This window comes from Rahnella inusitata, assembly GCF_965118895.1.
In the GTDB taxonomy this organism is placed as follows: domain Bacteria; phylum Pseudomonadota; class Gammaproteobacteria; order Enterobacterales; family Enterobacteriaceae; genus Rahnella; species Rahnella inusitata_A.
On record NZ_CBCPJJ010000023.1, the window covers coordinates 114,447 to 164,005 of the forward strand.

Consider the following 49,559-nt stretch of genomic DNA (forward strand, 5'->3'; position numbering starts at 1 on the left):
CAGTGCTGCTATAATCACACAAATATGCTTTTACCTGAAAGACATACCATCTGCGAGAGAGAGTTGTCCGAAAGGTCTTGCAGATTCTATCCTCTGCTGGTCTATGTCTATTTTTCCAACTTTGACAGTATTAAGAGAGCAATTGTCCTTATAGTGATCATAATATGCGCCACCGCAGAGACCGGCCAATCCACGGGATGACCATTTTTTCATTTTAATTCGCCAAAAATGATCAAAGTGCTCCAGTGGACAGACAATCTTCGTCCAGGGATCACAAATCATTGTGTTATCCAGAATTGACCTCGAATGACCAGAAGGACGGGTGCCCACCAGGACAAACGCGTGATCAACAGGCACTGGCATATAAACTCGCATAATTTGCACTTGTGTTCCGGCAGCCGCATCAAGACGGCTGGCTCTGTCGAGCAGGTAATAAAAAGCGAGAACAGCGTTTTCGCCGCAGTTACCTGCATGAGGAATCCGGTTGAGATAATCCCTCTCAAGCGTGTTAGCTACTTCACGCGGAGGTAGTTTCTGGTCACGTAAACTCAGAAGATTCTTGAGTCGAGTGGCATCCGCTTCAGCTGTATGTAGGCTCCAACGCTTCGGATCACTGGACATCATCTTGCTTACATGACGTTTATCAGTATAAATTTTATTCGTTGCTTTAAGAGGCAATCGTGAACGTGCGTACTTAACAGCATCTAATAGTATAGGCGTCATTGCATGTTCAAATTTTTTATCAATCACAACTAAATCCTTTTACTTTAAATTATCATTACTTATACGTTTCATGTTATTTAAAATTAACGTGTCATTCATGTTTTAATATAAAAACCACCATTCATAAACCAGATGAATAATTACAGTGATTAACATACAAATTAACAACCATAGAAAACGGTTAAACTATACCTGAATAATGATGCTCACTAAATATTGAGTTATTACTTTAAAATGTTAGATTTTGCAATTAACTAAAAAAACAAGCACACTCATTTAGTTAGAAAATTAAATGGCTGTGTATAATAAGCAGGTGAATTTTAAAAAGATTTAGCATTATCCGCGGTAATGTTCGAACATGATATTTGCGAAGGTTATTTCCAGTGTATGAATCTGATCTGTAATGCATAATTTTATTAACCCGTCATTATTGACATCGTACTTTGTCAATCAACGGGGAGTGAGTCACTTCGTCCGGTGTAGAGAAGCGCTATACACCAAGCTATGCACCAATATGTTCAGATATTGATAGAGCGGAGTAAACGCTATTGGAGTCAAACAATTTAATAATCTGATTTTACTGGGTTTAGTAGACATTGAAAGAGAGTAATGAAGGACGTTTTGGAGCGGGTGAAGGGAATCGAACCCTCGTATGCAGCTTGGGAAGCTGCCGTTCTACCATTGAACTACACCCGCATCGGTTTGCGAGGGGCATTATAACCTTAACTCTCTGACTGACAAGCAGTAAAACACCGCCGGATGGCGGTGTTTTGAGCAGTCAGATTGCAGGGATGTGATCTCAGTCGCCAAAGTAACTCGGCGCTTTGTAATACTCGACGATTTTCTGTGCCAGCCAGCCGCCATCGGTACCGTTGGACTGGATGCTGGTGATACTGACCGTCGAGCCGCCGCCCCACAATATCGAGAAGATATTGTAGTTGGTCAGATTATTGACCTGCGCCTGCCCCCAGTCATAGCCCTGATCTTTCTGCAAAAACTCGCCAACGGTTCTCACGCCGTAGTTCACCGGATTCAGTGCGGTATCACGCAACGCCTTCAGGACATTGTCGACATCAGTACCAATGCGTGAATCTCCCATCAGGAAGGTGCCGCCGGACGCAAAGTGGGCGCTGGAAAGCATGCTGGTATCTTCAGATTCTGTCGGCATATGGCCGCCAGGGATCTGCCAGATCATTGCCGGTTTGTTCAGCCCGCTGGCGGTGTATTTCACCAGATTCAGGTAGTTGAACCAGCTCGAGGCATTCCAGCTGTAATGCGCGATAGCATCCGGGCTGAAACAATCGCGTTCGAATTTATCGAATACGATAAAATCCGGTGCATAAGCGCCCTCGTAAACGCCCAGTTCATCCAGGTACGCCACCACCTGATCGGCGTACTCTCCCGGATCGACATCATCTTGCAACAACCAGTCGGCTCCGCCGGTTGCCCAGACGTTGGTCTGCCCGCCGAATGCGACGTCAGGCGCAAAGGTGTGGACGATGTAGTTTATCGCCTGCAGATAGCCGTATAGGCTATCGTCAAAATGCGGTAAAACCGGTGAGGTATATTTGAGGATTGGCTGGAGGTCGCTGACGGCCTTTTGCAGCAGCGTATTGACCTGAACGCTGTTAGCCTTACGCAGCGCGGCGTAACCGGACGGTTCCTGCTCCATTGCACCGAGGAAATCCGGATTCAGGACGAAGGTGGCGGGCACAGGATGATCTTTATCCTTATAGCTTTGCGCCGCCACGCACTGCGTGATGAAACTGCCGAAATGATTGCGCAGACGCTGAGTGTCGGCGAGATCGGATACCGCACTTCCCCCGCTGGCATTGGCCGTGTAAACCACCATCACCGGCATTACCGCAAGGCCATTCGCCAGTTCAATTTGACGCGCAACCGAGCAAGTCTGATGCACCGGCAACGTCTCCAAATCCAGGTAACCGTCGCCGTTACGGTCAACTTCAGCGGAAGGGATTGGATCACCACCGCCGTCAAAGCCGTCGTATTTGAACAATGCATCGACAGGTACACCTTTGTACGCAGTGACACTTGAGGCGGAGTTGACCGTCACGCCGCCGTGCGCCAGATAATCCGGCCAGCCGCGCACCTGCAAATCCACCCCTTTTTCAAAGATAAGGATCAGGCGTTTAGCACTTACAGACACGGTGACGACGGTGTCCGCCAGCGCAACATACTGACGCCCGCCGATGCTGAGTTTATCAGCATTGATGCGATATTCACCCGGCGCAACGGCGTAAGGGATAGTGAGTTCGCCTGAGCCGTAGAGGGTGAAATAGTATTGCGTCGCGCCGTCCTTGCTCACCATTGAGACATTAATTTTCTGGCTGCCCGCTGGCAAGCCTGTCGCCTGAAGTGTGGTGGTTATAAGCCCCGCATTGCTTACCTGTTTCGTCTGATAATCCACCGAGACCGCAACCGTTGACGCTTTATCCGGCGTGAAATTTTTTGCCGCGGCGGCGGCACTGAATTCAACATTATTGATGCGCGTGGTGTTGATTTTTGCCTGACACGTGACCTGATGTGTCAACCGGGTCACCAGCGTACTTTTTCCCGGCTCAATACTTTGGGAAACGGTCTGGGTCGCACCGGACTGGGTCAGGATAATATCGATGATGCCTTGTCTAACACTGGCGTTCGGCGTCAGAGAGATCTGCGCACTGGCGAAATACACCGGTGCGTCATAATTGATATTTACGATGCACGGCGAATTTGCAGCCGTCAGCGTCACCTTTTGCTGCGTTTTTGTCGGCGTCACCCGGACGCTTGCATTCTCGATCGGGTCAATCTGCAAGGTGTAGCTGGAATAACTCAGATTTTTAAGGCTGTTACGGCTGTTCCAGTCCAGGATGTGCGAGGTCTCCTCGCCGGCTGCGCTGGTGAGGAGCAGCGCAGGAGCACCGATCCCTTCCGCCGGTGAGGATGGAAGCACGACGATCAGCTCCCCCTGCCGTGACGGGTCGGCCAGCAATTTGACGGTGACAGTGCCGAACGTAACCGGCGTCTGCGTGGCGCTGAACGAGAAAGTTATTGTGCCCGTTTTGCCTGCGCCGACCAGCATATCGCCGCCCGCCAGCAGCGTCAGGGTATTGACCTCCAGCGGCCAGCCGCCGTCACGCTTGAGCGTTGGCGTACCACCAATAAGCGACCCGCTGAACGGGCTGAATTCGTCAGGATGACCGGTGGCGGAGAACTCGATTACCGCCTGCGTGAAATCAATCGTCTGCGACGTGGCGTTCGTCAGGCTCAGTGTCACAATCTGATACCAGCTTCCGGTATCAAGTTTACTGACGGATGCGCTGACGCTGGCCACGGCGGGTATCGGATCAGGCTCCGGCGTTGGGTCAGGCTCTGGCGTTGGGTCGGGCTCCGGCGTTGGGTCAGGCTCCGGCGTTGGGTCAGGCTCCGGCGTTGGATCAGGCTCCGGCGTGGGGTCGGGCTCAGGCGTTGGGTCAGGCTCTGGCGTTGGGTCCGGCTCAGGCGTTGGGTCCGGCTCAGGCGTTTGATCAGGCTCAGGCGTGGGGTCGGGCTCTGGCGTTGGATCAGGCTCAGGCGTTGGAGTGATCGGGTCGCTGTCATCACCGGTATTGGCCTGTTCGCCGGAAGCCAGCACCAGCAGCCATTCAGTGGCCTGGAATGGAACCTGACTCGCAGAAATATTAAACGTCAGCGTGGCGCTTTTTCCGGCGGCCAGCAACTCAGGCGCACCGTAAGCGAAATCTATGCGGGTCTTTTTCAGTGGCCAGCCGTCAACCACTGTGATAACCGGTGTTTTTCTTTCGGCCAGCGTCCCGCTGATCACACCATAGCTGTCCGGCGCGCCGGTGGCGGAGAACGTTAGTACAGCCTGATTAAGATCCACGGCGCTGCTGGCTGAATTGGTGAATGTCAGCGTGACCGACTGATACCAGCTGTCAGGATCGATGGCAGACGCGGTGACGTGTAAAGAGGAAAATTGCGGGTCAGACATGGGGTGAATCTCCTGAGTGAATTTCACCCAGCGTTGCACCAACCTGATGATTTAACGATAAATAGCGAGCACATTTATCTCACAATGACTCAATCATTTTCTTTGATGAGGAATGATAAATGTAAAAAAGGGCGCCGGAGCGCCCTTCTGTATTTCTTAACAAGCTTACTTCTGAGTTTGCGGACGCATTGCCGGGAACAGGATCACGTCGCGAATGGTATGACTGTTGGTGAACAGCATGACCATACGGTCGATACCGATGCCCAGACCCGCCGTCGGTGGCAGACCGTGCTCCAGCGCCGTCACGTAGTCTTCGTCGTAGAACATCGCTTCGTCGTCGCCTGCATCTTTCGCAGAAACCTGATCGGCGAAACGCTGCGCCTGGTCTTCAGCATCGTTTAGCTCGGAGAAACCGTTACCGATTTCGCGACCGCCGATGAAGAATTCAAAGCGATCGGTGATTTCCGGGTTTTCATCATTACGGCGCGCCAGCGGAGAAACTTCTGCCGGGTACTCGGTGATGAAGGTCGGTTGAATCAGCTGTGCTTCAGCGGTTTCTTCGAAGATTTCGGTGACGATGCGGCCCAGACCCCAGCTCTTCTCGATTTTGATACCGATAGATTCTGCGATAGCCGTCGCCTTGTCCAGATCGTCGAGGTCAGCAACGTTGGTTTCAGGACGGTATTTGCAAATCGCTTCACGCATGGTCAGCTTGGCGAAAGGTTTGCCAAAATCAAACGTCTGCTCGCCGTACTGCACAACGCTGCTGCCCAGAACAGATTCGGTCAGGGTGCGGAACAGGGTTTCGGTCAGAACGATCAGATCTTTGTAATCCGCGTACGCCATGTAGAGTTCCATCATGGTGAACTCTGGGTTGTGACGCGGAGAAACGCCTTCGTTACGGAAGTTACGGTTGATTTCGAACACGCGATCGAAGCCACCGACCACCAGACGTTTCAGATACAGTTCCGGCGCAATACGCAGGTACATGTCGATGTCGAGCGCATTGTGATGAGTAATGAACGGACGCGCCGCTGCGCCGCCCGGGATCACCTGCATCATTGGGGTTTCGACTTCCATGAAGCCGTTTTCCACCATGAAGCTGCGGATACCAGACATGATCTGAGAACGGATTTTGAAGGTTTTGCGCGAATCATCGTTAGCGATCAGATCGAGATAACGCTGACGGTAACGGGTTTCCTGATCGGCCAGTCCGTGGAATTTGTCCGGCAGCGGACGCAGCGCTTTGGTCAGCAAACGCAGTTCAGAACAGTGGATCGACAGTTCACCGGTCTTGGTTTTGAACAACTTACCGGTTGCACCCAAAATATCGCCCAGATCCCATTTTTTGAACTGTTCGTTGTAAACACCTTCCGCCAGATCGTCACGGGCAACGTAAAGCTGGATACGGCCGCCGACATCCTGCAAGGTCACGAAGGACGCCTTGCCCATAATACGGCGGGTCATCATACGACCACCGACGGTGACAGTGATGTCTAACGCTTCCAGTTCTTCGTTGGTCTTCTCGCCGTATTGGGCGTGCAGATCGTCAGAAATGCTGTCGCGACGGAAATCGTTCGGGAACGCGTTACCGGCTTCGCGCAGCAAAGCCAGCTTCTCACGACGAGCTTTCAGCTCGTTGTTAAGATCAGGGACGTTCTCTGTTGGCTGCTGCTCAGCAGGCGATTGTTGTTCAGACATGTTGGTTCCTTATAACCCGGCTTTCAAACTGGCTTCGATGAATTTATCCAGGTCGCCATCCAACACGGCCTGCGTATTTCGTGTTTCAACGCCTGTGCGCAAATCTTTGATACGTGCATCATCCAGCACGTAAGAACGAATCTGGCTGCCCCAGCCGATGTCAGACTTGTTGTCTTCCAGCTGCTGTTTATCCGCATTTTTCTTTTGCATCTCATACTCATAAAGCTTGGCTTTCATCTGCTTCATGGCCTGATCTTTGTTTTTATGCTGGGAGCGGTCGTTCTGACACTGAGTCACAATGTTGGTCGGAAGGTGGGTAATACGTACCGCAGATTCCGTTTTGTTGACGTGCTGACCACCCGCACCGGACGCGCGATAGACGTCGATACGCAGGTCGGCAGGGTTGATTTCGATAGCGATGTCATCGTCCACTTCCGGGTACACAAACGCGGAGCTGAAAGACGTATGACGACGGCCGCCGGAGTCAAACGGGCTTTTACGCACCAGGCGATGAACACCCGTTTCGGTACGCAACCAGCCAAAGGCATAGTCACCGATGATTTTGATAGTGGCAGATTTCAGGCCTGCGACTTCGCCGTCAGACTCTTCAATCACTTCCGTTTTAAAGCCTTTGGCTTCTGCCCAGCGCAAATACATACGCAGCAACATGCTCGCCCAGTCCTGCGCTTCCGTACCACCGGAACCAGCCTGAATGTCGAGATAGCAGCTTGCGCTGTCGTATTCACCGGAGAACATGCGGCGGAATTCCAGCTGTTCCAGCTTGGCCGTCAGTTGATCGACTTCTTCCACCGTTTCGTTGAACGTGTCTTCATCTTCGGCTTCCACCGCCAGTTCCAGCAAGCCGGTCACGTCTTCGACGCCCTGCAACAGCTGGTCGATGGTTTCAACGATGGCTTCCAGCGCGGAACGCTCTTTACCCAGCGCCTGTGCGCGTTCAGGTTCGTTCCACACGTCCGGCTGTTCCAGCTCGGCGTTTACTTCTTCGAGGCGTTCTTTCTTGGCATCATAGTCAAAGATACCCCCGAAGAACGACTGTCCGCTCGGACAGGTCCTGAATGCGGTTTTTTACCGGATTAATTTCAAACATGATTTTTTCGCGTCTTACGTTAGATTCGGAGTTGGCCCAATGCCATTCGAACCGCCAATTCTAACGGAATTAGCGGTCTTTTTATAGCAAGGAGCCGTTTTTTTGCAGGGTTTATTGCGGGCAAAAATCGCTTATTTCGGCCACAAATGTTGAATGATCAACTGAACGCTGCGATTTCCACGGAATTCATTGATATCCAACCGGTAGGCCAGTTGCACTTCGCGGATGCTGCTGTCAGGCCAGAACGTCGGATCGATATTAAACGCGATGCCGTCAAGCAGCGGACCGCCGCCAATTGGTTCAATCATCAGTTTCAGATGACGCTCTTTCAGCAGCTTTTGTTGCAGGATCCGGAATCTGCCGTCAAACGTCGGTTCGGGGAACGATTGCCCCCACGGGCCGCCGTCACGCAGCATTTCAGCGGTATCAATCGTCAGCTCCTGCGCAGCCAGTTCGCCATCCGACCACACCACGCCTTCGAGATACGAGGGATCCAGCCATTCGCCCACCAGCTCAGCAAAACGGTCGCGGAACTCGTCGAACTTTGACGCTTCCAGCGATAAACCTGCGGCCATGGCATGCCCGCCGAATTTCATCATCAGGCCGGGATTGAGCGTGTCGAGACGCTCCAGCGCATCGCGCATATGCAAACCAGCAATCGAACGGCCAGAACCTTTAAGGATCCCCTCGCCCGCCGGTGCGAATGCAATCACCGGGCGGTTAAAACGTTCTTTCAGGCGCGAAGCCAGAATGCCGACCACGCCCTGATGCCATTCCGGATGGTACATCGCCAGCCCGAACGGCAAGGCATCGGTCCCGCGCTCCAGTTTATCGCACAGCGCCAGCGCCTCGACCTGCATACCCTGCTCAATCTCGCGGCGGGTCTGGTTCAGGGCATCCAAATCGCTCGCCAGCGCACGCGCCTGTCCGATGTCCTCGGTGAGCAACAACGCCACGCCGACAGACATATCGTCAAGACGCCCCGCAGCGTTGAGCCGGGGCCCAAGTGCAAATCCTAAATCGCTGGCACCCAGGGTGCGGGCTTCGCGGCCCGCGACCTCCAGCAGCGCGCGAACACCAGGACGACATTTACCCGCACGAATGCGGTTCAGCCCCTGATACACCATGATGCGGTTATTGGCATCGAGCGGCACGACATCCGCCACGGTGCCGAGCGCCACCAGATCCAGATGTTCCGCCAGATTCGGCGGCGTGATGCCGTTTTGTTCGAACCAGCCGCTGTCGCGCAGCGCACTGCGCAGCGCCAGCATCAGGTAAAACGCCACGCCAACGCCCGCCAGCGATTTGGAGGGAAACGCGCAGCCGTGCAGATTCGGGTTAATGATCGCGTCGGCATCAGGCAGCGTATCACCTGGCAAGTGGTGGTCAGTGACCAGCACCTGAATGCCTTTCTCGTGCGCCAGCGTAACGCCCGCGTGCGAGGAAATACCATTATCGACGGTCAGAATCAGCTCTGCACCACGCGACGCCGCCTGCTCGACCACTTCCGGGCTTAAGCCGTATCCGTCTTCGAAACGGTTCGGCACCAGGAAATCGAGATTCCCGCAGCCCATACTGCGCAAGGACAGCAACGCGAGCGCGGTGCTGGTCGCACCATCGGCATCAAAATCCCCGACGATGATAATGCGCAGCCGCCCGGTCAGCGCTTTTTGCAACAGCTTCACGGCGTCATCGATGCCATCAAGTTGCTGATAAGGCAGCATGCCGCGCACGCTGCGCTCCAGCTCCTGACTGTCTTTCACCCCACGAGAGAGATACAAGCGGCGTAATAACGGAGAAAGTTCGGCGGGAAGTTCCACACCGGTCGCGGCCTCACGGCGGCGAAGTTGGGTCTGCAAGGTCACGGAAAATCAACCACCGGTTTTATGTGAAGGGTCACGCTGATCGAGCATGGCGGCCATTTCTTTTGGCGGCTGATAACCTGGGATCAGCGTACCGTCTTCCAGCACAATCGCTGGCGTGCCGGTCACACCGAACTGAACGCCCAGCTCAAAGTGTTTTGCAATATCACTGGTTTTGCAGCTGGCCGCGACGATGTCGTCGCCGCGCATGGCCGCATCAAAGGTGGTATTGCGGTCGCCGGTACACCAGATCGACTGCATGTCTTTCTCAGTCTTAGAGTTCAGTCCCTGACGCGGGAATGCCAGGTAACGCACGGTGATCCCGAGATCGTTATAGTCTTGCATCTGCTGGTGCAGTTTGTGGCAATAACCGCAGGTGATATCGGTGAACACGGTGATCACATGCTTTTCGTTTTTGGCCTTGTAGATGATCATTTCGTTTTTCAACGCATCCATCTTTTTCACCAGCGCTTTATTGGTCACATTGACCGGCTGAGCGCCGCTGACGTCATACATCGGCCCCTGCAAAACGTGTTTGCCGTCTTCGGTAATGTAGATAACGCCGCTGTCGGTAGAAATCGCGCGCAAGCCGTTGACCGGTGTCTGCTGAATATCGGCATTTTTCATGCCCAATTTATTCAGCGTGGCTTTGATTGCCGCATCATCAGCATGCACCGCGGAGCTCATACACACGGCAATCAGGGTGAGCAGCAGTAAACCTTTTTTCATCATTTCGTCCTTTTTCCCGACATCACGCGCGGGGATGATGTTGTTGATGTAGCTGTTTGAGTCGTTCAGTCGCTACATGCGTGTAAATTTGAGTGGTCGATAAGTCACTGTGACCTAACAACATTTGTACCACGCGCAAATCCGCGCCATGGTTAAGCAAATGAGTGGCAAAAGCGTGGCGTAATACGTGGGGAGATAATCGCTCTGCATCAATACCCGCAAGGATCGCATAGTGTTTGATGCGATGCCAGAACGTCTGACGGGTCATTTTCTGCGCGCGGTTGCTCGGGAAAACAATATCGAGCGATTGTCCGTTGAGCAGCCACGGTCTTCCATGCTCGAAATAATTCTCCAGCCAGTACACGGCTTCTTCTCCCATCGGTACCAGCCGCTCTTTGTTTCCTTTACCAATGACACGCACCACGCCTTGTCGCAGACTGATATCACTGAGCGTCAGCCCGACGAGTTCGGAAACACGTAAACCGGTGGCATACAGCAGTTCGAGCATGGCTTTGTCGCGCAGCTCAAGTGGCACATCGACACTTGGGGAAGAGAGCAGTGAACTGACCTGCGCTTCGCTGAGATCTTTTGGCAGGCGCTGCGGTAATTTGGGCGAAGAAAGCAGCGCCGTCGGGTCGTCCTGACGGACGGATTCACGGTTCATATACTGGAACAGGCGGCGCATCGCGCTGAGTAAACGCGCTGAACTGGTCGCTTTGTAACCGCCTTCCACCCGTTCGGCGAGAAACGATTGCAGGTCTTCGGCGCTCACGTTCAGCAAATCCGTGTTGTTATGGTGCAGCCAGCCGCTCAGGGATTTCAGATCCTGACGGTAGGACGCCAGCGTATTTTCTGCGAGGTTGCGCTCAATCCACAACGTATCAAGAAACTGTTCCATCAGGCTCTGATCGGCCTGATTGACCGCTTCGTCAGCCGGCTCAGGGTTATCCCCATGACGGGCCACATTATCTTGTTTTGGCATCCTGATTCCTTTTGCGCAAGTGCACACCGCGCGATGGGCATACGATGCCATTATGACGGAATACAGCCCAAATCTGCTACACTCCATGCCATTCGTATTCTTATGACGTAATGGCAACTAGTATGAAGATTGGACTTTTCTACGGCTCCAGCACCTGTTACACCGAAATGGCCGCGGAGAAAATTCGCGATATTTTGGGCGAAGAACTGGTGGATTTGCACAACCTGAAAGACGTTGATCCGGACAAAATGCAAGACTACAGCGTCCTGATCCTCGGTATCCCGACATGGGATTTTGGCGAGATCCAGGAAGACTGGGAAGCCGTCTGGAATCAACTTCCTACACTTAAACTGCGTGGCAAAATCGTGGCGATGTACGGCATGGGCGACCAGCTCGGTTACAGCGAATGGTTCCTCGATGCACTCGGCATGTTGTACCACCAGCTGGTGCCAATGGGCGTTAAGTTTATTGGTTTCTGGCCGACGGAAGGTTTTGAATTCACCAGCCCGAAACCGCTGAGTGCGGACGGCAAACATTTTGTCGGGCTGGCGCTCGACGATGTGAATCAGTTCGATCTCACCGACGAACGCCTCCAACAGTGGTGTGAGCAGATCCTGCTGGAAATGGATGCCCTGCTGTAACCTTTAAGACGTTTCAGCGCCGCCTTTAGCCCTGTTTTTCCGGGGCCGGAGGGCGGCTGTTGAGCAGTATCTGCCGCAGGCGCCGCCACTCTTCCACACTCATGCTGTCCGACGCTAACCACAAACGCTGCCGCGAACTGCGCATAGCCTGCGCCAGACCGCCTTTGCGTTTTTCACGCCGCAGAGAAAGCAGCGCGCCGTGGCTGACCATCCACACCGGATGGCGAAGCTGCCATTCATGGCCGCGCCATAAAAGACGATTCTCATCGAGCAAAATCACTTCGCCGGTGCGGGCTGTGATGCGCCGCTGGCTGCGGATGCATTCAAACAGCACCAGCAACAGCAACGTCATCCAGGCGGGCCAATAGCCTGCGGGCCAGGGTGCCAGCAAAATCAGTAACATCACGCCGCCGTAGCTGCCGAGTGAAATCAACTGACTGCGCCATGACACCCGCAAATCACATCGCCACAGGGCCACGGTCTTTATTTCGTGTCTGAATGAGCGCGACCATGCGTTGTAATTCAGCGTCTTGTGGTGCGCCGTGATTCATCAGCCAGTTAAATAAATCGGGATCATCACTGGTCAGAAGACGGGCAAACAGAGTTTTATCTACCTCGTTGAGCGAATCATATTCATGCTCGAAAAACGGCATGATTGAAATATCCAGCTCGCGCATTCCGCGACGACAGGCCCAGTGAATTCGTGATCTGTTATTGATATCCAGTTGGTTTTTGCTTTCCATAACGAGACTCTTTTGTAGGGACGAAACAGGAATTTTTTCGATTCTAACAGCCGCTTGGCCTGTAAAGTAACTTTTCGCTGCCTTGTTTTGTCAATCTACGTGATGTGCCGTAAAACCTGATGCAAACCTGTCGCTCTGTTTACATTCTCCGGAAGGCATCCCGTAAAAGGCACCAATAACTGTTTTCAAAGGCGGTGGCCTCTTTTACCATGAGGCATCAGTCACATTTCATAGACCGGGATAAGAAAATGGCTCACGAATTTCCGTTTCCACCGCAAAAACCTTCGGCGTCTTCCCATCTGCCCCTCACCCTGATTTCGCTGGAAGACTGGGCAATGGTCACCATAACCGGCGCGGATACGATGAAATATCTGCAAGGTCAGGTCACAGCCGACGTCGACGCGCTGGCTGCCGATCATCATGTGCTCTGTGCGCACTGTGATGCCAAGGGCAAAATGTGGAGCAACCTGCGCCTGTTCAAACGCGGGGACGGCATGGCGTATCTTGAACGCCGTAACCTGCGCGATACACAGTTAGCTGAAATTAAAAAGTATGCGGTGTTTTCCAAAATCACCTTTACCGCCGATGACGACGTGGTTCTGCTTGGCGTAGCCGGTTTTCAGGCCAGCGCCGCGCTGACCGGATTGTTCTCGACGCTGCCGACCGCTGAACAGCCCGTGGTGCAACAGGATGAAACGACCCTGCTGCACTTCTCTCTGCCTGCCGAACGTTTTCTTATTATCACCAGCCCGGAAAAAGCCCGTCAGGTGGTGGAAGAGCTGGGTGAACAGGCGCAGCGTAATGACAGCCAGCAGTGGCTGGCGCTGGATATTGAGGCCGGTTTCCCGGTAATTGACAGCGCCAACGCGGTTCAGTTTATTCCGCAGGCGACGAACATTCAGGCACTCGACGGCATCAGCTTCACCAAAGGCTGCTACGCCGGTCAGGAGATGGTGGCGCGCGCGAAATACCGTGGCGCGAATAAACGTGCGCTGTTCTGGCTGTCCGGAAAAGCCAGCAAGGTACCGGCTCCGGCGGACGATCTTGAGATGCAGCTCGGTGAGAACTGGCGCCGTACCGGCACGGTGTTAGCGGCAGTGCAGCTCAACGACGGTACCGTTTGGGTTCAGGCGGTGCTGAATAACGATCTGGAGGCGGATACCCTTCTTCGCGTTCGTGAAGATGCGGCCAGCCAGTTGAGCATTCAGCCGCTGCCGTACTCACTGGAAGATACGAAGTAATCGCTTAAAACGCTCCGTTGCCGCCTTCATCTTTGCAATGAAAAGAAGGCGGCAAATATTTCGATTCCGGCGCGGTCAAGCTTCGTGATGTTTACCCTTCTGTCTCAGCAAATCGACGTACGCCTGATCCACCAGTTCCTGGCGATCAATACCCAGCCGCTCAAGTAAATCTTCTGCAATCGCAATGCCCTGTTCCGGCATTTCGTCCTCCGCGAGCACCACTTCAAACTCCAGATAATCCCCCAGCCCTTTCACCCGATCCAGATGCAAACGGGTTTGCCCGGCCATAAACAACGTGCGCTGCTTTATCACCCGACCGGCCGCGCCATACGCCAGCGTCAAGGTTTCGCGCAGACTGTCGGGATCATGCGTTTCAGAAAGCTGGTAAAAACTGGTTTTCGGGCCAGCCTGGTCAGGGCGTTGATAAAAAATCAGCTCACCGCGATCTGCCGCCAGCGTACGCAATTTCAGACGCCCGTGCGGACAGATAAAAAAGGTGTCGTCCTGATCAATAATGTCCGGCAGGCCGTCGCTTATCAGCGCCAGTTTTTCATACATCGCTGAAAAATCATCAATCCTGACTTTAATTTCAATGTTTCTCGCCATCTGTCACTCCCTTAAAAGTACATGTTTTTCTACACGGAAAAATCAATAACCCATGCCTCTACAATGACATTCTACGAAGCATGCGCAAATTCTTTGTCACACCTTCACGTATTTCTTTCCATTAGCAGATAAACTCGCAGCATCGGGTGTTGCATGCACCTTTCACATCACGCCAGAAAAGGCCGGAGGCCAGGGTCCAGAATGATATGGATTATGCTTGCTGCAATTGTTGTGGTTTTTATTGTGGGTTATTGGTTCATGACGGCAGACACCCGTAAAGCGAATGAGTCACTCGCCAGTCTGTTGAAAATCAAACCGGTTTACATTGATTCCATGCTGCTGGAAATGGGCAAACGGCAGAGCCAGATGTTTATCCGCTCGATAAGCGGTGGGTATGCGGAAGAGATCCGCAAAGCGGCTTACGTGGTCTTTATCTATCACACGTTTATCAAAGATGCGTCGGCTGAAAATATTATCCGCTGGCGCAATATTCTGGTGCGCGCGCATCTTCCGCCGCAGCTGAGCAGCGAACACGCCGAGCTGGCGCTGTTTTACTTCGCAGAACTGGATATCGAACCTTTCGAACTGGCGCAGTTCCGCCGCGATTACAACGAAACCTATAATCAGATCCATCTGGTATAGATGCAAAAAAGCCGCTGGATCAGCGGCTTTTTCTCGTCATCGATCTGTGACTGGTTACCTGAAACCGATCATCTGAACACGTTATCCAGATAACTTGCCAGGATCTGACGTGAACTGAAACCGTGGCAAATGCCGTAGTAGGTTTCGTTTTCGCTGGAGACATCCAGCGGGAAATTCTTATAGGCATCGCTGCTACGAAACGACGCGGTAGGCTCGGCAAAACGCTCACTGCGTTCTTTCATCGCCGGGTGTATTACCAGGGCAGTCCGGCCAAACCGCGCTTCCCGGTTCACATACACGTAAAACTCGCCACGGCGATAACCGTAAGCTTTATCATCAATATAATCGCGCTCAAATCCTGATGTTTCTAAAACGCGTGCCACTTCATCTGGCCGTAAATACATGGTTGCTCCTCGCTTCTTTAACCGCAAGGCGACCTTACCGCAATAACTCTGCCAGACAATGCATTTATCCCCAATTTTGGCGCATTTAGGATTTATCTAAACACGCCAAAAGGGCTAACTGTCCGGGTGTTTACGTGAAGTCCGCAACCAGAGCCTGAGAGTCAGCAGCCACGCAATGACCACCATAAACGCAGCGGCCAGATAAATCGACGGCGTCCCCAGATGCGCGATCAGCAAGCCTGCTACTGGCCCGGTGATCCCCAGCCCTAAATCGAGGAATGCCGAATACAACCCCAGTGCCGTTCCCTGATTCTGCGGCGGCACCTGTTTGACCGCCTCGACGCCGAGCGCAGGAAAAACCAGCGAGAAACCGGAGCCGGTGAGGAATGCGCCGAGCTGCACAGTGATGGGATCGGTTCCCATCCAGATCATCAGTAAGCCTGCAATTTCAAAGACAAACGACACCAAAGACACACGCAAGCCGCCAAACCGGTTGATCGCATTGCCAAATACCAGACGTGTGCCGACAAAACCGAGGCTAAATAAGGTGAGCGTAAATGCCGCACCGCTCCAGCCTTTATCGGCATAGTAAAGCGTAATAAAGGTGGCGATCACCCCGAAACCGATCGTGCCAAAGCCCAGTCCAAGACCGTAGAGCCAAATTCGCCCGACCACCGATTTGAAGGCGATCCGCTTGCCTGCCGTGACCGAAATCGCCGCTTTTCCGCAGGCAACCACGGCGGCTATGACTACGGCGATGACGATAAGTCCCGCCACGCCCGCCAGCCCGAAACCATGATTGAGTATCACCCCCAGCGGTGCGCCGACGGCCATCGCGCCGTAAGTTGCAACACCATTCCATGAAATCACCCGCGCCGTGTGTTTCGCGCCTACCGCGCCAATCCCCCACAGCGTGGTGCCGGTGCTGCCGAAACTTTCCCCGACGCCGAGGAAAATTCGCGCCACGCACAGCAGCAGTAAACTCGCCAGTGAAGAATGCGCAAAAACAAATGCCAGCGCATAGAACACACCACTCATGCCACAGCAGATCAGTCCGAAAATCACCACTCGTTTCGGGCCAAGCTGGTCGGCATAACGTCCGGCGTGAGGGCGACTGACCAGCGTCGAGAAATACTGGACGCTGATAATCAGGCCAGCCAGCACCGAGTTATAACCAAGAGTGTTATGTACAAATCCCGGTAAAACGGCCAGCGGCAGGCCAATCGTCAGATAGACGACAAAGGTGAAAAGCATAAACGACAGAATGCGTTTATTGAGCTGGAGATTTGAGCGAAGCGTGCTTAAAGACATGGGCAAACCGGATGTGAACACTGAGAGTGGAATCAACAGTATAAACGGGTTTTGCCGGTAAAACGGGGTAAAAATGTTATCGGCTGTAACGTCAAACTCAATTGCGGAAAAATCTGATCCGCGTCACGTAAAGCCGCGCCGTGCATGACTTTTTTCACCCGCCTCATGGTCTGTTTATCCCCGAAAATACAGGCAGATGTTCTCGAGGAACCATCCGGTACAGGATTTTGGTCTATGCTTTAAGCATCAGTTTTAAACATCAGTAAAAAAACTGAAAAATATCGTTCAACAAGGAGAGACCGAATGTTTAACAAGAAAACAGACAAAGTAGAAAAAAGCATTGATCAGGACGTGACCTTACTGGCTGACACGCTGGATGAAGTGCTTCAGTCAGCGGGCAGTAAATCCAAGGATGAACTGGACAAACTTCGCAGCAAAGCTCAGGGCGTATTACGTGATACACGCGCCCGTTTTAACGGCGATAAAATCAGTCAGCACGCCCGTGATGCTGCCGCCCAGGCCAATGATTATGTAAAAGATAATCCGTGGTATGGCGTCGGTGCCGGTGCTGCAATCGGTATTGTGATCGGTGTCCTGCTGGGACGTCGCTAATCACGAAAGAGCAATTTAAGGTATCCGTTCCTGTGTCGGGATTCATAAGATACCAGCGCTGCTCCCTCATTGCGGCGCGATTGCTAAAAAGACGACGGAGCCCACGGGCTCCGTTTTCTATTTCTGGAATGTGCAAACCACTGTCGCCAGCCGTGCTGCCAGCGCGTGCGCCTGTTCCTGTGAAGAGATATTCGGAAAGCCCATCAGCAAACCGTTTGGGCGTAACGCATCGCCCCGCTCGCGGCGTAAAACCTGCCAGTCGGACAATGCCTGCACTGCCAGCCCCTGCTCGCGCGCGCTCCTGGCGATCGCCGCATCATCAAAATTTTCACTGAGTCTGGCGCATAGCTGAATGCCGCCGATCTGATCCGTCACCTGCAATACCTCTGCGCCAAAGGCCGCCGTCAGCGCCTGTTCAAGATAGCCCCGACGTTCGGCGTACAGCTGACGCATGCGTTTCAGATGCCGGTAAAAATGCCCCTGCTCGATGAATTCTGCAATGCTGCTTTGCAATACAGGCGGCGTGCCGCAGATACGCAGCGGGCAGTAAGCCTCAAGCTTATCCACCAGACTTTCCGGCACCACCACGTAGCCGCAGCGCAGCGCAGGGAACATCACTTTGCTGAACGTTCCGGCGTAAATCACCCGCCCCTGCGTATCCAGACTTTTCAGTGAAGGCAGCGGCTGGCCGTGATAGCGGAATTCGCTGTCGTAATCATCTTCGATTATCCACGCCTGCTGTCTGGCCGCCCAGTCAAGTAACGCCATGCGGCGCGAGAGGCTCATGGTTACGCCGGTCGGGCTTTGATGCGCAGGTGTTACCACAGCAAAACGCGCCTGCGGATGCTCTTTCACCGCCTGCGGCACGTTCATCCCTTCGTCATCGACATTCACCGCCATCGGCACGGCCCCCGCCGCGCGGAAAAATGCCTGCGTCACCGGATAACCGGGGTCTTCAAGCCATACTCCGTCGCCCGGCTGTAGCAGGCTGCCGATAATCAGATCCAGCACCGGCGCATAACCGGCGCAGATAAAAATCTGTTCCGGACGGCAGGTAAAACCCCGGGAAAGTTGCAGGTAACGCGCAATGGAATGGCGCAGCGATTCAACGCCGGTCAGAGGGGGATGACCGAGATCGTTAATGGCAGTATGACGGATTTGCCGCGAGACGATACGTGACCAGATAGCGCGGGGAAAAGCGTCAAGCGCGGGTAATCCGAGCTGAAAAGGCAGCGAAGAGACGGAAGGCAACATCGGGTTGATCGGCCTGCGCGCATTGGTTTCGCGAACCGGCGAAGGCGCCGGTGAGGATAAGCTTTCCGGCGCGCTGACTACCGTTCCCGCCTGACCGCGGCTTTGCAGAAAACCTTCAGCGGTTAGCAGGCCATACGCATTTTCCACCGTGGCGCGCGCCACGCCGAGTTCGCTTGCCAGCGCCCGAACGGAAGGCACGCGGCTGCCGCGCGCCAGCTGTCCTTCCATGATGGCGGCTTTGACTCGCTGATAAATCTGCCGGTAAAGGGGTGCATGACGCTTTGAGTCGAGGTGAAAGGCAAGGCTGAAGCGGCTCATCATGACCTGCTTAAATAGACATTTTATGGCTCTGTAGTATAGACCATGCACCGCGTAAAGTGGCGGGTATAGAGACGCGCTGTGCGTCTTCCTTCAACCGGGAAATCACTATGAATACGCTTCGCCTGCCCTACTTCACCCTGTCTTCTTCTGTGATGGAACCGATGGTCGCAGCACTCGGCGCGCTGGAAAAAGGTCCGCTGGATAATGTGATTATCGAGCTGGTATTCCTGCGCGTTTCACAAATAAATGGCTGCGCTTACTGTCTGGATATGCATTCGAAGGCATTGCGTAAAATGGACGTTGCCCAGACCAAACTGGATCAGCTGGCGGGCTGGCAAGTAAGCCATGCATATTCTGAGCGTGAACGTGCCGCGCTGGCATGGGCAGAATCAATCACACTGGTGGCGGCAACCGGCGCACCGGACAGCGCCTTTGAGCCGCTCAAAGCACAGTTCAGCGAAGTGGAAATCTCAGAATTGACCTTTGCGATTGCGGTAATGAATGCATTCAACCGTCTGGCCGTCGGTATGCGCCAGTAACCTGATCGCTCACTATTTAAACTTTATTTGAATCTGAAAAAGTTTTCGCCTCACAGCCCGCATCCTGCGGGCTTTGTTGTTTTTGCAATAAGCATTTTTGAAATATCTACATATTGTGTGGTTGAATATTTTAATTACCACATCTAGTATTCGATCCATCGGGACGCCATGAAGGCACCGACTCTCGTGCCTGATCCCCGGCAAAAGCAGCGCCGCAGCGGTCAGGCAAAAATTGTCTCTGATTTCTTACCAAATGGAAATACGAATCATGAGCATTATTATTTACAGTAAACCAGACTGTGTCCAGTGCAATGCGACGTACCGTGCATTAGATAAACATGGCATCGCCTATGAAGTGATCGATTTGACTCAAGATGTGCAGGCGCTTGGCCAGGTTCGTGCGATGGGTTATCAGCAGGTTCCGGTCATTGTCGCCGGTGACGATCACTGGTCCGGTTTTCGTCCGGACAAAATCAGCGAACTGCGTCAGCTCCAGAACGCGTTCTGAGGATCGGCGGATGAATCCGTTGGTCTATTTCTCCAGCAGTTCCGAAAACACACATCGTTTCGTCGGCAGAACCGGATTGCCGGCGATCCGCATTCCGATTAACCGTCAGCCTGAAAAATTGCGCGTGACTTCACCGTACATTCTGGTGGTCCCGAGCTACGGCGGCGGGTCGGCCAAAGGCGCAGTGCCGACACAAGTGATCCGTTTTCTGAACGACGAACATAACCGTTCACTCATCCGCGGCGTTATCGCCGCCGGGAATACCAATTTCGGCGCAGCGTATTGCATAGCCGGTGACATCATCGCCCAGAAGTGTCAGGTACCTTACCTGTACCGCTTTGAATTGCTGGGTACGCCGGAAGACGTTGCAAAGGTTACACAGGGAGTTACTGAATTTTGGCAACGACAGAACTGAATCTCACCGAGGCGGACACCTCCAGCCCCGATTATCACGCGCTCAACGCCATGCTGAATCTGTTCGATGCCGAAGGCCGCATCCAGTTCGATAAAGACCGGCTGGCTGCACGTCAGTATTTTCTGCAACACGTGAATCAAAATACGGTGTTTTTCCACAATCTGGCGGAGAAATTACGCTATCTGGTGGAAGAGGGTTATTACGAAGCCGCCGTGTTAGATCAATACGCTTTCGACGACATCAAGGCGTTATTCAAACAGGCTTACGCCAAAAAATTCCGCTTCCAGACCTTTCTGGGCGCATTCAAGTATTACACCAGCTACACGCTGAAAACCTTCGACGGCAAGCGTTACCTTGAGCGTTACGAAGACCGCGTGTGCATGGTGGCGCTGACGCTGGCGCGCGGCGATATCCAGCTTGCCGGGCATTTCGTGGATGAGATCATTTCCGGGCGCTTCCAGCCTGCGACGCCGACGTTCCTCAACTGCGGTAAAAAACAGCGCGGCGAACTGGTCTCCTGCTTCCTGCTGCGTATCGAAGACAATATGGAATCCATCGGCCGCTCGGTGAACTCGGCGCTGCAACTGTCCAAACGCGGCGGCGGCGTGGCGTTCATGCTGACCAACATTCGTGAAGTTGGCGCGCCGATTAAGCGTATCGAAAACCAGTCTTCCGGCGTGATCCCGATAATGAAGATGCTTGAAGATGCGTTCTCCTACGCCAACCAGCTCGGCGCGCGTCAGGGGGCGGGCGCGGTCTATCTCAACGCGCATCATCCGGACATTCTGCGTTTCCTGGATACCAAACGCGAAAATGCCGACGAGAAGATCCGCATCAAAACGCTGTCGCTCGGCGTGGTTATTCCGGATATCACTTTCGAGCTGGCAAAAAATAACGAAGACATGTACCTGTTCTCGCCATACCACGTCGAGAAAGTCTACGGCGTGCCGATGTCTGAAATCAGCATCACCGAGAAATACCGCGAGATGGTGAATGACAAGCGCATTCACAAAACCAAGATCAACGCCCGCGAGTTCTTCCAGATTCTGGCGGAGATTCAGTTTGAATCCGGCTATCCGTACATGATGTTTGAAGATACGGTGAACCGCGCCAATCCGATCAAAGGTCGCATCAACATGAGCAACCTGTGTTCGGAGATTTTGCAGGTGAATTCGCCGACGATTTACGGCGAAGATTTGTCGTATCAGCAGGTTGGCAAAGACATTTCCTGTAATCTCGGCTCACTGAATATCGCTTCAGCGATGGATTCACCGGATTTCGGTCACACCGTAGAAATGGCGGTACGGGCGCTGACGGCGGTTTCTGACATGAGCCACATTCGCTCAGTGCCGTCTATCGACCAGGGGAATCAGGATTCGCACGCCATCGGCCTCGGCCAGATGAATTTGCACGGTTATCTGTGCCGCGAGCGGATTTATTACGGTTCCGAAGAAGGTCTGGATTTCACCAATATCTACTTCTGCGCCGTGGCGTTCCACGCGATCCGCGCCTCGAACCAGATCGCCATCGAGCGCCAGCAATCCTTCAAAGGTTTTGCCGATTCGACCTACGCCAGCGGCACCTATTTTGAAAAATACGTCGATGACGCGCAGGCAGATAAATGGCAGCCAAAAACTGAGTGCGTACGTGAACTGTTCGCGGATGCCGGGATCCCAATCCCGACCACCGCAGACTGGGCGGAACTGAAAGCATCGGTGATGCAGCACGGGCTGTATAACCAGAATTTGCAGGCGGTGCCGCCGACCGGTTCGATTTCGTATATCAATAACTCGACGTCGAGTATTCACCCGATTGTGTCCCGCGTGGAAATCCGCAAAGAGGGCAAAATTGGCCGTGTGTATTATCCGGCAGCGTTTATGACCAACGACAATCTGGATTACTACCAGGATGCCTACGAAATCGGCCCGGAAAAGATTATTGATACCTACGCCGAGGCCACGCAGCACGTCGATCAGGGGCTGTCGCTGACGCTGTTCTTCCGCGATACCGCCACTACGCGCGACATCAACAAAGCGCAGATTTACGCCTGGCGTAAGGGCATCAAGACTATTTATTACATCCGTCTGCGTCAGATGGCGCTGGCAGGCACCGAAGTTCAGGGCTGCGTGTCCTGCACACTTTAAGGAAGAAATATGAGTGGAATTAAACAACTGCTGGTGCCACAGCCGGTAAGCAAAGCCATTAACTGGAACAAACTTCAGGACGATAAAGACCTGGAAGTGTGGAACCGTCTGACCTCCAACTTCTGGCTGCCGGAAAAAGTGCCGCTCTCCAATGACATTCCGTCTTGGGCGACGCTGAACGCGCAGGAAAAGCAGCTGACCATCCGCGTGTTTACAGGCCTGACGCTGCTCGACACTGTGCAAAATGTGGTCGGTGCACCGACGCTGATGAAAGATGCGGTGACACAGCACGAAGAAGCGGTGTACTCGAATATCTGCTTTATGGAAGCAGTACATGCGCGTTCTTACAGCTCGATCTTCTCGACGCTGTGCGCCACCGTGGACGTAGACGAGGCCTATCGCTGGAGTGAGGAAAACGTCGCGTTGCAAAACAAAGCGGCGATCATTCTTTCATACTACGACGGCGAAGATCCGCTGATGAAGAAAGTCGCCAGCGTGTTTCTGGAATCCTTCCTGTTCTACTCCGGTTTTTATCTGCCGATGTACTGGTCGAGCCGCGCCAAGCTGACCAACACCGCCGATCTGATCCGTCTGATCATTCGCGATGAAGCCGTTCACGGTTATTACATCGGCTATAAATTTCAGAAAGCCCTGGCGCTGGAAAGCGAAGAACGTCAGCGGCAGATCAAAGAGCAGGCGTTTGAACTGATGCAGGACCTGTACGACAACGAGATCCGCTACACCGAAGAATTATACGACGGCGTCGGCTGGAGCGAGGATGTAAAAAAATTCCTGCACTACAACGCCAATAAAGCGCTAATGAATCTCGGCTATGAAGCCCTGTTCCCGGCCAGCATGGCGGACGTCAATCCGGCGATCCTTTCCGCATTGTCACCAAACGCCGACGAAAACCACGACTTCTTCTCGGGTTCAGGCTCATCGTATGTGATTGGTACGGCGGTGAATACGGAAGATGAGGACTGGGACTTTTGACGCATAATTGCTGATGGATTTACTCCCCTTCGCAGGGGAGTGAGCTAAAAACCGCTTCCGATGTTGCCCTTATTGCTCTGAGCGTTAGTATAGAAACAGTGTTTCAAAACCCTACGCAATCAAAAAGGAAACATCATGCCTTACACTGCATCACCCTCCCGCTATGAAACTATGCAATTTCGCCGCTGCGGTCAAAGCGGCCTCAAACTCCCTGCTCTTTCGCTTGGCCTTTGGCACAGCTTCGGCCACGTCAGCCCGCTGGAATCACAGCGCGCGCTGCTGCAAAAAGCTTTTGATTTAGGCATCACCCATTTTGATCTGGCGAATAACTACGGGCCGCCTCCGGGTTCGGCGGAAGAGAATTTCGGCAAGCTGCTGCGTCAGGATTTTTCGTCGTATCGCGATGAGCTGATCATCTCTACCAAAGCCGGTTATGACATGTGGCCCGGCCCTTACGGCGCGGGCGGTTCACGTAAATATCTGCTGGCGAGTCTTGATCAAAGCCTGCAACGCATGGGGCTCGATTATGTCGATATCTTCTATTCGCACCGCGTAGATGAAGAAACGCCGATGGAAGAAACCGCCGCCGCACTGGCTTATGCCGTGCAAAGCGGCAAGGCGCTGTATGTCGGGATCTCGTCTTACTCGCCGGAGCGCACGCAGAAAATGGCTGAGCTGTTACGCGAGCTGAAAGTACCGCTGCTGATCCATCAGCCGTCTTACAACTTGCTAAACCGCTGGGTCGATAAGAGTGGATTACTCGATACGCTGGAGCAAAATGGATCAGGCTGTATTGCCTTTACACCGCTGGCGCAGGGGCTGCTGACCGGAAAATATCTCAACGGTATTCCGGACGGTTCAAGGATGCAGATCGAAGGAAATAAAGTGCGCGGACTGAATGCCAAAATGCTCACTGATGCCAACCTTAACAGCCTGCGGTTGCTCAATGAGATGGCACAGCAGCGCGGCCAGTCGATGGCGCAGATGGCGCTGAGCTGGTTGCTGAAAGATGACCGCGTGACGTCGGTGCTGATTGGCGCGAGCCGCCCGGAACAACTGGACGAAAATGTGCAGGCACTGGGCAATCTGCGTTTCAGCGCGGAGGAACTGGCGGCGATTGATAAACACGTTGCAGACGGGGAACTGAATCTGTGGCAGGCATCTTCGGATAAATAAAGCGTTAATCACACAGCAGGCGGATAAATGTTTTATCCGCCTCTTCTGCAAACAAATTACATTATGTTGTCAGTTCTAAACGTCGCGCTGTTTCGTAGTGATCCACCCAATATTGATTATCCAGTGATGAAATTGTGACACCTTCGATTTTGGATGCATGAATAAATTGGTTATCACCGATATACACCCCTACGTGACGATCGCCAGGCGTTGTTTTAAAAAACACTAAATCCCCCGGCTTAAGATTATTTTTACTCACCATTGTGCCATTTTTGATTTGTTCAAACGTCGTGCGCGGTAATTCGGTGTGCAGGGAATCATTGAAAATATGCTGCATCAGCGCGGAACAATCGACGCCGCTGTGCGTGGTGCCGCCCCAGTGATACTGCGTGCCTTTCCAGCGGGAATACTGGGAGAGCAAGGCCGCTTTGATAGTCTTCGATTGACCGAAATTACCATCGTAAATAGCGGATTCTTTGACATCAAAAATCTCATTTTGAATATAATGATGCTGGCCGATGGCCGCGAATTCTTTCGGTAAATCAAACGCGAAAGAATGCGTACTGAACAATAAGGAAGACGATATTAATAATGCAGAGGTGAAAGTTTTAAAACGAAACATGCGCGATTTCTTTTCTTAAAATATAATTTTTCCTTACCTGGGAACCAGCTAACGGGGCGGGTGACTCGTCGTTGAGTGAGCAAATAATAACCAGCGGACAGATAATAACCATCATAAAAAGAGTCCGAAAATGGACTCTCCATTATTTACCTCATAAAACCAATCCCTTCCGCAGGCAGGATTTAGGAGAAGAACTTCGCCAGCACGAAAAGTCCTACAGACACATTGATCGCACCACCAATTCGGGTAGCAATTTGTGCGAACGGCATCAGGGTCATGCGGTTGCCGGAAGTCAGGATCGCCACATCACCCGTGCCACCCTGCCCGCTCTGGCAGCAGGAGACGATCGCAACATCAATCGGATGCATGCCAATTTTCTTGCCGACGTAAAAACCGGTGGCCACCAGCGCCAGCACGGTGGTGACAATCACCAACAGGTTCTGCACGGTAAAGGCGTCAACCAGTTCCTGCCACGGCGTGATCGCCACACCTACCGCGAACAGCACCGGATAAGTCACCGCCGTGCGGAAGAATTTATACACCGCCATCGAGCCATGCTGAATCGTCGGGGAAATGCCGTTCGCCAGTTTCACCACCACTGCCGCAAATAACATGCCGACCGGCGCAGGCAAGCCTATCCACTTCTGACCGAGCATCCCCACCATGTACAGCAGGATCGCCAGCAGTGCGCCACAGGCCAGCGCATTGACGCCCGGATTCCCGTTGAATTCGTCGGTGCCACTGCCCAGATGGCCTTTTTTCGCGGGCATCAGATTACCTTCGCCGGTCAGATGCGGATAACGTTTACCGATCTGGTTAAGCACGCCCGCCAGGACGATCGCGGTCAGGCTGCCGAGCATGACGATCGGCAGAATACGGCCAAGCGCCACGCCCTGCTCCATATGCAAGATAGTCGCGTAGCCCATCGACAGTGGGATCGCGCCTTCGCCCACGCCACCGGCCATGATCGGCAGGATCAGGAAGAAGAAGGTTTGCACCGGCGGTAAGCCGAGCGCGGTACCAACCGCCATGCCGGCTATCATCCCAACGATTTCACCGCACAACATCGGCACGAAGATGCGCATAAAGCCCTGGATCAGCACCTGACGGTTCATGCTCATGATGCTGCCGACAATGATGCAGCAGATGTAGAGATAGAGGATGTTAGTGGATTTGTAGAATTTGACCGTGGAATCGACCACGACGTCGGGCAGCAGGCCGTAGTGCACCATCGCCGAGGGAATAAAGGTGGCACAGATCGCCGCCGCACCGAGTTTGCCGACCACTGGCAAGCGCTTACCGAATTCGCCACAGGCAAAACCGAAGAAGGCCAGCGTCGCCACCATCACCACGATGTCGCTGGGCAGTTTGCCGTTGAGGCAATCGAGCAGGATCAGCACGCCCGCCAGCAAAAAGAAAGGCAGCGGAATAATCCCTATCTTGTAATTATCCAGAATGTGCCACCATTTTTGTCTGGCAGAGAGTCCGGTTTTATTTCTGTCTTCAACAACAATGTAGGAATCGTCGGTTGTGCTCATGACATCGCCCTTTTCTTATCGATACTTTTTTTATTGAGAGGGTCAGCATAAGAAACACAGCCGCCTGGAGGATGTGAGTTTGTTCAAATTAAAATCGCAGGGATTAAGGTTGTTATGGTTTTTATGGTGTTAATGCGACTTCCTTTATAAGGATTACCAGATTAGTAGTAAACAACCTTATTAACCTTGTAATCACTGCGTGAAATAAAGCTGTTTTTAATTCCCTGTTCACAACTCTGCCTTTGGCAGATTACGATGCGGAGTACGCCGTGATACGCTTATTCGACATGTGTCTTTTGATGTTCCCGTGGCAGGTCGTATGAAACGCAGATTGCCTTTTCAGGTAAAACTCTTTTTATCTCTGGTGCTATTTTCCTGCCTGCTGTTAGCGCTGCTGGGCGCCATTTTGTTTCACGTTATCGACCGGCAACTGCATCACGATCTCGGCCAGCGGGCGCGGGTTCAGGCCAGTGAAATTGCACTGATGCCGGGACTGGCGCAAAAAGTCGCTGACCGCGACGTCACAGGAATTGCGCGCCTGATCCAGCCGCTGCGCGATCAAAGCGATGCCAGTTATATTGTGATTGGCGATGTCCGCGAGCGACATCTTTACCATTCCGAATCACCGGAGAGAATTGATCTACCGATGATTGGCGGCGATAACGCTGAAGTCCTGGCCGGGAAAACCATTATTTCGGTGCGCCAGGGTGGCATCGGCGTTTCATTACGCAGTAAAGCACCGATTTTTAATGCCCGCCATCAGGTCATCGGCATTGTTTCGGTCGGTTATCTCACATCTTATATCGATAATATTAATGGCCGCCGTCTGGCGCAGGCGGGTTTATATGGCATGCTGCTTTTAATCCTGCTGTTTATTTTCTCGTGGATCTTTAGCCGCAACGTAAAAAAGCAGATGTTCTGGCTGGAGCCGAAAGATATTGCATTGCTGGTGCGTCAGCAAAAAGCGCTGCTGGAAGCGATGTATGAAGGCGTATTTGCCATTAACGGCCAGAAGCAGCTGATTCTGATTAACCGCGCGGCGCGTGAATTGCTGGATATCCGCCAGCCGGAAAATGAACTGCTCGGCAAACCGCTGGCTGACGTGCTGGAGACTCCGCCAACGTTCTTTACCGAAAGCGGCGTTCAGGACGCGCCCCCCGCCAAAAACAGCAGCCGTCACGATCAGATAACCGTACTCAATCAGCGGCAGGTGATCGTCAACCGCGTACCTATCGAGCTGGAGCCCGGCAGGGAAAGCGGATGGGTGTTCAGCTTTCGCGATAAAAATGACATCAATACGCTCAGCAGCCAGCTGAGCCAGGTCAAACGCTACGCCGACAGTCTGCGCATCATGCGCCATGAACAGCTGAACTGGACTGCGACGCTGGCCGGTTTGCTGCAAATGCAGCGCTACGACGACGCGATGCGCTACATTCAGGCGCAGTCCGAAGGTGCGCAGGCGGTGCTGGATTTTGTCTCGGCGCGCTTCACTTCGCCGGCGCTGTGCGGGCTGCTGCTGGGGAAATACGTCAGCGCACGCGAGAAAGGCGTCGAGCTGGCATTCGATCCGGCCTGTCAGTTGTCACGCATCCCGTCCGCCATCAGCGAAACAGAGCTGATGTCTGTTATTGGCAATTTGCTGGATAACGCCGTGGACGCCACACTTAAAGCAGAGACCGCACCTGCACCGGTGGAGCTGTATATTTCTGACAGAAATCACGAGCTGCTGGTTGAGGTGGCCGATCGCGGCGGCGGCGTGGATGACGTGCTGAAGCCTCACCTGTTTGAGCAGGGCGTCACCAGCAAGCCGCAGAGCGGCGATGATATGACAGGCGCGGAACATGGCATCGGCCTGTATCTGGTAGCAAGTTATGTCCGTCAGGCGGGCGGCAGCATCGAAATCTCAGACAATACGCCGCAGGGTACGATATTTTCAGTCTTTATTCCGTACCCGGCGGATGCTTTAACAGGAAAGAAACATGAATAATCTTAGCGTACTCGATGTGGTGATCGTGGAAGATGAGCCGCATCTTGCCGGTCTGCACCGCGATTTTATCGAACAAAATTTCAATCTGCGGGTGGTCGGCCTGGCCGCCACCCTGGAACAGGCGCGCTCATTAGTCCGTTTACATCAGCCCCGGCTAATCCTGCTGGATAACTATTTGCCGGACGGTCAGGGCGTGGACCTGATAGACAGTCCGCTGCTGAAAGGCTTCGACTGCTCGGTGATTTTCATTACCGCCGCCAGCGATATGCAAACCTGTAGTCAGGCGATGCGCAGCGGCGCATTCGATTACATCATCAAACCGGTGTCGTTCCATCGCCTGCGCAGCTCGCTCGAACGTTTTATGCAGCTGGTGGAGACACTGCGATATGTGAAAGTGGTCGATCAGCGTGCGCTCGACAGGTTATTCAATTTGCCCGCCAGCGATACGCCGCCCGCCCCTTCCGCTAAAGGGATTGAGCCGAATACGCTTGAACTGGTGCAGCGGGTGTTCAACGCTAAACCCGACGTCAGCTGGTCGGTTGAACAGGTAGTGGAAGAGGTCGGGATCAGCAAAACCACCGGGCGCCGCTACCTGGAATATTGTGTGGAAATGGGCTTTATCGGCGTCGAGATGCAGTACGGAAATATCGGCCATCCGAGGCGTCTGTATCGCAAAATATCCGACACGGAAAAATCCGACTCCTGACGCTCAATTTAGGACATTTCCTCTGCTCAATTTCCCTCGTTCTGCCGGTATCAGCACCGGCCTGTCACCCGCACTCCCGGCTGCCTGAGAAAAATATTTCATCCATCAGGCACCTTTCGGACAACCGGTAAATTTACGCCTTTCACCTCAGGCTGAAATCTCTATTTACAGTGAAAAAATACCGCTGTGAATTTGCATTTAAATCGCTGATGCCAGTGAATTACCCTTGTATAAAACCCCACAAAAAGAAAAGTCATTAAATTCTTTAATATCAATACACTAAGTATATTGATGATAGATGTTAGTGGAGAAATAATTAGCACAAAGATAAAAATCTTATCACCCGATAATTTGTCATTAAATGTCAACGAGAAAGCCAGATAATTAGCAGCGCATGACACGTACAAATACGCCACCAGAATCGCAACCATGAATATCCTTCAGAAACATTGAGACTTGTCTCAGAATTTCGATGTGTTAGGGTATAACGCGTTCACTATTTCGTTACAGGTAATATCCTATACGGTCCAACAGAAAAACTAGACATCGAGCCGATACGGCTATTTATATCCAAGGAATGCATATTGCATGGCAATTAAAATCGAAGTAAAAAATCTTTATAAGGTATTTGGCGAAAACCCGGATCGCGCTTTCAAGATGATCGACGCAGGCAAGGGTAAAGAAGAAATTTTTGAGAAAACCGGTCTGTCACTTGGCGTTAAAGATGCCAGTCTGGCCATTGAAGAAGGCGAGATCTTCGTCATCATGGGGTTATCCGGTTCCGGTAAGTCCACCATGGTACGCCTTCTCAATCGTCTGATAGAGCCCACCCGCGGCGAAGTGTTGATCGATGGCGAAGACATCGCCAAAATCTCAGAAGCAAAACTGCGCCAGGTACGCCGAAGCAAAATTAGTATGGTGTTTCAGTCCTTTGCGCTGATGCCACACCTGACCGTGTTGAATAACACCGCGTTTGGTATGGAACTTGCCGGCGTGCCGGTGGAAGAGCGCAATGCCAAAGCCCTTGATGCGCTGCGTCAGGTCGGTCTGGAAAACTATGCCAACTCTTATCCCGATGAATTATCAGGCGGTATGCGTCAGCGTGTGGGCTTAGCCCGTGCGATGGCTAACAACCCTGACATTCTGCTGATGGATGAAGCCTTCTCGGCGCTTGACCCGTTAATTCGTACCGAAATGCAGGATGAGCTGGTGAAGTTGCAGGCTCAGCATCAGCGCACCATCGTGTTTATTTCCCATGACTTAGATGAAGCCATGCGCATTGGCGATCGCATCGCCATTATGCAGGGCGGCGAAGTGGTGCAGGTCGGCACGCCGGAAGACATTCTGAATAATCCGGCCAATGACTATGTGCGCACCTTCTTCCGCGGCGTGGACATCAGTCAGGTCTTCAGCGCCAAAGATATCGCACGCCGTCGTGGCGCACTCATTCGTAAAACCCCCGGTTTTGGTCCCCGTGCAGCGCTCAAGCTGCTGGAAGATGAAGACCGTGAATATGGTTATGTGCTGGAACGTGGACAGAAATTCATCGGCGTCGTGTCGATCGAATCGCTGAAAACTGCGCTGAAAGCCAATCAGCCGCTGGAAAGCGCCCTGCTGGAATCTCCGGCACCGGTGTTGGCAGATATGCCACTCAGCGAACTGATTTCCCATGTCGCCGCCGCGCCTTGCGCCGTGCCGGTCGTCAATGAGGACAATAACTATATCGGGATTATTTCCAAAGCCATGCTGCTTCAGGCTCTGGACAAAGAAGGGGGTAACGAATGAGCAACTCAATAAATAGCACTATCGTTCAACATGCACAGGCCGCTCAGGCTGAGACATTGGATCCGTCAATCGATCCCTGGAGTGCTGATAACGCCAGCGGCGGTGTCGCACCGCAGGCTGATGCGGCAGCTTCAGCGCCTGCCGATGGCAGCAGCGATCCCTGGGGTGGCAGCAGTGATGCCGCTACCAGCGCACCGGATGCCTCGCATCATGCCGCCGCACAAACCAACGATTGGCTAAATGTCGCGCCTGAACAGCATCAGCATTTTAATATTCTCGATCCGTTCCACAGCACGCTTATCCCGCTCGATCACTGGGTGACTGAAGGGATCGACTGGCTGGTCGGCAACTTCCGTCCGGTATTCCAGGGGATCCGCGTACCGGTTGATTTCGTCCTGAGCGGTTTTCAGCACGGTCTCGAAACGCTGCCCGCGCCCATTGCGATCTTAGTGTTCGCATTGATCGCCTGGCAGATGGCCGGGTTAGGCATGGGTGCCGCCACGCTGGTTTCGCTGGTGCTGATCGGCGCTATCGGCGCGTGGTCGCAGGCGATGGTGACGCTGGCGCTGGTTCTGACGTCGCTGTTCTTCTGTATTCTGATAGGTTTGCCGCTGGGTATCTGGCTGGCGCGCAGTCAGCGGGCGGCGAAAATTATCAGGCCTCTGCTTGATGCCATGCAGACCACGCCGGCGTTCGTTTATCTGGTGCCGATCGTCATGCTGTTTGGTATCGGTAACGTGCCGGGCGTCGTGGTGACAATTATCTTCGCCCTGCCGCCGGTCGTTCGTCTGACCATTCTGGGTATCAATCAGGTGCCGGAAGATCTGATCGAGGCCGCGAAGTCCTTCGGTTCCAGCCCGCGCCAGTTGCTGTTCAAAGTACAGCTGCCGCTGGCGATGCCGACCATCATGGCCGGTATTAACCAGACGCTGATGCTGGCGCTGTCGATGGTGGTTATCGCCTCGATGATTGCCGTTGGTGGTCTGGGTCAGATGGTGCTACGCGGTATTGGCCGTCTCGACATGGGTCTGGCCTCGGTCGGTGGTGCGGGTATCGTTATCCTCGCCATTATTCTTGACCGCCTGACGCAGTCCATGGGTCGCGACAGTCGCAGTAAAGGCGGTCACCGCTGGTTCACTCGTGGTCCTGTCGGCCTGGTGATGAAACCTTTCGCGAAGAAAGCCTGATTCACACTCTGCACGTCTCCCGGCGGTTCGCCGCCGGGTTATCAACTCTCTAAGTAAAACAACGCAGTCCACTCTTACGTATTCACAAGCAAGAATAAGGGTTCACCATGCGCACAACACCAATCTGGGCTTTTGCCCTGAGCACACTCGTCACATCCTCAGCGACGTTCGCCGCCGATTTACCGGGCAAAGGCGTGGTCGTCAAACCGCTGCAAAGCACCATCGCGGAAGAAACCTTCCAGACCGAACTGGTTAACCGCGCGCTGGAAAAACTGGGTTATGACGTTCAGCAGACCGGCGAAGTAGATTACAACGTCGCGTATACCGCGATCGCCAGCGGCGATTCCACTTACATGGCCGTGAACTGGGAACCGCTGCAAACAGACATGTACAACGCCGCCGGTGGCGACCAGAAATTCTACCGTCAGGGCACATACATCAAGGGCGCGGCGCAGGGTTATCTGATCGACAAGAAAACTGCCGACAAATACAACATTCACGATTTATCACAGCTCAAAGATCCGAAGCTCGCCAAACTTTTCGATGCAAACGGTGACGGCAAAGCCGATATGGCCGGTTGTAATCCGGGCTGGGTCTGCGGTTCTGTCGTGAATACGCAAATCAAGGCCTATGGCCTGAGCGATACCGTCACCCAGAACGAAGGCAACTACTCGGCCATCATCGCCGATACGCTGACCCGCTATAAAGCCGGCAAACCGGTGCTGTATTTCACCTGGACGCCGTACTGGGTGAGCAACGAAATGAAACCGGGCAAAGATGTGGTCTGGCTGACCGTGCCGTTCTCGGCGAATCCGGGCTCGCAGAAAGACATGGATACCACCCTGCCGAATGGCAAGAACTACGGTTTCCCGGTGAACAACGAGCATATCGTCGCCAACAAAGCCTGGACTGAGAAAAACCCGGCGGCCGCGAAACTGTTCGCCATCATGCAACTGCCACTGAGCGATGTGAACGCACAAAACCTGCGAATGCACGAAGGGGAATCCTCTTCAGCGGATATCCAGCAGCACGTTGATGGTTGGATCAAAGCGCATCAGGCCACCTTCGACGGCTGGATTAAAGAAGCCGCCGCCGCCGCAAAATAATCAATAACGAAATTCGAGGATTTTATGAAGAAGACAGGAATCTGGGCGCTCGCCGCCCTCACAACACTAGCTACAGCATCAACATTCGCTGCCGATTTACCGGGCAAAGGCGTCAGCGTTACTCCGGTACAGAGCACCATCAGCGAAGAATCCTTCCAGACACAACTGGTGAGCAAGGCGCTGGAAAAACTGGGCTACGATGTGCAGCCAACGCGTGAAGTCGATTACAACGTCGGCTACACCACGCTTGCCGCAGGGGATGCGCAGTTTATCGCCGTCAACTGGTCGCCGCTGCATGATGAAATGTACAAAGCCGCCGGTGGCGACAAAGTCTTTTATCGTGAAGGCACTTACGTGACCGGTGCTGCGCAGGGCTGGCTTATCGATAAGAAAACCGCTGAGAAATATCACATCACTAATATCGAACAGCTGAAAGACCCAAAACTGGCCAAACTGTTTGATACTAACGGCGACGGTAAAGCCGATCTGACCGGTTGCACGCCGGGCTGGGGCTGTGAAGCGGCGCTGAATGAACAGCTGAAAGCTTATGGTCTTGAACCGACCGTGACGCACAATCAGGGTAACTACTCTGCGATGATCGCTGACACCATCACGCGGTACAAAGAAGGTAAGCCCATCTTCTATTATACCTGGACGCCGTACTGGGTCAGCAACGTGCTGATCCCAGGCAAAGACGTGTTGTGGATGCAGGTACCTTTCTCCGTGGTGCCAGGCGATAAAAATGCTGACACAAAACTGCCAAACGGCAAAAACTACGGTTTCCCGGTGAGCACGATGCATATCGTTGCCAACAAAGCCTGGGCTGAGAAAAACCCGGCGGCGGCAAAACTGTTTGCCATCATGAAACTGCCACTGAAAGACATCAATGCGCAGAACGCCGCGATGCACGCGGGTAAAAACTCAGATGCCGATATCGCCGCACAGACCGACGGCTGGATCAAAGCCCATCAGGAAGAATTTGATGGCTGGGTAAAAGAAGCGGCTGCCGCGGCGAAATAAGCCGGTAGCAGAACGCAATCAGACCAGCGGGCGGGGAGAAATCTCCGCCCGCTTTTTTGTGGTCGAAGAAAATCTCAGCGGTATTAGAAAACTAGATAGTTGCCATTAAAACTATACATTGGTTTAATATTTCAAGTTCAACGATACTTGGCGCACGCTTTTTCCTGCTTCTTCAATAAGATCTGCTAATTCCTATTATGAAAAATACCACATCGCATTCTCCGCTCAGCTCCGGGCTGATCATTCTGATGGCAATTGCCACCGGGCTGGCGGTCGCCAGTAACTATTATCCGCAGCCGCTGCTGGAAACCATCGCGCGCGCGTTCAGCCTTTCCGTCAATCAGGCCGGTTTTATCGTCACCGTCGCGCAGCTCGGTTACGCGTGTGGTCTGATGTTTATCGTGCCGCTGGGCGATATGTTTGAACGTCGCAATCTGATTGTGTTGATGACGTTGCTCTCCGCCGCCGGATTGCTGATAACGGCCATGGCGCCGACGCTGACCATTATGCTCATCGGGACCGCGCTGACCGGGCTGTTCTCGGTGGTCGCACAGATTCTGGTGCCGCTGGCGGCCACGCTGGCTGAGCCGGAACGCCGCGGTAAAGTTGTCGGGCTGATCATGTCCGGCTTACTGCTGGGGATCCTGCTGGCGCGTACCGTTGCGGGCGCACTCGCCTCGCTGGGCGGCTGGCGAACGGTGTACTGGGTGGCCAGCGCGCTGATGATCGTGATGGCGCTGGTGCTATGGCGCAAGCTGCCGAAACATGAGCAGAAAACCGATCTGAATTACGGGCAACTGCTGAAATCCATTTTCTCGCTGTTTATCCACACGCCGGTGCTGCGTACCCGTGCGCTGGTCGGCATGTTCTGCTTCGCTAACTTCAGCATTCTGTGGACCTCGATGGCATTCCTGCTGGCGGGCCCGGCCTATCAGTATTCTGAAGGCGTTATCGGCCTGTTCGGTCTGGTCGGCGCGGCCGGTGCGCTGGCGGCTACCCGTGCAGGGCATCTGGCGGATAAAGGCAAAGCCCATCTGACCACGACGGTTGGACTTGTCCTGCTGTTGCTCTCGTGGGCGGCGATTGCCTACGGGCAGCATTCGGTGATTTCGCTGATCGTCGGGATCATCGTTCTGGACCTTTCGGTTCAGGGCGTGCATATCACTAATCAGAGTGTGATTTATAAATCGATGCCGGAAGCGCGAAACCGACTCACGGCCGGTTATATGACCACCTACTTTATCGGTGGCGCAGTCGGATCACTGGTGTCTGCGTCGGCCTATCAGACTGCGGGCTGGTACGGCGTCTCCGTTGCCGGAACCGTGATGTGCGTGTTGAATCTGCTGGTCTGGTGGCAAGGGCATAAGTACAAACTGGCCTGAAAATCGTCTGATTAAAATAGAATCAGGAGGGAATCATCACTCCTCCTGATTAGCTTGCGAATAATCATTGATGAAATTTATTTGTACCAAAGGGTGTTAACAATACTTACAGTCTGGTAATGTTTGCGTCATAAATTATTCGCCGGTCACCTTCCGGTTTCACAATGTTTTATACATCCATGCAAAGCAATCCTGAGCCCGAAACACCTGACCCCGTCCGTGTTTCAACCTTCAAACAAGGTATTACCGATAGCCTGCCTGTCGTCATCGGTTATCTCCCTATCGCTTTTGCTTTCGGCCTCAGCGCCGTCAAACTTGGCTTTACGCCTGCTGAAAGCCTGCTGTTTTCCATACTGATTTACGCTGGCGCCAGCCAGTTTGTGATCACGGCGCTGCTCAGTGCCGGGATGTCTTTGTGGGTTTCTGCGCTGACAGTGATGGCGATGGATGTCAGACACGTTTTATACGGCCGCTCTTTGAGCAACAGTCTTGTGGGAAAACTCAATGGCCGGAAAACGGCGCTGTGGGCGTTCGGCCTGACCGATGAAGTGTTCGCCGCCGCCACAACCAAACTTATCCGCGATAAACGCAGCTGGAGCGAGAACTGGATGTGCGGCATTGCGCTCTCCTCATGGCTCTCCTGGGTTTTCGGCACAGCAATCGGTGCGCTGTTTGGTAACGGGCCGCTGGAAAATTATCCCGCCGTGGAGGCTGCTCTCGGTTTTATGCTGCCTGCGCTGTTCCTGAGTTTCCTGCTCGCTGCCTTTAAGCGCCAGCATAGCCTGGTGTTTGTCGCCTCGCTGGCCGGTGCGCTGGGCGGCTTGCTGTTCTGGTCGATCCCCGCCGCTATCGGCTGCGGTCTGGCCGCGGGCTGTCTCGCCGCCCTGCGACAACGCCCTCTCGCCCTGTCTGCGACGGAGGTCACGCCCGATGAGTACTAACGTCATTCTGGTGTGCCTGCTGGTGGGCACGGTCAATTATCTGTTTCGATATTTGCCACTGCGCCTTGGTGCGCGGCAAACGTCAGGGCGGCTGAAAAGCGGTCCACTCTCCCGCGTGCTCGACAGCATTGGTATCGCCTCAATTTGTGCGCTGCTGGTGGTATCAGGCGTGCCGGAAATTCTGCGTGACTCGCAGAAACTTCTGCCGTCGCTGGCCGGTTTCGTACTGATCGCGCTGATGTTCTGGCGAACCAAAAGCATCATTATTGCCACACTTACCGGTGCCGTAGTTTACGGCCTGGTGTTCAAGGTGATGCTGCTGGCGGGCTGAAGCGCGTTTCTTTATGCACAGGCACAGAAAAACAAAGTTTCTTGAATGCTTTAAACATCGAATAATTCACTGGAGTTATGAATAACACTAATTGCTAAAGAATTGGGGTTTCATAACATTGATATTATTAATTACCATCGTTACTATGTCATCTGTAACTAATGAGGCTTCTCATATGGACAGTTCGTTCGCGCCAATTGAAAACATGTTAAATTTCCGGGCTAAAAAGCAGAAAGATTTTCCTTATCAGGAAATTCTGCTGACCCGTCTTTGTATGCACATGCAAAGTAAGCTGCTGGAAAACCGCAACAAAATGCTGAAAGCACAAGGGATCAACGAAACGCTGTTTATGGCGTTGCTCACGCTCGATGCGCAGGAAAGCCACAGCATTCAGCCTTCCGAACTGAGTGCCGCGTTGGGTTCTTCCCGTACCAACGCCACCCGCATTGCGGATGAGCTTGAAAAGCGTGGATGGATTGAACGCCGTGAAAGTGACAACGACCGTCGATGCCTGCATTTGCATCTGACCGCCGACGGTGAAGCTTTTATTCAAAAGTTACTGCCACCTCAACATAAGAGCCTGCATTTTCTCTGGTCGACGTTAGACGCTGATGAACAGAAGCAGTTAGAAACCCTGACGCGCAAACTGTTAACTCGCCTTGATCAGATGGATGCGACAGCACTACAACAAATCTAAATTTCTGTCAGGTAAACCACACATGTCACTCCAAGCTCGCTGGAGGCTTACACCGCTGTTTGCCGTTTTGATATTGGCCGGCTGTGCCTCCAGTAATAATATCGCTCCGCAGTCGTCGCTGCTGGATACGCAACAGCTTCACCTGCAACAGGCGAAAGTCAGCTCTCTGACCATCGGCCCACAGTGGTGGCGCAGTCTCAATGACCCGCAGCTTGACGCCCTGATGACCGCAACGTTGCAAAACTCGCCGTCGTTGCGTCAGGCCGCCGCGCGCGTGCGCGAAGCCCAGAGCGTGATGGGTGAAGCAGATGCTGCTAATGGCCCGTATCTGGATCTGAACGGTTCGACACGACGTGAACGTGTGGCGAAAAATACTATCCCGCCGTTCCTGACCAGTTATCCCGAAGCGCCGATTTATGACAGCAGCAACAGCCTCGGGCTGAATCTGAGCTATGAGTTTGACTGGTGGGGAAAATACCGCAATCAGGTGAATGCCGCGAAAGCGCAGGTGGATTCCGCCCGCGCTGAACAGGCCGAAGCCGCTCTGACGCTGACCAGTTCGGTCGCGTCAGCCTATTACCAGTTGCAGGCAAATCTGGCCTTACAGGACGTCCTGCAACATCAGGTGGATAACAACCAGCGTCTGGCGGATCTGCGTAAAGCGCAGTACAAAGCAGGCGTATACGGTATAGAGATCCCGCAACAGACGCAGGCTCAGGCCGACAGCGCGAAACAGCAAATCATTACGCTGAAATCGCAGACCGAACAGCTGCGCCATCAGTTATCTGCGCTGGCCGGACGTGGCCCGGACGCGATGAACGGGCTGCACGCGGTTGCACTGCCGCCGCCTGAGGCGCTGGCACCGAAAGGTGAACTGACCCTCGATTTACTGGGTAAACGCCCGGACATCGCCGCACAGCGCGATCTGGTGGAATCCTATTCCCAGCGCGTCAGCGCCGCGAAAAAAGAGTTCTACCCAAGTCTTTCCATCAGTGCCTTTGGCGGTCTGACCACCACCAACTACGGCGGCACCAGCCCGAATCTTCTGGAAGCCGCCAGTAAAGCCTGGAACATCACGCCCGCGATTTCGCTGCCGATTTTCCACGCCGGTGCGCTGCGCTCCAAACTGGGCGAAGAGTCCGCGTTATATGACCAGTCCGTTGAGTCGTATAACCAGACCATCCTGAACGCCATCCAGCAAACTGCGGATGCCATCACCATCGCCAAAAGCAGCGTCGAACAATTGCAGCAGGCTTCTTCTGCTGCGACGTCGCTTTCCGAGGTGTATCGCGTTTCGGATGCAAGATACAACGCTGGCATCATCGGACGGGATGAGCTGTTAACCAGCCAGTCAGCACTGCTGCAACAGCAGCAGGCGCAGCTTAATGCCAGCAGTCAGGTGATGCAGGCAAAAATTAGTCTCATCCGTGCGCTCGGGGGTGGCTATCAGGCCCCGGCGGCGGACCAAAAATCATAATAATTACACAGACTCAGCGTGGAGAAGACCATGAGCGCAAATGCCGAAACTCAGGCAGCAACGCCGCAAGCTCCGAGAAATAAGAAGAAAACGCGCAAAACCGCGATGCTCTTGTTAACCGGAATTTTCATTATTATCGCTATTGCCTACCTGTTTTACTGGCTGCTGGTATTGCGTCATTTTGAGTCAACGGACGACTCGTACGTAGCAGGTAACCAGGTACAGATCATGGCGCAGGTCTCGGGCAGCGTGACCGACGTCAATTTCGACAGCACCGACTTTGTGAAAAAAGGCGACGTACTGGTCACGATTGATCCGACGGATGCCGAACAGGCGTTCGAACGTTCTAAAACCGCACTGGCCAACAGCGTGCGTCAGACGCATCAGTTGATCATCAACGGGAAGCAGTATCAGGCGAATATCGCTCTGCGTCAGACTCAGTTGCAACAGGCGCAGACTGACCTGAAACGCCGCGTCGTGCTGGGCAATGTCGATGCGATTGGCCGTGAAGAATTGCAACACGCCCGTGATGCCGTTGACACCGCCAAAGCGCAATACGATGTTGCGGTTCAGCAATACAACGCCAATCAGGCTATGGTGCTTAACACGCCGGTGGATCAGCAACCTCAGGTTCTTCAGGCCGCGGCTCAGGTGCGCGATGCCTGGCTGGCCTTGCAACGAACCAAAGTACGCAGCCCGATCGACGGGTTTGTTTCCCGCCGTGCGGTACAGATTGGTCAGCAGATCAACTCTTCCACCGCGCTGATGGCCGTCGTTCCTGCGAATCACATCTGGGTAGATGCCAACTTTAAAGAAACGCAGCTGGCCAATATGCGCATCGGCCAGGCTGCGACCGTGGTCAGTGATATGTACGGTGACGACGTGAAATATCACGGCAAAGTCGTGGGGATGGACATGGGCACCGGCGGCGCGTTCTCGCTGCTACCGGCGCAGAATGCCACCGGTAACTGGATCAAAGTGGTTCAGCGCTTACCGGTGCGTATCGAGCTTAACGATCAGGAAGTGAAAGAACATCCGCTGCGTATCGGTTTATCCGCATTGGTCACGGTCGATACACAAAACCGCGACGGTTTAGTGCTGGCCGAGAAAGTGCGTACCGAACCGCTGTACCAGACCACCGCGCTGACGCTGGATCTCGCGCCGGTGAACGCCATCATTGCTGACGTTATTCATGCAAATGCAGGCTAAAACCTCCGGAGGCCTCTGTGGCAAATAAACCGCTGGTAGGCGCACCGCTGGCCTGGATGACGGTGGCTTTGTCGATGGCCACGTTCATGCAGGTGCTGGACTCGACGATCGCCAACGTGGCGATCCCGACCATTGCCGGGAATCTGGGTGCCTCGAACTCACAGGGCACCTGGGTGATCACCTCGTTCGGGGTGGCGAACGCCATCTCAATCCCGATCACCGGCTGGCTGGCAAAACGCATCGGCGAAGTCAAACTGTTCCTGTGGTCTACGGTGCTGTTTGCCATTGCATCGTGGCTGTGCGGCATGTCCAACAGTCTGGAAATGCTGATCTTCTTCCGTGTGGTGCAGGGCGTGGTGGCAGGTCCACTGATCCCGCTATCCCAAAGTCTGTTACTGAATAACTATCCGCCGGCCAAGCGAAGTACCGCCCTGGCGCTCTGGTCGATGACGGTGATCGTCGCTCCGATTTGCGGGCCGATCCTCGGCGGATACATCAGTGATAACTACCACTGGGGCTGGATCTTCTTCATCAACGTGCCGATCGGTGCCGCCGTGGTCTTCCTGACGCTAAAAACGCTGAAAGGACGCGAAACGGCTACGCAGATCCGCCCGATCGACAGCGTCGGTCTGGTATTGCTGGTGCTGGGGATTGGCGCGTTGCAGGTGATGCTCGACCGCGGTAAAGAGCTGGACTGGTTTAACTCGACGGAAATTATCGTGCTGGCGGTCGTGGCGGTGGTCGCGCTCTGCTTCCTGGTCGTATGGGAGCTGACCGACGACCATCCGATTGTCGACCTGTCGCTGTTTAAATCGCGAAACTTCACCATTGGCGTGTTGTGTATCAGCCTGGCCTACATGCTTTACTTCGGTGCGATCGTTCTGCTGCCGCAGCTGTTGCAGGAGGTATACGGCTACACCGCGACATGGGCAGGTCTGGCGTCGGCACCGGTGGGGATTTTGCCGGTCATCATGTCGCCGATCATCGGTCGCTTTGCGCACCGGCTGGACATGCGAAAACTGGTGACGTTCAGCTTCATCATGTATGCGGTCTGCTTCTACTGGCGCGCGTACACATTCGAACCGGGAATGGATTTTGGTGCGTCGGCCTGGCCGCAGTTTATTCAGGGCTTCGCAGTTGGCTGCTTCTTCATGCCGCTGACTACCATTATTCTGTCGGGATTACCGCCGGAACGTATGGCGGCCGCATCAAGTTTGTCGAACTTTATCCGAACGCTGGCAGGTTCGATCGGTACATCGATCACCACCACGATGTGGTCAAACCGAGAATCGCTGCATCACGCGCAGCTGTCGGAAAACATCACACCGTTTAATCCGGCGGCAACACAGACCTATCAGCAGCTCGAAAGTATGGGCATGAGTCACCAGCAGGCTTCTGGCTGGATGGCGCGTGAGATCACCAATCAGGGACTAATCATCTCTGCTAACGAGATCTTCTGGCTGTCGGGAGGGGCATTCCTGTTCTTGCTGATCTTAATCTGGTTCGCACGGCCACCGTTTAGCAGCGGTGGGGGCGGCGGCGGCGCTCACTGATTTTCTAAATCGGTATAAGCCAGAAAGCAAAACGGACGCCATGAGCGTCCGTTTTTTTAGCTGCAAATCAGGGGATTATGCCTGATTCTGACGCCACCATTCGGCCAGCAAAATACCGGTCGCGACGGAAACGTTCAGGCTTTCTACTTTACCGGTCCCGCCGATAGACACGCTCAGGTCACCCTGCTGCCATGCGCTGTCGGACAAACCATCACTCTCCTCACCCAACACCAGCACCATTTTGGCAGGCAGCTCGGCTTTACCAAGCGCAGTCCCTTTATGGCTGGAGGTGGTGACGATGGTGTAACCCGCTTTACGGAAGGTCGCCAGCACATCGAGGAAGTTATCCGCGTTGATGGCTTTAACGTGTTCCGCGCCGCCTTCAGCGGTACGCACTGCGGCACCGGATTCCAGCTGGGCCGGATCCTGAACCAGCATCCCGTTGATACCGAAATGCGCACAAGAACGCATGATACCGCCGAGGTTGTGCGGGTTGCCGACGTTTTCCAGCGCCAGCACACAGTCTTTCGCGCGAGCCGTTTGCAGATAAGTTTCTGCATCCAGACCCTGACGCTTTTTAATCAGGAAACACACGCCGCCGTGGTGTTCAGTGCCGGAGGCTTTCACCAGCTCTTCATCTTCAACCACATGATAGGCTTTGCGGTTTGCCGCCATCCAGCGCAGCGCTTCGCGAAAACGCGGAGTCACAGATTGCACGAACCACGCACGAACGATCGCGTCCGGACGGCTGGCAAACAGTGCCTGACAGGCGTTTTCACCGTACACGCGAGTCTCTTCCTGACGCTGACGACGCAATTGCTCAGGATCGATAAAGCTTTTACCGCTGATGCCACCGTGATCGGGCACGGATTCATCCGCGGGCGCACGTGAAACGGTTTTCCACGGCGAAGAATACGGGCCGTCGTCATCACGGGCCGGACGGCGTGGGCGATCGTCACCACCTCGTGTATCTGCACCGCGTGAATCACCACGGGAATCGCTGCTGCGACGCTCATTGCGGCGGGCATCGTCTGGACGGGAACCCTGGCGAGGTTTATCGCCCGGACGTCCTCTGTTATTGGAAGGACGTTTATCGTTATTGCGGTTATCGCCGTCGTCGTCACTACGGACGAACATCACTTTGACTTTGCCGTTCTTGCCACTGAATGAATCGTTCATTTTTCTCTCCACCTACGCGCAGGGCGCGAAGATTACCTGATGTCTGTGAGCTAAGCCACATGCTTTGGACCAAAAGCTTAAAACTATCGTATTCATTGAATAAACCGCGTTGTTAACGGAATGCTGCGCCCTCATACTTACAACATACAAGTAACATATCAGCCAACTTTAGTACCGGACCCATTAAGGTTGATACCGTTCTCACGTTAAGCAATGTAGAGGCTATTTTATGAATACGATTTGTTCATCATGTCAGGCCACCAACCGCCTGCCAGAGGATCGTATCGACGACGGCGCAAAATGTGGCCGCTGCGGTCATTCACTTTTTGAAGGCGATGTGGTTCATGCTACTGCTGCCACGCTGGATAAATACCTGCAGGATGACCTGCCGGTTGTCATCGATTTTTGGGCTCCATGGTGCGGCCCGTGTGTTAACTTCGCGCCAATCTTTGAAGATGTGGCTCAGGAACGCGCCGGTAAAATCCGGTTCATCAAGGTTAATACCGAAGCAGAACCAGAACTGAGTGCGCGGTTCCGGATCCGCAGCATTCCCACCATTATGGTCTTTAATGAAGGCAAAATGGTCGATATGCTGAGCGGCGCGGTGCCTAAAGCCCCGTTCAATGACTGGCTTAATGAATCATTGTAACGCATAAGCCGGTATAAAGCCCTGCCGATGGCCCGCTTCTGTGCGGGCCTTTTTTTGTAAACCTCCCGCCAGCAACAGATTCGCTTGCCAGCCCCACAGGGGTGATTAGAATAGCCGTTTTTCGATTACCGGAATGCTTATGTCAGACAACGCCGTCCTTCGCCTGCGAACAGAACGCCTCGCCAAATCTACCCGCCCTTTTCTCGCGCGCGGTTCACGGGCGATCCGCTGTCAGTCATGCCTGTTACCCGTACGTAACTGTATTTGTGCGACGCGTGAAATCCATCAGGCCGCCAGCCGATTTTGTCTGGTGATGTTTGACACAGAGCCGATGAAACCCAGTAATACCGGGCGCCTGATAGCCGACGTTCTGCCTGACACACTGGCGTTTATGTGGTCGCGCACAGAAACCGATCCTGCACTGATTGAAGCGATTTCGGATCCCTCCCGTCAGGCATACGTGGTTTTCCCGGCCTCATTCGCCGAGCCGCCGCGTCAGGTCTTTACCGAAGTGCCAGCGGGCAGCAAGCCGCCGCTGTTTATTATGCTCGACGGCACCTGGAACGAAGCGCGCAAGATGTTTCGCAAAAGCCCATATCTCGATAATCTGCCGGTATTCTCATTGGATGTGAGCGCCAGCTCCGGCTATATCTTGCGCGAAGCCTCACGTCCGGAGCTGCATTGCACCGTAGAAGTAGCCGCAGCCCTGCTGGAAAAAGCCGGGGATCTGGAGGCTTCTGCGGGGCTGTCACGGCACTTCAATCATTTCCGTACCCAATATCTGGCAGGAAAACCCCATCATCCGGTGCATCAGCTCACAGCAAAGAACGCAGAAAGCCTCTAGAATCAGTTCAGGATGATTGATTGGAGTTCTGATGAGCCAGCGCGGACTAGAAGCCCTGTTACGACCTGAATCTATCGCGGTAGTCGGTGCCAGCAACAAGCCGGGACGTGCCGGATACCTGATGATGCGTAATCTGCTCGATAGCGGATTCAACGGCCCGGTACTACCGGTCACCCCCGCATATCGTGCTGTGTGTGGCGTTCTGACCTGGCGGGATGTCATCAGCCTGCCGATGTCACCAGATTTAGCCATTCTTTGCACGCACGCCGATCGTAATCTTGCGCTGCTGGAGCAGCTCGGCGAGCGCGGCTGTAAAACGGTTATCGTCCTTTCCTCACAGCCACGACAATTCGCTGAACTGAAGGCCTGCGCCCAGCGCTTTTCAATGCGCCTGCTCGGTCCAAACAGTCTGGGCATTCTTGCGCCTTGGCAGCGCCTGAACGCCAGCTTTTCACCGGTGCCGATCCTTCCCGGCAAACTGGCGTTTATTTCTCAGTCCGCCGCCGTCGCCAATACTATTCTCGACTGGGCACAGCAGCGCGCCGTCGGGTTTTCCTATTTCATTTCGCTCGGCGACAGTCTGGATATCGACGTAGATGATCTGCTCGATTTCCTCGCCCGCGACAGTAAAACCAGCGCTATCCTCCTTTATCTCGAACATATCAGCGACGCGCGGCGTTTTCTTTCTGCCTCGCGGAGCGCTTCACGCAATAAACCGATTCTTGTGATCAAAAGCGGGCGGAGCGTAATGGCGCAGAAGCTACTCAACAGCCCGCTGAGCCTTGACGCGGCCTATGATGCCGCCATTCAGCGTGCTGGCTTACTGCGCGTACAGGATACGCACGAACTGTTTTCGGCAGTAGAAACCCTCAGTCACATGCGCCCGCTAAAAGGTGAGCGCTTACTTATCATTAGCAACGGCGCTGCTCCTGCCGCGATGGCGCTGGACCAGTTGCTATCGCGCAATGGGAAACTGGCGGAGCTAGGTGAAGAGACATGCAGGGCACTGAGCGCCGTTCTGCCGAGCACGATTTCAGCCTTGAATCCTTTGGACTTACATGATGACGCCACACCGCAGCTCTATCAGGCGGTCATGACGACGCTACTCGACAGCACAGATTTTGATGCACTGCTGGTGATCCACGCGCCAAGTGCCGCTGCGCATGGAACAGTCACCGCCAGTCATCTTATTGAGGCTGTTCGTAAACATCCGCGCGGTAAATACGTCACGCTGCTGACCAACTGGTGCGGCGAATTCTCTTCGCAGGAAGCACGAAAACTGTTTACCGAGGCGGGAATTCCGACTTACCGCACGCCAGAGGGTACAGTCACAGCGTTTATGCATATGGTGGAATATCGTCGTAATCAGAAACAGCTGAAAGAAACCCCGGCACTGCCTGCGGATCTTGAACAGAACACCGATCAGGCTCACCGGCTTATCGCTCAGACGCTGGCTGAGGGCACAACGCAGTTAGATACGCATGAAGTCCGCGCGATTTTACAGGCCTATGGGATGAACGTATTACCGACGTGGATTGCCAGCGACAGTGCCGAAGCCGTCAATATCGCCAGCCAGGTGGGGTATCCGGTGGCATTGAAATTACGCTCGCCGGATATTCCGCATAATTCCGAAGTTCAGGGCGTGATGCTTTATCTGCGCACCGCCAGCGAAGTCGAACAGGCGGCGAATGCCATTTTCGATCGCGCCCGGCAGGCTTTTCCCCAGGCGAGAATTCAGGGTCTGCTGGTACAAACAATGGCTAACCGCCCGGGCTCGCAGGAGCTGCGGGTAGTAGTAGAGCAGGATCCGGTCTTCGGTCCGCTGATTATGCTGGCTGAGGCCGGTTCTGACTGGCAGCCCGAACGTCAGGCGGTGGTAGCGTTGCCGCCGCTGAATATGACGCTGGCCCGCTATCAGGTGGTTCAGGCGCTGAAAAGCGGCAAAATTCGTGGGCGCAATGCATTACATCCTCTCGATATTTCCGCGCTCAGCCAGCTGCTGGTGAATGTATCGAACCTGATCATTGATTGCCCTGAAATCGAACGGCTTGATATTCATCCGCTGCTGGTCTCAGGAAGCGAGCTTAGTCTGCTGGACGTATCGATGCAGCTATCTGCCCAAACGGCTGATGCGCCATCACGTCTGGCAATCCGGCCTTATCCACGCGAACTGGAAGAGCGCGTTGTCCTTAAAAATGGCTCACAGGCCTTGTTCCGCCCTATCCTCCCCGAGGATGAACCGCTGCTAAAAGCATTTATCCTAAAAGTTACAAAAGAAGACCTCTATTACCGCTACTTCAATGAGATCAATGAATTCACTCATGAAGATTTAGCCAACATGACGCAGATCGATTACGACCGTGAAATGGCCTTCGTAGCCATACATACGGTGAATGATGAAATTGAAATTATTGGAGTGACGCGAGCTGTCTCAGATCCGGACAATATCGATGCTGAATTCTCCGTGCTGGTTCGCTCGGATCTGAAAGGACTGGGGCTTGGGCGCAGACTTCTCGATAAAATGATCAACTATGCTGCAGAGCATGGGCTGCAACGTCTGACGGGAATCACCATGCCGAACAATCAGGGCATGATCACGCTAGCCAGAAAGCTCGGGTTCGACGTCGACATCCAGATTCAGGACGGCATTGTGAACCTGTCGCTTGTGCTTAAAAAGAGCCGAATAACCTCGCAGAAAATCGTGAGCCTCAGCCATGAACAGGCAAAAGATGCGCACATCGGAGAGGACTAATGGTATTATCGACCGATTGTGCGGTTACCACTGTCTGCTTGTGCCGCGAAAGCCATTACATGAAGAGAGAAGAAGCGCACTGTGATGTTGTCTAAATTCAAACGTAATAAACATCAACAACACCTTGCTCAGCTACCCAAACTCCCCCAAACGGTTGATGCTGTAAAAACGCTCTACTGCCCAACAGATTTCCGTAAGACGCTGCTCAGTGCAATTGCCAACGCTACCCAACGGATATATCTGGTCGCTCTCTATTTAGAGAATGATGACGGCGGTCGCGACGTATTGTCGGCACTTTATGCGGCTAAACAGCAACGACCTGAGCTTGAGATTTGCGTGCTGGTAGACTGGCACCGTGCCCAGCGTGGGCGTATTGGCGCCGCTGCGGCTGACACCAATGCTGACTGGTATTGCCGCATGGCGAAGGAGCATCCTGAATGTTCTGTGCCGGTGTACGGTGTTCCTGTTAATACGCGTGAAGCACTGGGTGTCCTGCATCTAAAAGGTTTTGTGATTGACGATCAGGTGATCTACAGCGGCGCAAGCCTCAATGATGTCTATCTGCATCGCCATGAGAAATATCGCTATGACCGCTACCAGTTGCTGAGCAATGCGGCGCTGGCAAACACCATGATCGACTTTATGAAGAAGTCGATCATTACTGCCGCAGCCGTGCAGCGCCTCGATCGTGAAGATCGTCCGAAAAGCATTGAGATCAAAAACGAAACGCGTCAGTTCCGCCAAAGCCTGCGCTCCAGCGGATATCATTTCAAAGACAGCGCCGGAAATGATGAATTGGCGGTGACGCCTATTGTTGGTCTGGGCAAGCAGAACGAGCTGAACCGGACTATTCATCATCTGATGGCCAGTACGGATCAGAAGCTGACGCTGTGTACTCCTTATTTCAATATGCCTGCGATGCTGTCGCGCAATATTATTCATCTGCTGCGCCGCGGGAAGCAGGTAGAGATTATTGTTGGCGATAAGACAGCCAACGATTTCTATATTCCACAGGATCAGCCTTTTAAGATCATCGGTGCTCTGCCCTATCTCTACGAAATTAACCTACGCCGTTTCCTGAGCCGTTTACAGCGTTTTGTCGACAGCGGTCAGTTGATTGTGCGTTTATGGAAAGATGGGGATAACAGTTACCACCTGAAAGGCATGTGGGTCGATGACCGCTGGCAGCTGATCACCGGGAATAACCTAAATCCCCGTGCATGGCGATTGGATCTTGAGAATGCGATTTTAATCCACGATCCCCATAAAGAGATGGCGGAGCAGCGTCAGAAAGAGCTGGATGAAATTCGTCAGTACACGCAAGTTGTCTCTCATTATATGGAACTGGAAAGCATCCCTAATTATCCGGTTAAAGTACGTAAACTTATTCGCCGTTTACGGCGTATACGTATCGACAGATTAATCAGCCGAATTCTGTAATTGGCTATACTGAAAGCCTGATCAACTTGATCGGGCTTTTTTATATCTGGAATAATACAAATGGCTCACTCACCTTCCCCTTCTTATAGACTCCCCTTAATCGCCCTGATATTAATGAGTAATGGCTGCACTCACTTCGCCAACGATCAATGGACCGGTAAAGACAAAGCAGAGCACTTTGTGGGATCGGCCGTGTTAGCCGCGACAGCCACCGCTTATGGGGATAATCAGGGATGGAATGAAGCACGCAGTCGTTCTTTTGGCTTGCTGTTTTCGGTGGGCCTGGGCGCGGCAAAAGAACTTTATGACAGCAGGGAAGGTGGAAGTGGATGGAGCTGGAAAGATTTCAGTTGGGATATTGCCGGGGCCGCAGTGGGGTATAGTGCTTATCAGTTGACGCATTATTGATGATTTTTATTGCAATACTTCCATACTTAGCTGCAAAAAAGGTAAATAGCTGTTTATCTGCGGTCAGTTTCACCAAATTCCAGACAGCAAAAAGCCCTGC

44 protein-coding genes and 1 tRNA gene are annotated in these 49,559 nt (G+C 53.5%); 28 read left to right on the plus strand and 17 right to left on the minus strand.

All coding sequences use genetic code 11. From position 1 onward, the window contains the following. Positions 1-30 precede the first annotated feature (30 nt). From ACMHLI_RS19525 to xerD, 8 genes are all read right to left on the minus strand, one after another. On the minus strand, positions 31-750 hold the full coding sequence (locus ACMHLI_RS19525) for a hypothetical protein (RefSeq protein ID WP_413530907.1): 720 nt from the start codon (positions 748-750) through the stop codon (positions 31-33). A gap of 595 nt (positions 751-1,345) precedes the next feature. Continuing rightward, positions 1,346-1,419, minus strand: a tRNA-Gly gene (locus ACMHLI_RS19530). Positions 1,420-1,522: 103 nt separating this feature from the next. Beyond that, positions 1,523-4,714 carry a chitinase gene (locus tag ACMHLI_RS19535; RefSeq protein ID WP_413530908.1) on the minus strand — a complete coding sequence of 1,064 codons (3,192 nt, stop codon included), beginning with the start codon at positions 4,712-4,714 and terminating at the stop codon, positions 1,523-1,525. Positions 4,715-4,879: 165 nt separating this feature from the next. Continuing rightward, complete coding sequence (gene lysS / locus ACMHLI_RS19540; protein WP_413530909.1) at positions 4,880-6,415, minus strand: lysine--tRNA ligase; 1,536 nt, start codon at positions 6,413-6,415, stop codon at positions 4,880-4,882. Positions 6,416-6,424: 9 nt separating this feature from the next. Further along, a protein-coding gene (gene prfB / locus ACMHLI_RS19545; protein ID WP_112165874.1) for a peptide chain release factor 2 occupies positions 6,425-7,523 on the minus strand; the annotation gives its coding sequence in 2 pieces (ribosomal slippage) (positions 6,425-7,447 and positions 7,449-7,523; 1,098 coding nt in all). Between the two features lie 131 nt (positions 7,524-7,654). After that, positions 7,655-9,388: a single-stranded-DNA-specific exonuclease RecJ gene (gene recJ / locus ACMHLI_RS19550; RefSeq protein ID WP_413530910.1), complete on the minus strand. Its 1,734-nt coding sequence runs from the start codon at positions 9,386-9,388 to the stop codon at positions 7,655-7,657. A gap of 6 nt (positions 9,389-9,394) precedes the next feature. Further along, complete coding sequence (dsbC, locus tag ACMHLI_RS19555; protein ID WP_413530943.1) at positions 9,395-10,114, minus strand: bifunctional protein-disulfide isomerase/oxidoreductase DsbC; 720 nt, start codon at positions 10,112-10,114, stop codon at positions 9,395-9,397. A 22-nt stretch (positions 10,115-10,136) separates the two neighbouring features. Further along, complete coding sequence (xerD, locus tag ACMHLI_RS19560) at positions 10,137-11,096, minus strand: site-specific tyrosine recombinase XerD (protein WP_413530911.1); 960 nt, start codon at positions 11,094-11,096, stop codon at positions 10,137-10,139. Positions 11,097-11,218: 122 nt separating this feature from the next. Here xerD and fldB point away from each other — a divergent pair, with 122 nt between their 5' ends. After that, positions 11,219-11,737, plus strand: coding sequence for a flavodoxin FldB (fldB, locus tag ACMHLI_RS19565; RefSeq protein ID WP_112165866.1), 519 nt, complete (start codon positions 11,219-11,221; stop codon positions 11,735-11,737). A 25-nt stretch (positions 11,738-11,762) separates the two neighbouring features. Here the strand turns inward: fldB and ACMHLI_RS19570 are convergent, their stop codons facing one another. Both ACMHLI_RS19570 and sdhE read right to left on the minus strand, forming a co-directional pair. Beyond that, complete coding sequence (locus ACMHLI_RS19570; protein ID WP_413530912.1) at positions 11,763-12,215, minus strand: protein YgfX; 453 nt, start codon at positions 12,213-12,215, stop codon at positions 11,763-11,765. Continuing rightward, positions 12,196-12,462: an FAD assembly factor SdhE gene (gene sdhE, locus ACMHLI_RS19575; protein ID WP_413530944.1), complete on the minus strand. Its 267-nt coding sequence runs from the start codon at positions 12,460-12,462 to the stop codon at positions 12,196-12,198. The genes ACMHLI_RS19570 and sdhE overlap by 20 nt, the downstream gene beginning before the upstream one ends. 266 nt (positions 12,463-12,728) lie before the next feature. Here sdhE and ygfZ point away from each other — a divergent pair, with 266 nt between their 5' ends. After that, positions 12,729-13,721 (plus strand): tRNA-modifying protein YgfZ, encoded by a 993-nt coding sequence (gene ygfZ / locus ACMHLI_RS19580; protein ID WP_413530913.1) that lies wholly within the window; start codon positions 12,729-12,731, stop codon positions 13,719-13,721. Positions 13,722-13,796: 75 nt separating this feature from the next. Here ygfZ and ACMHLI_RS19585 read toward each other — a convergent pair whose 3' ends face one another. After that, positions 13,797-14,327 (minus strand): class IV adenylate cyclase, encoded by a 531-nt coding sequence (locus tag ACMHLI_RS19585; RefSeq protein ID WP_413530914.1) that lies wholly within the window; start codon positions 14,325-14,327, stop codon positions 13,797-13,799. A 201-nt stretch (positions 14,328-14,528) separates the two neighbouring features. Between ACMHLI_RS19585 and ACMHLI_RS19590 the strand changes: the two genes are divergently transcribed. Continuing rightward, positions 14,529-14,969 (plus strand): DUF1198 domain-containing protein, encoded by a 441-nt coding sequence (locus tag ACMHLI_RS19590; protein ID WP_413530915.1) that lies wholly within the window; start codon positions 14,529-14,531, stop codon positions 14,967-14,969. Between the two features lie 68 nt (positions 14,970-15,037). Here ACMHLI_RS19590 and ACMHLI_RS19595 read toward each other — a convergent pair whose 3' ends face one another. After that, entirely contained in the window at positions 15,038-15,373 is a 336-nt protein-coding gene (locus ACMHLI_RS19595; RefSeq protein ID WP_413530916.1) for a DUF2002 family protein, read from the minus strand. Between the two features lie 114 nt (positions 15,374-15,487). Further along, positions 15,488-16,684, minus strand: coding sequence for an MFS transporter (locus tag ACMHLI_RS19600; protein WP_413530917.1), 1,197 nt, complete (start codon positions 16,682-16,684; stop codon positions 15,488-15,490). A 303-nt stretch (positions 16,685-16,987) separates the two neighbouring features. Here ACMHLI_RS19600 and ACMHLI_RS19605 point away from each other — a divergent pair, with 303 nt between their 5' ends. Further along, positions 16,988-17,296, plus strand: coding sequence for a DUF883 family protein (locus ACMHLI_RS19605; protein WP_112165850.1), 309 nt, complete (start codon positions 16,988-16,990; stop codon positions 17,294-17,296). A gap of 117 nt (positions 17,297-17,413) precedes the next feature. Here ACMHLI_RS19605 and ACMHLI_RS19610 read toward each other — a convergent pair whose 3' ends face one another. Beyond that, positions 17,414-18,868 (minus strand): PLP-dependent aminotransferase family protein, encoded by a 1,455-nt coding sequence (locus ACMHLI_RS19610; RefSeq protein WP_413530945.1) that lies wholly within the window; start codon positions 18,866-18,868, stop codon positions 17,414-17,416. Between the two features lie 110 nt (positions 18,869-18,978). Here ACMHLI_RS19610 and ACMHLI_RS19615 point away from each other — a divergent pair, with 110 nt between their 5' ends. The 6 genes from ACMHLI_RS19615 to ACMHLI_RS19640 all read left to right on the plus strand — a co-directional run bounded on the left by ACMHLI_RS19615 (position 18,979) and on the right by ACMHLI_RS19640 (position 24,646). Beyond that, positions 18,979-19,410: a carboxymuconolactone decarboxylase family protein gene (locus ACMHLI_RS19615; RefSeq protein ID WP_413530918.1), complete on the plus strand. Its 432-nt coding sequence runs from the start codon at positions 18,979-18,981 to the stop codon at positions 19,408-19,410. Positions 19,411-19,678: 268 nt separating this feature from the next. Next, positions 19,679-19,918 carry a glutaredoxin-like protein NrdH gene (gene nrdH, locus ACMHLI_RS19620; RefSeq protein WP_413530919.1) on the plus strand — a complete coding sequence of 80 codons (240 nt, stop codon included), beginning with the start codon at positions 19,679-19,681 and terminating at the stop codon, positions 19,916-19,918. Positions 19,919-19,928: 10 nt separating this feature from the next. Then, positions 19,929-20,333 carry a class Ib ribonucleoside-diphosphate reductase assembly flavoprotein NrdI gene (gene nrdI / locus ACMHLI_RS19625; RefSeq protein ID WP_112165841.1) on the plus strand — a complete coding sequence of 135 codons (405 nt, stop codon included), beginning with the start codon at positions 19,929-19,931 and terminating at the stop codon, positions 20,331-20,333. Next, the gene (gene nrdE / locus ACMHLI_RS19630; RefSeq protein WP_413530920.1) at positions 20,315-22,477 is read left to right on the plus strand and encodes a class 1b ribonucleoside-diphosphate reductase subunit alpha; all 2,163 of its coding nucleotides are present in this window, start codon (positions 20,315-20,317) and stop codon (positions 22,475-22,477) included. The genes nrdI and nrdE overlap by 19 nt, the downstream gene beginning before the upstream one ends. 9 nt (positions 22,478-22,486) lie before the next feature. Beyond that, positions 22,487-23,470 carry a class 1b ribonucleoside-diphosphate reductase subunit beta gene (gene nrdF / locus ACMHLI_RS19635; RefSeq protein ID WP_413530921.1) on the plus strand — a complete coding sequence of 328 codons (984 nt, stop codon included), beginning with the start codon at positions 22,487-22,489 and terminating at the stop codon, positions 23,468-23,470. 135 nt (positions 23,471-23,605) lie between these two features. Next, positions 23,606-24,646 carry an aldo/keto reductase gene (locus ACMHLI_RS19640; RefSeq protein ID WP_413530922.1) on the plus strand — a complete coding sequence of 347 codons (1,041 nt, stop codon included), beginning with the start codon at positions 23,606-23,608 and terminating at the stop codon, positions 24,644-24,646. Between the two features lie 61 nt (positions 24,647-24,707). Here the strand turns inward: ACMHLI_RS19640 and ACMHLI_RS19645 are convergent, their stop codons facing one another. Both ACMHLI_RS19645 and ACMHLI_RS19650 read right to left on the minus strand, forming a co-directional pair. Further along, complete coding sequence (locus tag ACMHLI_RS19645; protein WP_413530923.1) at positions 24,708-25,268, minus strand: NlpC/P60 family protein; 561 nt, start codon at positions 25,266-25,268, stop codon at positions 24,708-24,710. A 182-nt stretch (positions 25,269-25,450) separates the two neighbouring features. Next, entirely contained in the window at positions 25,451-26,806 is a 1,356-nt protein-coding gene (locus tag ACMHLI_RS19650; protein WP_413530924.1) for a 2-hydroxycarboxylate transporter family protein, read from the minus strand. Positions 26,807-27,125: 319 nt separating this feature from the next. On the opposite strand from ACMHLI_RS19650, the gene ACMHLI_RS19655 reads away from it, so the two are divergent. From ACMHLI_RS19655 to emrB, 13 genes are all read left to right on the plus strand, one after another. Beyond that, positions 27,126-28,793: an ATP-binding protein gene (locus ACMHLI_RS19655; protein ID WP_413530925.1), complete on the plus strand. Its 1,668-nt coding sequence runs from the start codon at positions 27,126-27,128 to the stop codon at positions 28,791-28,793. Further along, the gene (locus ACMHLI_RS19660; RefSeq protein ID WP_413530926.1) at positions 28,786-29,499 is read left to right on the plus strand and encodes a response regulator; all 714 of its coding nucleotides are present in this window, start codon (positions 28,786-28,788) and stop codon (positions 29,497-29,499) included. Before ACMHLI_RS19655 ends, ACMHLI_RS19660 begins: the two co-directional genes overlap by 8 nt. 588 nt (positions 29,500-30,087) lie before the next feature. Further along, the gene (proV, locus tag ACMHLI_RS19665; protein WP_112165825.1) at positions 30,088-31,284 is read left to right on the plus strand and encodes a glycine betaine/L-proline ABC transporter ATP-binding protein ProV; all 1,197 of its coding nucleotides are present in this window, start codon (positions 30,088-30,090) and stop codon (positions 31,282-31,284) included. Further along, positions 31,281-32,471 (plus strand): glycine betaine/L-proline ABC transporter permease ProW, encoded by a 1,191-nt coding sequence (gene proW / locus ACMHLI_RS19670; RefSeq protein WP_413530927.1) that lies wholly within the window; start codon positions 31,281-31,283, stop codon positions 32,469-32,471. Before proV ends, proW begins: the two co-directional genes overlap by 4 nt. A gap of 107 nt (positions 32,472-32,578) precedes the next feature. Then, a complete protein-coding gene (gene proX, locus ACMHLI_RS19675; protein WP_413530928.1) occupies positions 32,579-33,577 on the plus strand; it encodes a glycine betaine/L-proline ABC transporter substrate-binding protein ProX in 999 nt (332 codons plus the stop codon). 24 nt (positions 33,578-33,601) lie between these two features. After that, entirely contained in the window at positions 33,602-34,597 is a 996-nt protein-coding gene (gene proX / locus ACMHLI_RS19680) for a glycine betaine/L-proline ABC transporter substrate-binding protein ProX (protein WP_413530929.1), read from the plus strand. A 197-nt stretch (positions 34,598-34,794) separates the two neighbouring features. Continuing rightward, a complete protein-coding gene (locus ACMHLI_RS19685; RefSeq protein ID WP_413530930.1) occupies positions 34,795-35,979 on the plus strand; it encodes an MFS transporter in 1,185 nt (394 codons plus the stop codon). A 179-nt stretch (positions 35,980-36,158) separates the two neighbouring features. After that, the gene (locus ACMHLI_RS19690) at positions 36,159-36,920 is read left to right on the plus strand and encodes an AzlC family ABC transporter permease (protein WP_413530946.1); all 762 of its coding nucleotides are present in this window, start codon (positions 36,159-36,161) and stop codon (positions 36,918-36,920) included. Next, a complete protein-coding gene (gene ygaH / locus ACMHLI_RS19695) occupies positions 36,910-37,251 on the plus strand; it encodes an L-valine transporter subunit YgaH (RefSeq protein ID WP_413530931.1) in 342 nt (113 codons plus the stop codon). Before ACMHLI_RS19690 ends, ygaH begins: the two co-directional genes overlap by 11 nt. A gap of 175 nt (positions 37,252-37,426) precedes the next feature. Beyond that, positions 37,427-37,948: a transcriptional repressor MprA gene (mprA, locus tag ACMHLI_RS19700; RefSeq protein ID WP_413530932.1), complete on the plus strand. Its 522-nt coding sequence runs from the start codon at positions 37,427-37,429 to the stop codon at positions 37,946-37,948. Between the two features lie 22 nt (positions 37,949-37,970). Beyond that, positions 37,971-39,425, plus strand: coding sequence for an efflux transporter outer membrane subunit (locus tag ACMHLI_RS19705; RefSeq protein WP_413530933.1), 1,455 nt, complete (start codon positions 37,971-37,973; stop codon positions 39,423-39,425). 30 nt (positions 39,426-39,455) lie between these two features. Further along, positions 39,456-40,634, plus strand: coding sequence for a multidrug efflux MFS transporter periplasmic adaptor subunit EmrA (gene emrA / locus ACMHLI_RS19710; protein ID WP_413530934.1), 1,179 nt, complete (start codon positions 39,456-39,458; stop codon positions 40,632-40,634). Between the two features lie 17 nt (positions 40,635-40,651). After that, the gene (gene emrB / locus ACMHLI_RS19715; RefSeq protein ID WP_413530935.1) at positions 40,652-42,187 is read left to right on the plus strand and encodes a multidrug efflux MFS transporter permease subunit EmrB; all 1,536 of its coding nucleotides are present in this window, start codon (positions 40,652-40,654) and stop codon (positions 42,185-42,187) included. A gap of 75 nt (positions 42,188-42,262) precedes the next feature. On the opposite strand, the gene ACMHLI_RS19720 is transcribed toward emrB, so the two are convergent. Continuing rightward, positions 42,263-43,366, minus strand: coding sequence for a tRNA/rRNA methyltransferase (locus ACMHLI_RS19720; protein WP_413530936.1), 1,104 nt, complete (start codon positions 43,364-43,366; stop codon positions 42,263-42,265). A 229-nt stretch (positions 43,367-43,595) separates the two neighbouring features. Between ACMHLI_RS19720 and trxC the strand changes: the two genes are divergently transcribed. From trxC to ACMHLI_RS19745, 5 genes are all read left to right on the plus strand, one after another. Then, positions 43,596-44,015, plus strand: coding sequence for a thioredoxin TrxC (gene trxC, locus ACMHLI_RS19725; protein ID WP_112165794.1), 420 nt, complete (start codon positions 43,596-43,598; stop codon positions 44,013-44,015). Between the two features lie 139 nt (positions 44,016-44,154). Next, positions 44,155-44,859, plus strand: coding sequence for a tRNA-uridine aminocarboxypropyltransferase (locus ACMHLI_RS19730; protein ID WP_413530937.1), 705 nt, complete (start codon positions 44,155-44,157; stop codon positions 44,857-44,859). 31 nt (positions 44,860-44,890) lie between these two features. Then, the gene (locus ACMHLI_RS19735) at positions 44,891-47,611 is read left to right on the plus strand and encodes a bifunctional acetate--CoA ligase family protein/GNAT family N-acetyltransferase (RefSeq protein WP_413530938.1); all 2,721 of its coding nucleotides are present in this window, start codon (positions 44,891-44,893) and stop codon (positions 47,609-47,611) included. A gap of 84 nt (positions 47,612-47,695) precedes the next feature. Further along, positions 47,696-49,051, plus strand: a complete 1,356-nt coding sequence (pssA, locus tag ACMHLI_RS19740) for a CDP-diacylglycerol--serine O-phosphatidyltransferase (protein ID WP_413530939.1) — start codon at positions 47,696-47,698, stop codon at positions 49,049-49,051. 60 nt (positions 49,052-49,111) lie between these two features. Continuing rightward, positions 49,112-49,459 carry a YfiM family lipoprotein gene (locus tag ACMHLI_RS19745; RefSeq protein ID WP_413530940.1) on the plus strand — a complete coding sequence of 116 codons (348 nt, stop codon included), beginning with the start codon at positions 49,112-49,114 and terminating at the stop codon, positions 49,457-49,459. The last annotated feature ends 100 nt before the right edge of the window (positions 49,460-49,559 follow it).

Excerpts from the sequence above, each read along its gene's own strand:
- ACMHLI_RS19535 (WP_413530908.1), bottom strand. The coding sequence starts at position 4,714 with ATGTCTGACCCGCAATTTTCCTCTTTACACGTCACCGCGTCTGCCATC.
- lysS (WP_413530909.1), bottom strand. The coding sequence starts at position 6,415 with ATGTCTGAACAACAATCGCCTGCTGAGCAGCAGCCAACAGAGAACGTC.
- dsbC (WP_413530943.1), bottom strand. The coding sequence starts at position 10,114 with ATGAAAAAAGGTTTACTGCTGCTCACCCTGATTGCCGTGTGTATGAGC.
- xerD (WP_413530911.1), bottom strand. The coding sequence starts at position 11,096 with ATGCCAAAACAAGATAATGTGGCCCGTCATGGGGATAACCCTGAGCCG.
- fldB (WP_112165866.1), top strand. The coding sequence starts at position 11,219 with ATGAAGATTGGACTTTTCTACGGCTCCAGCACCTGTTACACCGAAATG.
- ygfZ (WP_413530913.1), top strand. The coding sequence starts at position 12,729 with ATGGCTCACGAATTTCCGTTTCCACCGCAAAAACCTTCGGCGTCTTCC.
- ACMHLI_RS19585 (WP_413530914.1), bottom strand. The coding sequence starts at position 14,327 with ATGGCGAGAAACATTGAAATTAAAGTCAGGATTGATGATTTTTCAGCG.
- ACMHLI_RS19590 (WP_413530915.1), top strand. The coding sequence starts at position 14,529 with ATGATATGGATTATGCTTGCTGCAATTGTTGTGGTTTTTATTGTGGGT.
- ACMHLI_RS19595 (WP_413530916.1), bottom strand. The coding sequence starts at position 15,373 with ATGTATTTACGGCCAGATGAAGTGGCACGCGTTTTAGAAACATCAGGA.
- ACMHLI_RS19600 (WP_413530917.1), bottom strand. The coding sequence starts at position 16,684 with ATGTCTTTAAGCACGCTTCGCTCAAATCTCCAGCTCAATAAACGCATT.
- ACMHLI_RS19605 (WP_112165850.1), top strand. The coding sequence starts at position 16,988 with ATGTTTAACAAGAAAACAGACAAAGTAGAAAAAAGCATTGATCAGGAC.
- ACMHLI_RS19610 (WP_413530945.1), bottom strand. The coding sequence starts at position 18,868 with ATGAGCCGCTTCAGCCTTGCCTTTCACCTCGACTCAAAGCGTCATGCA.
- ACMHLI_RS19615 (WP_413530918.1), top strand. The coding sequence starts at position 18,979 with ATGAATACGCTTCGCCTGCCCTACTTCACCCTGTCTTCTTCTGTGATG.
- nrdH (WP_413530919.1), top strand. The coding sequence starts at position 19,679 with ATGAGCATTATTATTTACAGTAAACCAGACTGTGTCCAGTGCAATGCG.
- nrdI (WP_112165841.1), top strand. The coding sequence starts at position 19,929 with ATGAATCCGTTGGTCTATTTCTCCAGCAGTTCCGAAAACACACATCGT.
- nrdF (WP_413530921.1), top strand. The coding sequence starts at position 22,487 with ATGAGTGGAATTAAACAACTGCTGGTGCCACAGCCGGTAAGCAAAGCC.
- ACMHLI_RS19640 (WP_413530922.1), top strand. The coding sequence starts at position 23,606 with ATGCCTTACACTGCATCACCCTCCCGCTATGAAACTATGCAATTTCGC.
- ACMHLI_RS19645 (WP_413530923.1), bottom strand. The coding sequence starts at position 25,268 with ATGTTTCGTTTTAAAACTTTCACCTCTGCATTATTAATATCGTCTTCC.
- ACMHLI_RS19650 (WP_413530924.1), bottom strand. The coding sequence starts at position 26,806 with ATGAGCACAACCGACGATTCCTACATTGTTGTTGAAGACAGAAATAAA.
- ACMHLI_RS19655 (WP_413530925.1), top strand. The coding sequence starts at position 27,126 with ATGAAACGCAGATTGCCTTTTCAGGTAAAACTCTTTTTATCTCTGGTG.
- ACMHLI_RS19660 (WP_413530926.1), top strand. The coding sequence starts at position 28,786 with ATGAATAATCTTAGCGTACTCGATGTGGTGATCGTGGAAGATGAGCCG.
- proV (WP_112165825.1), top strand. The coding sequence starts at position 30,088 with ATGGCAATTAAAATCGAAGTAAAAAATCTTTATAAGGTATTTGGCGAA.
- proW (WP_413530927.1), top strand. The coding sequence starts at position 31,281 with ATGAGCAACTCAATAAATAGCACTATCGTTCAACATGCACAGGCCGCT.
- proX (WP_413530928.1), top strand. The coding sequence starts at position 32,579 with ATGCGCACAACACCAATCTGGGCTTTTGCCCTGAGCACACTCGTCACA.
- proX (WP_413530929.1), top strand. The coding sequence starts at position 33,602 with ATGAAGAAGACAGGAATCTGGGCGCTCGCCGCCCTCACAACACTAGCT.
- ACMHLI_RS19685 (WP_413530930.1), top strand. The coding sequence starts at position 34,795 with ATGAAAAATACCACATCGCATTCTCCGCTCAGCTCCGGGCTGATCATT.
- ACMHLI_RS19690 (WP_413530946.1), top strand. The coding sequence starts at position 36,159 with ATGCAAAGCAATCCTGAGCCCGAAACACCTGACCCCGTCCGTGTTTCA.
- ygaH (WP_413530931.1), top strand. The coding sequence starts at position 36,910 with ATGAGTACTAACGTCATTCTGGTGTGCCTGCTGGTGGGCACGGTCAAT.
- mprA (WP_413530932.1), top strand. The coding sequence starts at position 37,427 with ATGGACAGTTCGTTCGCGCCAATTGAAAACATGTTAAATTTCCGGGCT.
- ACMHLI_RS19705 (WP_413530933.1), top strand. The coding sequence starts at position 37,971 with ATGTCACTCCAAGCTCGCTGGAGGCTTACACCGCTGTTTGCCGTTTTG.
- emrA (WP_413530934.1), top strand. The coding sequence starts at position 39,456 with ATGAGCGCAAATGCCGAAACTCAGGCAGCAACGCCGCAAGCTCCGAGA.
- ACMHLI_RS19720 (WP_413530936.1), bottom strand. The coding sequence starts at position 43,366 with ATGAACGATTCATTCAGTGGCAAGAACGGCAAAGTCAAAGTGATGTTC.
- trxC (WP_112165794.1), top strand. The coding sequence starts at position 43,596 with ATGAATACGATTTGTTCATCATGTCAGGCCACCAACCGCCTGCCAGAG.
- ACMHLI_RS19730 (WP_413530937.1), top strand. The coding sequence starts at position 44,155 with ATGTCAGACAACGCCGTCCTTCGCCTGCGAACAGAACGCCTCGCCAAA.
- ACMHLI_RS19735 (WP_413530938.1), top strand. The coding sequence starts at position 44,891 with ATGAGCCAGCGCGGACTAGAAGCCCTGTTACGACCTGAATCTATCGCG.
- pssA (WP_413530939.1), top strand. The coding sequence starts at position 47,696 with ATGTTGTCTAAATTCAAACGTAATAAACATCAACAACACCTTGCTCAG.
- ACMHLI_RS19745 (WP_413530940.1), top strand. The coding sequence starts at position 49,112 with ATGGCTCACTCACCTTCCCCTTCTTATAGACTCCCCTTAATCGCCCTG.